This is a genomic window from Streptomyces sp. CLV115 (assembly GCF_038448545.1).
GTDB classification, from domain to species: Bacteria; Actinomycetota; Actinomycetes; order Streptomycetales; family Streptomycetaceae; genus Streptomyces; species Streptomyces sanglieri.
Window position 1 is genome coordinate 1 of sequence record NZ_JBCEWQ010000036.1, and the last position, 57,005, is coordinate 57,005.

At 71.3% G+C, this 57,005-nt stretch carries 51 protein-coding genes (1 of these 51 running past the window's edge); 26 read left to right on the forward strand and 25 right to left on the reverse strand.

The window, feature by feature from the left end; all coding sequences use genetic code 11:
• Positions 1-809 precede the first annotated feature (809 nt).
• The gene (locus tag AADR41_RS15260) at positions 810-2,456 is read right to left on the reverse strand and encodes a protein kinase domain-containing protein (RefSeq protein ID WP_342281925.1); all 1,647 of its coding nucleotides are present in this window, start codon (positions 2,454-2,456) and stop codon (positions 810-812) included.
• Between the two features lie 291 nt (positions 2,457-2,747).
• Here AADR41_RS15260 and AADR41_RS15265 point away from each other — a divergent pair, with 291 nt between their 5' ends.
• Positions 2,748-4,382, forward strand: a complete 1,635-nt coding sequence (locus AADR41_RS15265) for a protein kinase domain-containing protein (protein ID WP_342281926.1) — start codon at positions 2,748-2,750, stop codon at positions 4,380-4,382.
• Between the two features lie 31 nt (positions 4,383-4,413).
• On the opposite strand, the gene AADR41_RS15270 is transcribed toward AADR41_RS15265, so the two are convergent.
• The 3 genes from AADR41_RS15270 to AADR41_RS15280 form a co-directional block, all read right to left on the reverse strand.
• Complete coding sequence (locus AADR41_RS15270) at positions 4,414-5,406, reverse strand: phosphotransferase (RefSeq protein ID WP_342281973.1); 993 nt, start codon at positions 5,404-5,406, stop codon at positions 4,414-4,416.
• A 219-nt stretch (positions 5,407-5,625) separates the two neighbouring features.
• Positions 5,626-6,054 carry a pyridoxamine 5'-phosphate oxidase family protein gene (locus AADR41_RS15275; RefSeq protein WP_342281927.1) on the reverse strand — a complete coding sequence of 143 codons (429 nt, stop codon included), beginning with the start codon at positions 6,052-6,054 and terminating at the stop codon, positions 5,626-5,628.
• Between the two features lie 122 nt (positions 6,055-6,176).
• On the reverse strand, positions 6,177-6,836 hold the full coding sequence (locus tag AADR41_RS15280) for a response regulator transcription factor (RefSeq protein WP_342281928.1): 660 nt from the start codon (positions 6,834-6,836) through the stop codon (positions 6,177-6,179).
• A 340-nt stretch (positions 6,837-7,176) separates the two neighbouring features.
• Between AADR41_RS15280 and pdhA the strand changes: the two genes are divergently transcribed.
• From pdhA to AADR41_RS15295, 3 genes are read left to right on the forward strand one after another with little or no spacing between them, the layout of a single operon-like run.
• Positions 7,177-8,358 (forward strand): pyruvate dehydrogenase (acetyl-transferring) E1 component subunit alpha, encoded by a 1,182-nt coding sequence (gene pdhA / locus AADR41_RS15285; RefSeq protein WP_342281929.1) that lies wholly within the window; start codon positions 7,177-7,179, stop codon positions 8,356-8,358.
• Positions 8,359-8,360: 2 nt separating this feature from the next.
• A complete protein-coding gene (locus tag AADR41_RS15290) occupies positions 8,361-9,341 on the forward strand; it encodes an alpha-ketoacid dehydrogenase subunit beta (RefSeq protein WP_342281930.1) in 981 nt (326 codons plus the stop codon).
• A gap of 10 nt (positions 9,342-9,351) precedes the next feature.
• Positions 9,352-10,764, forward strand: coding sequence for a dihydrolipoamide acetyltransferase family protein (locus tag AADR41_RS15295; RefSeq protein ID WP_342281931.1), 1,413 nt, complete (start codon positions 9,352-9,354; stop codon positions 10,762-10,764).
• Here the strand turns inward: AADR41_RS15295 and AADR41_RS15300 are convergent.
• On the reverse strand, positions 10,751-11,260 hold the full coding sequence (locus tag AADR41_RS15300) for an ATP-binding protein (RefSeq protein WP_342281932.1): 510 nt from the start codon (positions 11,258-11,260) through the stop codon (positions 10,751-10,753). The two genes, AADR41_RS15295 and AADR41_RS15300, sit on opposite strands and share 14 nt — an antisense overlap.
• Positions 11,261-11,534: 274 nt before the next feature.
• Here AADR41_RS15300 and AADR41_RS15305 point away from each other — a divergent pair, with 274 nt between their 5' ends.
• Entirely contained in the window at positions 11,535-12,389 is an 855-nt protein-coding gene (locus AADR41_RS15305; RefSeq protein ID WP_342281933.1) for a helix-turn-helix domain-containing protein, read from the forward strand.
• Positions 12,386-12,568 carry a DUF397 domain-containing protein gene (locus AADR41_RS15310; protein WP_342281934.1) on the forward strand — a complete coding sequence of 61 codons (183 nt, stop codon included), beginning with the start codon at positions 12,386-12,388 and terminating at the stop codon, positions 12,566-12,568. Before AADR41_RS15305 ends, AADR41_RS15310 begins: the two co-directional genes overlap by 4 nt.
• Positions 12,569-12,647: 79 nt before the next feature.
• Here AADR41_RS15310 and AADR41_RS15315 read toward each other — a convergent pair whose 3' ends face one another.
• The 4 genes from AADR41_RS15315 to AADR41_RS15330 form a co-directional block, all read right to left on the reverse strand.
• A complete protein-coding gene (locus tag AADR41_RS15315) occupies positions 12,648-13,040 on the reverse strand; it encodes an SgcJ/EcaC family oxidoreductase (RefSeq protein WP_342281935.1) in 393 nt (130 codons plus the stop codon).
• Positions 13,041-13,155: 115 nt separating this feature from the next.
• Positions 13,156-13,737, reverse strand: coding sequence for a GNAT family N-acetyltransferase (locus AADR41_RS15320; protein ID WP_342281936.1), 582 nt, complete (start codon positions 13,735-13,737; stop codon positions 13,156-13,158).
• Between the two features lie 117 nt (positions 13,738-13,854).
• Positions 13,855-14,481, reverse strand: a complete 627-nt coding sequence (locus AADR41_RS15325; RefSeq protein ID WP_342281937.1) for a LysE family translocator — start codon at positions 14,479-14,481, stop codon at positions 13,855-13,857.
• A gap of 119 nt (positions 14,482-14,600) precedes the next feature.
• Positions 14,601-14,765 carry a hypothetical protein gene (locus AADR41_RS15330; RefSeq protein WP_342281938.1) on the reverse strand — a complete coding sequence of 55 codons (165 nt, stop codon included), beginning with the start codon at positions 14,763-14,765 and terminating at the stop codon, positions 14,601-14,603.
• Positions 14,766-14,971: 206 nt separating this feature from the next.
• Between AADR41_RS15330 and AADR41_RS15335 the strand changes: the two genes are divergently transcribed.
• On the forward strand, positions 14,972-15,406 hold the full coding sequence (locus AADR41_RS15335) for a VOC family protein (protein ID WP_342281939.1): 435 nt from the start codon (positions 14,972-14,974) through the stop codon (positions 15,404-15,406).
• A gap of 49 nt (positions 15,407-15,455) precedes the next feature.
• Positions 15,456-16,058 (forward strand): hypothetical protein, encoded by a 603-nt coding sequence (locus AADR41_RS15340; RefSeq protein WP_342281940.1) that lies wholly within the window; start codon positions 15,456-15,458, stop codon positions 16,056-16,058.
• 55 nt (positions 16,059-16,113) lie between these two features.
• Here the strand turns inward: AADR41_RS15340 and AADR41_RS15345 are convergent, their stop codons facing one another.
• Entirely contained in the window at positions 16,114-17,013 is a 900-nt protein-coding gene (locus AADR41_RS15345) for a D-alanyl-D-alanine carboxypeptidase family protein (protein ID WP_342281941.1), read from the reverse strand.
• Between the two features lie 211 nt (positions 17,014-17,224).
• Between AADR41_RS15345 and AADR41_RS15350 the strand changes: the two genes are divergently transcribed.
• Entirely contained in the window at positions 17,225-17,944 is a 720-nt protein-coding gene (locus AADR41_RS15350; RefSeq protein ID WP_342281942.1) for a GntR family transcriptional regulator, read from the forward strand.
• Positions 17,941-19,251, forward strand: coding sequence for an MFS transporter (locus AADR41_RS15355; RefSeq protein WP_124719799.1), 1,311 nt, complete (start codon positions 17,941-17,943; stop codon positions 19,249-19,251). Before AADR41_RS15350 ends, AADR41_RS15355 begins: the two co-directional genes overlap by 4 nt.
• A gap of 113 nt (positions 19,252-19,364) precedes the next feature.
• Here the strand turns inward: AADR41_RS15355 and AADR41_RS15360 are convergent, their stop codons facing one another.
• A complete protein-coding gene (locus AADR41_RS15360; protein WP_342281943.1) occupies positions 19,365-20,189 on the reverse strand; it encodes a maleylpyruvate isomerase family mycothiol-dependent enzyme in 825 nt (274 codons plus the stop codon).
• A 191-nt stretch (positions 20,190-20,380) separates the two neighbouring features.
• Between AADR41_RS15360 and AADR41_RS15365 the strand changes: the two genes are divergently transcribed.
• Complete coding sequence (locus AADR41_RS15365; protein WP_342281944.1) at positions 20,381-21,172, forward strand: carbon-nitrogen family hydrolase; 792 nt, start codon at positions 20,381-20,383, stop codon at positions 21,170-21,172.
• A gap of 43 nt (positions 21,173-21,215) precedes the next feature.
• Here AADR41_RS15365 and AADR41_RS15370 read toward each other — a convergent pair whose 3' ends face one another.
• Positions 21,216-21,707 carry an LURP-one-related/scramblase family protein gene (locus tag AADR41_RS15370; protein ID WP_342281945.1) on the reverse strand — a complete coding sequence of 164 codons (492 nt, stop codon included), beginning with the start codon at positions 21,705-21,707 and terminating at the stop codon, positions 21,216-21,218.
• Between the two features lie 64 nt (positions 21,708-21,771).
• On the opposite strand from AADR41_RS15370, the gene AADR41_RS15375 reads away from it, so the two are divergent.
• Positions 21,772-23,598 carry an NHL domain-containing thioredoxin family protein gene (locus AADR41_RS15375; protein WP_342281946.1) on the forward strand — a complete coding sequence of 609 codons (1,827 nt, stop codon included), beginning with the start codon at positions 21,772-21,774 and terminating at the stop codon, positions 23,596-23,598.
• A 21-nt stretch (positions 23,599-23,619) separates the two neighbouring features.
• Here AADR41_RS15375 and AADR41_RS15380 read toward each other — a convergent pair whose 3' ends face one another.
• The 4 genes from AADR41_RS15380 to AADR41_RS15395 all read right to left on the reverse strand — a co-directional run bounded on the left by AADR41_RS15380 (position 23,620) and on the right by AADR41_RS15395 (position 30,874).
• A complete protein-coding gene (locus AADR41_RS15380; RefSeq protein WP_342281947.1) occupies positions 23,620-26,565 on the reverse strand; it encodes an AfsR/SARP family transcriptional regulator in 2,946 nt (981 codons plus the stop codon).
• Between the two features lie 194 nt (positions 26,566-26,759).
• A complete protein-coding gene (locus AADR41_RS15385; RefSeq protein ID WP_342281948.1) occupies positions 26,760-28,058 on the reverse strand; it encodes a M18 family aminopeptidase in 1,299 nt (432 codons plus the stop codon).
• Positions 28,059-28,119: 61 nt separating this feature from the next.
• Positions 28,120-28,791, reverse strand: coding sequence for a hypothetical protein (locus AADR41_RS15390; RefSeq protein ID WP_342281949.1), 672 nt, complete (start codon positions 28,789-28,791; stop codon positions 28,120-28,122).
• A 256-nt stretch (positions 28,792-29,047) separates the two neighbouring features.
• On the reverse strand, positions 29,048-30,874 hold the full coding sequence (locus AADR41_RS15395) for an acyl-CoA dehydrogenase (RefSeq protein ID WP_342281950.1): 1,827 nt from the start codon (positions 30,872-30,874) through the stop codon (positions 29,048-29,050).
• A 172-nt stretch (positions 30,875-31,046) separates the two neighbouring features.
• On the opposite strand from AADR41_RS15395, the gene AADR41_RS15400 reads away from it, so the two are divergent.
• The 3 genes from AADR41_RS15400 (at position 31,047) to AADR41_RS15410 (ending at position 33,780) form a co-directional block, all read left to right on the forward strand.
• Positions 31,047-31,487 (forward strand): SseB family protein, encoded by a 441-nt coding sequence (locus AADR41_RS15400; protein WP_072487501.1) that lies wholly within the window; start codon positions 31,047-31,049, stop codon positions 31,485-31,487.
• Between the two features lie 166 nt (positions 31,488-31,653).
• Positions 31,654-32,610, forward strand: coding sequence for a pirin family protein (locus AADR41_RS15405; protein WP_342281951.1), 957 nt, complete (start codon positions 31,654-31,656; stop codon positions 32,608-32,610).
• A 78-nt stretch (positions 32,611-32,688) separates the two neighbouring features.
• Positions 32,689-33,780 (forward strand): AI-2E family transporter, encoded by a 1,092-nt coding sequence (locus AADR41_RS15410; RefSeq protein WP_342281952.1) that lies wholly within the window; start codon positions 32,689-32,691, stop codon positions 33,778-33,780.
• Between the two features lie 94 nt (positions 33,781-33,874).
• Here the strand turns inward: AADR41_RS15410 and AADR41_RS15415 are convergent, their stop codons facing one another.
• Entirely contained in the window at positions 33,875-35,965 is a 2,091-nt protein-coding gene (locus AADR41_RS15415) for an ATP-binding SpoIIE family protein phosphatase (RefSeq protein WP_342281953.1), read from the reverse strand.
• 173 nt (positions 35,966-36,138) lie between these two features.
• On the opposite strand from AADR41_RS15415, the gene aspS reads away from it, so the two are divergent.
• Positions 36,139-37,956, forward strand: coding sequence for an aspartate--tRNA ligase (gene aspS / locus AADR41_RS15420; protein WP_266689910.1), 1,818 nt, complete (start codon positions 36,139-36,141; stop codon positions 37,954-37,956).
• Positions 37,957-38,041: 85 nt separating this feature from the next.
• On the opposite strand, the gene AADR41_RS15425 is transcribed toward aspS, so the two are convergent.
• From AADR41_RS15425 to AADR41_RS15440, 4 genes are read right to left on the reverse strand one after another with little or no spacing between them, the layout of a single operon-like run.
• Positions 38,042-39,235, reverse strand: a complete 1,194-nt coding sequence (locus tag AADR41_RS15425; RefSeq protein ID WP_342281954.1) for an ABC transporter permease — start codon at positions 39,233-39,235, stop codon at positions 38,042-38,044.
• A complete protein-coding gene (locus tag AADR41_RS15430; protein WP_342281955.1) occupies positions 39,232-39,951 on the reverse strand; it encodes an ABC transporter ATP-binding protein in 720 nt (239 codons plus the stop codon). The genes AADR41_RS15425 and AADR41_RS15430 overlap by 4 nt, the downstream gene beginning before the upstream one ends.
• On the reverse strand, positions 39,948-41,027 hold the full coding sequence (locus AADR41_RS15435; RefSeq protein ID WP_342281956.1) for a peptidoglycan-binding domain-containing protein: 1,080 nt from the start codon (positions 41,025-41,027) through the stop codon (positions 39,948-39,950). Before AADR41_RS15435 ends, AADR41_RS15430 begins: the two co-directional genes overlap by 4 nt.
• A complete protein-coding gene (locus tag AADR41_RS15440; protein ID WP_342281957.1) occupies positions 41,024-41,680 on the reverse strand; it encodes a hypothetical protein in 657 nt (218 codons plus the stop codon). Before AADR41_RS15440 ends, AADR41_RS15435 begins: the two co-directional genes overlap by 4 nt.
• 135 nt (positions 41,681-41,815) lie before the next feature.
• On the opposite strand from AADR41_RS15440, the gene AADR41_RS15445 reads away from it, so the two are divergent.
• The 6 genes from AADR41_RS15445 (at position 41,816) to AADR41_RS15470 (ending at position 47,271) form a co-directional block, all read left to right on the forward strand.
• The gene (locus AADR41_RS15445) at positions 41,816-42,511 is read left to right on the forward strand and encodes a response regulator transcription factor (RefSeq protein WP_342281958.1); all 696 of its coding nucleotides are present in this window, start codon (positions 41,816-41,818) and stop codon (positions 42,509-42,511) included.
• 116 nt (positions 42,512-42,627) lie between these two features.
• The gene (locus tag AADR41_RS15450; protein ID WP_342281974.1) at positions 42,628-44,070 is read left to right on the forward strand and encodes a HAMP domain-containing sensor histidine kinase; all 1,443 of its coding nucleotides are present in this window, start codon (positions 42,628-42,630) and stop codon (positions 44,068-44,070) included.
• Complete coding sequence (locus AADR41_RS15455) at positions 44,067-44,564, forward strand: hypothetical protein (protein WP_342281959.1); 498 nt, start codon at positions 44,067-44,069, stop codon at positions 44,562-44,564. The genes AADR41_RS15450 and AADR41_RS15455 overlap by 4 nt, the downstream gene beginning before the upstream one ends.
• 118 nt (positions 44,565-44,682) lie before the next feature.
• Positions 44,683-45,567 (forward strand): CPBP family intramembrane glutamic endopeptidase, encoded by an 885-nt coding sequence (locus AADR41_RS15460; protein ID WP_342281960.1) that lies wholly within the window; start codon positions 44,683-44,685, stop codon positions 45,565-45,567.
• A gap of 227 nt (positions 45,568-45,794) precedes the next feature.
• A complete protein-coding gene (locus tag AADR41_RS15465) occupies positions 45,795-46,622 on the forward strand; it encodes a hypothetical protein (protein WP_446751045.1) in 828 nt (275 codons plus the stop codon).
• Between the two features lie 67 nt (positions 46,623-46,689).
• Positions 46,690-47,271, forward strand: coding sequence for a Uma2 family endonuclease (locus AADR41_RS15470; RefSeq protein ID WP_342281961.1), 582 nt, complete (start codon positions 46,690-46,692; stop codon positions 47,269-47,271).
• Positions 47,272-47,343: 72 nt separating this feature from the next.
• Here the strand turns inward: AADR41_RS15470 and metG are convergent, their stop codons facing one another.
• Entirely contained in the window at positions 47,344-48,957 is a 1,614-nt protein-coding gene (gene metG, locus AADR41_RS15475; RefSeq protein ID WP_317866893.1) for a methionine--tRNA ligase, read from the reverse strand.
• Positions 48,958-49,105: 148 nt separating this feature from the next.
• Between metG and AADR41_RS15480 the strand changes: the two genes are divergently transcribed.
• Entirely contained in the window at positions 49,106-49,759 is a 654-nt protein-coding gene (locus AADR41_RS15480; RefSeq protein ID WP_198677111.1) for a response regulator transcription factor, read from the forward strand.
• A complete protein-coding gene (locus tag AADR41_RS15485) occupies positions 49,756-50,967 on the forward strand; it encodes a sensor histidine kinase (protein ID WP_342281962.1) in 1,212 nt (403 codons plus the stop codon). Before AADR41_RS15480 ends, AADR41_RS15485 begins: the two co-directional genes overlap by 4 nt.
• On the opposite strand, the gene AADR41_RS15490 is transcribed toward AADR41_RS15485, so the two are convergent.
• A complete protein-coding gene (locus tag AADR41_RS15490; protein ID WP_342281963.1) occupies positions 50,901-52,439 on the reverse strand; it encodes a VWA domain-containing protein in 1,539 nt (512 codons plus the stop codon). The genes AADR41_RS15485 and AADR41_RS15490 overlap by 67 nt on opposite strands.
• 313 nt (positions 52,440-52,752) lie before the next feature.
• On the opposite strand from AADR41_RS15490, the gene AADR41_RS15495 reads away from it, so the two are divergent.
• Entirely contained in the window at positions 52,753-54,441 is a 1,689-nt protein-coding gene (locus AADR41_RS15495) for a hypothetical protein (protein WP_342281964.1), read from the forward strand.
• 38 nt (positions 54,442-54,479) lie between these two features.
• Positions 54,480-54,881 (forward strand): RNA-binding S4 domain-containing protein, encoded by a 402-nt coding sequence (locus tag AADR41_RS15500; protein ID WP_342281965.1) that lies wholly within the window; start codon positions 54,480-54,482, stop codon positions 54,879-54,881.
• A gap of 39 nt (positions 54,882-54,920) precedes the next feature.
• Here AADR41_RS15500 and AADR41_RS15505 read toward each other — a convergent pair whose 3' ends face one another.
• Together AADR41_RS15505 and AADR41_RS15510 are read right to left on the reverse strand one after the other, a co-directional pair.
• Positions 54,921-56,879, reverse strand: coding sequence for an FUSC family protein (locus AADR41_RS15505; RefSeq protein WP_342281966.1), 1,959 nt, complete (start codon positions 56,877-56,879; stop codon positions 54,921-54,923).
• A gap of 22 nt (positions 56,880-56,901) precedes the next feature.
• Positions 56,902-57,005, reverse strand: the final stretch of a protein-coding gene (locus AADR41_RS15510; protein ID WP_342281967.1) for a DUF2630 family protein. It continues 148 nt past the right edge of the window; 104 of the gene's 252 nt are visible here — the last part of the coding sequence; its start codon lies off the right edge, out of view; it ends in the stop codon at positions 56,902-56,904.

Consider the following 57,005-nt stretch of genomic DNA (forward strand, 5'->3'; position numbering starts at 1 on the left):
AGCCTGAGCCGGGGTCGGGGTCGGGGTCGGCAGGGGAACCGGAGGCCGGGGCGGACGGCAACGGAGGCCCCGGAGGTGCGGGGGCGGCCGATCCGCCGTTCGGGGGAACGGCCGTCGATGCGGTCGAGGGCGTGACCGAAGGGGCAGCCGACTTACCGGCCGACTTACCGTCCGCCTTCCCGGCCGACTTACCGTCCGCCTTCGTGTCCGACTTCCCGGCCGGCGGACCGGCACCCGGATCGCCGGAAGTCCGCGCCGAGGGCCCGCCCGAGGTGTGCGCGGGTGCCGCCACCGGGGCACTGAACTGCCCCACCGTCCCACCTGGCACACGCTGCCCGGCCTGTACCTCGACCGCAGCGGCCCCCAGTGCCGCGCCCGCCGTCAGTACCAGGAAGGCAACGCATCTCGTGGGGTGTGAAGACAGAAGCCCTGGAGACATGGGCTCAGGGTCACATGTGACGGTATGTCCGGCATCTCGGTGCCCGGATCCCCGGAGTACGGCCCTCACCCGGCACGCGCCGGTCCGGAATCCCGGCCCGCACACCTGCCGACCCGTCACTCGACCACCGCGCGAGCCAGAGCTCATCCCTCGTACGAGCCCGTCACCTCGGTCACCGCGCGAGCCAGAGCTCATCCCTCGTACGAGCCCGTCACCTCGGTCACCGCGCGAGCCAGAGCTCATCCCTCGTACGAGCCCGTCACTTCGGTCACTGCACGAGCCAGGGCTCATCCCTCGCACGAGCCGTGACCTGTTCCCCGTACGAGCCCGTCCTTCGCCCTTCGCTCTTCGTCCCCGGTACGAGCCCGGATCAGGCCGGGTCGCCCGTGGCGATGCGCAGCTCGAAGTGGGCACCCTCCTTCGGGACGGCGGTACCGCTGGTCGGGAACTGGTCGATGACCTGGTCCTCCGCGTAGGTGTTCCCCGGTACCTTGATCGGCTTGATGGTCCAGCCCGCCGCGTCCGCGCACGCTCGCGCGGAGAGGATGTCCTTGTACAGGAAGTTCGGGGCGTCGACCTTGTTCGGGTCGTCGCTGTCCTCCATGGCGTCGGTGCACTTCTCGGTCTTCATCGTCCGGTTCCGCTCCGGATCCTTGTGCTCGCCGGCGGGGGACTGGCCGGCCGTGGGGTCGTCCTTGTCGTCCGAGCCCTTGAGGGAGAGGACCGTGATCAGTCCGCCTATCGCGATCAGGGCGACCACGATCGAGCCCACGACGACCGGCATGCTCCGCTTGGAGCCGCCCCCGCCCGAGCCGGCGTGCGTCTGCTGCTGGGTCTGCGGGGAGACCGTGTAGGGCGGCGGGGTCTGCTGGGCCGGGACCTGGCTCTGGTACTGCTGGGCCGACTGCGGGTAGCCGTACGACGGGGCGGGGGTGGGCGCCGGGGTCGGCGCGCCGTACGGGCCCGGCTGGGCGCCGGACTGGTACGGGCCGGGCTGGTAGGGCGTCTGGACGCTCTGGGGCATGCCGCCGGACTGGTCGACCGGCGGGAAGACCGCCGAGCCGACGCCCGAGCCGCTGTTCGCCGGGGCGCCGCCGCCCGCGACGATCACCGGCGCGCCCGTGGAGCCGCTCGCGGCCAGCACGCGGGCGATCTCGTCCTGCATCGCCGCCGCGCTCGGGAAGCGCTCGTTCGGGTTCTTCTTCAGCGCGCGGGCGACCAGCGCGTCCATCGCCGGGGTGATCGACCGGTTGATGGTGGAGGGCGCGACCGGCTCCTCCTGGACGTGCGCGTACGCGATGGCCAGCGGGGAGTCCGCGTCGAACGGGATCCGCCCGGTCAGCAGCTGGAAGAGCATGATGCCGACCGAGTACAGGTCGGAGCGGGCGTCCACGCCGCGGCCGAGGGCCTGCTCGGGGGAGAGGTACTGCGGGGTGCCGACGACCATGCCGGTCTGCGTCATCGACGTGACGCCCGACTGCATGGCGCGGGCGATCCCGAAGTCCATGACCTTCACGACGCCACGCTTGGTCATCATCACGTTGCCGGGCTTGATGTCGCGGTGGACCAGGCCCATCTCGTGGCTGGTGTCCAGCGCGGCCAGCACGTCGGACGTCACCTTCAGCGCCCGGTCGGCCGGCATCGCGCCGTGGTTCTGGATGTCGGTATGGAGCACGGAGCCGAGCGGCTGCCCCTCCACGTACTCCATGACGATGTACGGCATCAGCGCGCCGCCGAGCTCGTCCTCGCCGGTGTCGAAGACCGAGACGATGTTGGTGTGCTGAAGCTTGGCGACGGCCTGCGCCTCGCGCCGGAACCGCTCGCGGAAGGACTGCTCGCGCCCCAGTTCCGTGTGGAGTGTCTTGATTGCGACCTGGCGGTCCAGTGCGGTGTCGTACGCCAGGTATACGGACGCCATCCCGCCTTCACCGAGCAGGTCGCGAAGCTGGTAGCGCCCGCCGGCGACCGAACCGCCCGCATAGCGACCCTGAGCGCCGTGTGCGCCGTCCTGGCTCATGACTTGCTCCCCCTCGGCGCGCGACTCACGCGATCATCCATTACGCGCCAAGTCTGCCCGAGGGGTACGACACGTCAAGCCGGGTGCCCGTTCCGTGACCGTACGCACAAGAAGCGTCTCGGAAGCGTTACAGGACCCGCATGAAATTTGCGTGGACGGCACGCCGGGCGGTTGGATGACCGGTCCCTCTCGGAAACGGTGTGTCCGGAAGAGGCTGTAGCGTGATGTGGCAATGCAGCTAGACACCGTGAGAACCCGCGGACGCGCGGACAGATACGACGGCGAGGACTGATGGCACCCGATTCCGAAGCAAACGGCGGCGGAGTTTCGGATGGCACCGACTCCTGGGGCATCGGCGGTGTTGTCGGTGACGGACGTTACCGGATGACCCACCGCCTCGGACGGGGCGGAATGGCGGAGGTCTTCGCGGCGGAGGACGTCAGGCTCGGGCGCACGGTCGCGGTGAAGCTCCTGCGTTCCGATCTTGCCGAGGACCCGGTCTCCAAGGCCCGGTTCACGCGCGAGGCGCAGTCGGTCGCCGGGCTCAACCACCACGCGATCGTCGCCGTGTACGACTCCGGCGAGGACGTCGTGGGCGGGGCGACCGTCCCCTACATCGTGATGGAGCTGGTCGAGGGGCGGACCATCCGTGACCTGCTGATCAGTGCCGAGGCGCCGCCGCCCGAGCAGGCCCTGATCATCGTCTCGGGTGTGCTGGAAGCGCTCGCGTACTCGCACCAGCACGGCATCGTGCACCGCGACATCAAGCCGGCCAACGTGATCATCACCAACTCCGGTGCGGTCAAGGTGATGGACTTCGGCATCGCCCGTGCGCTGCACGGCGCGCAGTCGACGATGACCCAGACCGGCATGGTCATGGGCACGCCGCAGTACCTCTCCCCGGAGCAGGCGCTCGGCAAGGCCGTCGACCACCGCTCCGACCTCTACGCCACCGGCTGCCTGCTGTACGAACTCCTGGCCATGCGGCCCCCGTTCACGGGTGAGACGCCGCTCTCCGTCGTGTACCAGCACGTCCAGGACATTCCGGTCCCGCCGTCCGAGGTCCTGGGCGCGGTGCCGCCGGAGCTGGACGGGATGGTCATGCGTTCCCTCGCGAAGGACCCGGACGACCGGTTCCAGAGCGCCGAGGAGATGCGCGGCCTCGTCCAGTACAGCCTCCAGATGCTTCAGGTGCAGGGCGGCCACACGGGTACGTGGAACACCGGCCCGGTCGCGATGCACGAAGGCGGACACACCCCGGCCATGGGCATGGCCGGGGGCACGATGGCGATGGGCCACCCGCCGCACGGGGACACCTCGCAGGGCCCGATCCTGCCGCCGATGAACCCCGACGACGGCGGCTACGAGGGCGGGAGCAACGGCGGTGGCGGCCGCGGCAAGCTGTGGCTGTTCATCGTGCTCGCGCTGATCGCGATCGGCACGGGTGTCGCCATCGCGGTCAACGCCGCGAACGACACCGGCTCGAAGCACGAGAAGAAGCCCGACAAGGTCTCCAGTTCGCCGTCCCCGGAGAAGAGCTCGTCCGGGCCGACCGACGAGGAGAGCCAGGAGACCGAGGTGCCGGGGAACTCCACCGGCAACCAGCAGGACACCCCGCCCTCGCGGACCTACTCCCCGTCGACCACCCCGACCCAGCCGTCCGAACCGCCGCCGACCGTACCGTCCACCCCGGCCAGCGGTGGCACCGGCACGGACAACGGCGGGACCGGCACGGACAACGGCGGCACGGGTACCGACAACGGCGGGACCGGCACGGACGACGGCGGTACCGGTACGGACGACGGAGGTACCGGTACGGACAACGGCGGCACGGGCACGGACAACGGCGGGACCGGCACCGACAACGGCGCCGCCGGCACCGGCGCGTCCGCGGCGGCCGGAGCCACGGCGGGCACCACCCCCTAGCCCGCGCCGACCCGGCCGTTCACGGGCGCACTCAGCCCGTGAACGCCTCGCGCACCGCCTCGTACTCGCGCGTCCACCAGACCGCCAGGGCCGACACCGCAGGGAACTGCGGGTCGGCCCTTCGGTCGTCCAGGCAGTACCGCCAGCGCAGTATCCAGAAGTCGTTGAGCCGCTCCCACCACACCCGGTGCACCGCGGCGGCCAGTTCGGCCGCCCCGGCCCCGGCCGCCAGCCGGTAGGCCCGCGCGTACGCCCGTACCTTCTCCAGCTCCAGCCCCCCGGCCGGCAGCACGAAGAAGATCGCCGCGGCCCGTACCGCCTCCTCCGCCCTCGGCTGGACCCCCAGCCGGTCCCAGTCGAGGATCGCGACCGGGTCGGTGCCCCGGTACAGGACGTTCAGCGGGTGGAAGTCGCCGTGCACCCAGCCCGTGGCCGGGGCGCCGGGGGTGGGGGGTCTGCGGTCGGCGTGACGTTCCAGCAGGGTGCGCCGCTCCAGCAGGCGGTGTTCGGCCAGCTCGTCGAAGCAGTCCCGGGGGCGGCGCCGGCGGGTGGCTGCCAGCAGGTCTTCGATGAGCGCGAAGGTGTCGCCGGGATCGGCGCTCCGGTAACCGCAGGAGGGGTGCGCGGGTCCGGTGCACGGCCCCATGACCTGTTCCAGCCCGGTGTGCACCGTCCCGAGCAGCGTCCCGAGCCGCTCCGACTGGGCGGTGGTGAGCTGGGCGCCCGCCCGGTGCAGTCCCTCCACCCAGGGGTGCAGGGCGTAGCACCGGCCGCCGATCTCCGTGACCGTGTCGCCCTCCGTGTCCTGCACGGGCGGGGCGACGGGCACGCCCAGCGACTGGAGGCGCTGGGTGGCACGGTGCTGGCGGACGATCGTGGCGCGGTCGCCGGTGGAGTCGTCGAGGTGGTGCTTGAGGAAGTACGAGCCGCGGGTGGTGGAGACGCGGTAGCCGTGGTTGAGCAGGCCCTTGGTGATGGGCTTGCAGCTCAGGGGTTCACCGGCGTCCGGGTAGTGGCGCAGCACCTCGTTCACGGGTGGCACCGGCGGCACCGGTGGCTGCCGTGGCACGGACGGGAAGCGGGCCTGGTCGACCGGGGACACGGGCGGCGGTGGTGCGGAGGGGAACAACGCCCGGTCCACCGGGGAGACGGGCGGAACGGGCACGGAAGGGAACCGGACCCCGCCGGCCGGCGAAGCGGACGGAAGGGTGACAAATGAGCGCAGCACTCACCAGATGTTAGATCACGCTGTGTGGCCGATCGTCTGACTTGCGTTGAAGTCCAGAGTGTGCACAGAGACGAAGTGCGGCTCGATCCTGAGGTACGCCGGGTCGAAGGGCTCCCCGTTCACCCGGGCGGGGCCCGCGCCGAACAGTTCGCGTCGGTCGGCCGAGGGGCGCACGATCTCGGCGGTGCCGGTGAACTGCACGGCCCACAGGTCGTTGCCGGCCCCCTGGGCGGCGGTGTCGAAGTTGTCCGCGCCGTACGCCACGACCGTGCCGTCGCACGCGTTGTGATAGCCGAAACCGCTGTGCATCCGCAGGACCACATGCCCGTCGATCACGACGTGCCGGGCCACCGACAGAAAGGGCAGGGCCCGCATGCTGGTCGCCAGCCGGCCGTACCGGACACGGCCGAGAAGTTCGAGCGCCTGGAGTTCCTCGGAGGACATGACCTCCACTCTCCGCCACCGGGCAGGTCGCGGAAAGAGGCTGCGGCCCCGGTTGATCCGGGACCAAAGTCCCGAAGACCACCGGCTTTCCGGCGCTCCTCAGCCCCTTGGTGATGTGCTCCTCAGCGCTTCTCCGCCTGGAGCCTGGCCACGTACGCGGCGGCCTGCGAGCGCCGTTCCATGCCCAGCTTGGAGAGCAGGCTGGAGACGTAGTTCTTGATCGTCTTCTCGGCGAGGTGCAGCCGTTCGCCGATCACCCGGTTCGTCAGGCCCTCGCCGATCAGGTCGAGGATCTTGCGCTCCTGGTCGGTGAGGCCGGCGAGCTTGTCCTCGCCCCGGCCCTTCTTGCCGTCCCGCAGCCGCTCCAGCACCCGCGCGGTCGCCACCGGGTCCAGCAGCGACTTCCCGGCCGCCACGTCACGCACCGCGCTCAGCAGTTCGTTGCCCCGGATCGCCTTCAGCACGTATCCCGACGCACCCGCCATGATCGCGTCGAAGAGCGCCTCGTCGTCGGCGTACGAGGTGAGCATCAGGCACTTGATGTTCTCGTCCCCTGAGCGGACCTCGCGGCAGACCTCCACCCCGCTGCCGTCCGGCAGCCGCACGTCGAGCACCGCCACGTCGGGCCGGGTCGCGGGGATGCGGACCAGCGCGTCCGCCGCGGTGCCGGCCTCGCCGACGACCTCGATGTCGTCCTCGGAAGAGAGCAGTTCATGGACTCCGCGCCGGACGACTTCGTGGTCGTCCAACAGAAAAACGGTGATTTTTCCTTGTTCGCTCACAAAACGCAGTCTCACACACTCACCTCTTCCCTGCCGCCGAACGGCGGGATAACGTGCCGTTGTTCCGGCGGCCTGCGAGGCTGTTACCAGTGCTGTGACCAGCGAGAGTTCCCGACTTTTTCGATTTACTTGGAAATCCAAGCAAAATCGCAGGTCAGATAGGGTTTCGCAGTTCTGCGGCGTACTGGGTAACGTGCATTCGGCAGGGCGCTCGCCGGGGCACCTGTCACGCCTGTTCCCGGACCGAGCGGCACCCACCCCGTGCACGGGTACGGACACAGGCGAGCCGCACTGGCTTCCCGGCAGACCCCGGGGGCCGGACCGACGGAGGAGCACGCACGTGACCGTGGAGAGCACTGCCGCGCGCAAGCCGCGACGCAGCAGCAAGCGGACCAGCGCCGTGAAAACGACCGCGAAGACGTCCGCGAAGACGCCACAGACTTCCGAGCCCGAGCTCGTACAGCTGCTGACGCCCGAGGGCGAGCGGCTGGAGCATCCGGACTATTCGATCGACCTGACCGCGGAAGAGCTGCGCGGCCTGTACCGGGACATGGTCCTGACCCGCCGCTTCGACGCCGAGGCCACCGCCCTCCAGCGCCAGGGCGAGCTGGGCCTGTGGGCGTCGCTGCTCGGTCAGGAGGCCGCCCAGATCGGCTCCGGCCGGGCCCTGCGGGACGACGACTACGTCTTCCCGACCTACCGCGAGCACGGCGTCGCCTGGTGCCGGGGGGTCGACCCGACCAACCTGCTCGGAATGTTCCGCGGCGTGAACCACGGCGGCTGGGACCCGAACACCAACAACTTCCACCTGTACACGATCGTCATCGGCTCGCAGACCCTGCACGCCACCGGCTACGCCATGGGCGTCGCCAAGGACGGCGCGGACTCGGCCGTGATCGCGTACTTCGGTGACGGCGCCTCCAGCCAGGGTGACGTCGCCGAGTCCTTCACCTTCTCCGCGGTCTACAACGCCCCGGTCGTCTTCTTCTGCCAGAACAACCAGTGGGCGATCTCCGAGCCGACCGAGAAGCAGACCCGCGTCCCGCTCTACCAGCGTGCGCAGGGCTTCGGCTTCCCCGGTGTCCGGGTCGACGGCAACGACGTACTCGCCTGCCTGGCCGTGACCAGGTCGGCGCTGGAGCGGGCCCGCCGGGGCGAGGGGCCCACCCTCGTCGAGGCGTTCACCTACCGGATGGGCGCGCACACCACCTCCGACGACCCGACGAAGTACCGGGCGGACGAGGAGCGGGCCTCCTGGGAGGCCAAGGACCCGATCCTGCGGCTGCGCAGGTACCTGGAGAAGGAGGGCGCCGCCGACGAGGCGTTCTTCACCGCGCTGGACGAGGAGAGCGAGACCCTCGGCAAGCGGGTCCGCGAGGCGGTACGGGCGATGCCCGACCCCGACCCGATCGCGATCTTCGACAACGTCTACGCGGACGGGAACCCCCTCGTCGACGAGGAGCGCGCCCAGTTCGCCGCCTACCAGGCATCGTTCGCAGACACCGCCGAGGAGGGCAAGTAGCCATGGCCATGGAAAAGATGTCCATTGCGAAGGCTCTCAACGAGTCGCTCCGCAAGGCGCTCGACACCGACCCCAAGGTCCTCATCATGGGTGAGGACGTCGGCAAGCTGGGCGGGGTCTTCCGGATCACCGACGGGCTCCAGAAGGACTTCGGCGAGGACCGGGTGATCGACACCCCGCTCGCCGAGTCCGGCATCGTCGGCACCGCGATCGGCCTGGCCCTGCGCGGCTACCGGCCCGTCGTGGAGATCCAGTTCGACGGCTTCGTCTTCCCCGCGTACGACCAGATCGTCACCCAGCTCGCCAAGATGCACGCCCGCGCGCTCGGCAAGATCAAGCTGCCGGTCGTCATCCGTATCCCGTACGGCGGCGGCATCGGCGCGGTCGAGCACCACAGCGAGTCGCCCGAGGCCCTGTTCGCGCACGTCGCGGGGTTGAAGGTGGTCTCGCCGTCGAACGCGAGCGACGCCTACTGGATGATGCAGCAGGCCGTCCAGAGCGACGACCCGATCATCTTCTTCGAGCCGAAGCGCCGTTACTGGGACAAGGGCGAGGTCGAGACCGACTCCATCCCGGGCCCGCTGCACAAGGCCTCGGTGGCCCGTACCGGCACCGACCTCACGCTCGTCGCGTACGGCCCGATGGTGAAGGTCTGCCTGGAGGCGGCCGCGGCCGCGCAGGAGGAGGGCAAGTCGATCGAGGTCCTGGACCTGCGCTCGATGGCCCCGATCGACTTCGACGCCATCCAGAGCTCGGTCGAGAAGACCGGCCGGCTCGTCGTGGTCCACGAGGCGCCGGTGTTCTACGGCTCCGGGGCCGAGATCGCCGCCCGGATCACCGAGCGCTGCTTCTACCACCTGGAGGCACCGGTGCTCCGGGTCGGCGGCTACCACGCCCCGTACCCGCCGGCGCGGCTGGAGGACGAGTACCTGCCGGGTCTCGACCGTGTGCTCGACGCCGTCGACCGCTCGCTGGCGTACTGAGGACTGGGACGTGACAACGATGACCGACACTTCCAACGCTGCTCGCTTCCGTGAGTTCAAGATGCCCGACGTGGGCGAGGGACTGACCGAGGCCGAGATCCTCAAGTGGTACGTCCAGCCCGGCGACACCGTCACCGACGGCCAGGTCGTGTGCGAGGTCGAGACGGCGAAGGCGGCCGTGGAGCTGCCGATCCCGTTCGACGGGGTGGTGCACGAGTTGCGCTTCCCCGAGGGCACGACGGTCGACGTCGGCCAGGTGATCATCGCGGTGGACGTGGCCCCGGGCTCTGCTCCGGAGCCGGCTCCCGCTGCGGCCCCGGCTGCCCGGCCCGAACCGGAGCCCGAGGCTCCGAAGGGCCGCCAGCCGGTCCTGGTCGGATACGGCGTGGCCGAGAGCTCGACCAAGCGGCGGGCCCGCAAGGGCGCGGCCACTTCCGTACCGGCTGCCGCCGCGGCGATCCAGGGCGAGATGAACGGCCACGGCGCCGTGGTCCCGGAGAGCCGGCCGCTGGCCAAGCCGCCGGTCCGCAAGCTGGCCAAGGACCTGGGCATCGACCTGGCGACGGTCGTCCCGACCGGCGAGGGCGGGATCATCACCCGCGAGGACGTGCACGCGGCGGCCACGCCCGTACCGGCACAGGCCCCGGCGCCGACCGCCGCTCCGGCGGCGGCCGAGACCGCTCCCGAGCCCTCGGCTCCGGCCGTCGTCACCACGGTGGGCGCCCGCGAGACCCGCATCCCGGTCAAGGGCGTACGCAAGGCCATCGCCCAGGCGATGGTGGGCAGCGCGTTCACGGCTCCGCACGTCACCGAGTTCGTCACCGTCGACGTGACGCGCACGATGAAGCTGGTCGCGGAGCTCAAGGAGGACAAGGACATGGCGGGGGTGCGGGTCAACCCGCTCCTGATCATCGCCAAGGCCCTCCTGGTCGCGATCAGGCGGAACCCGGAGGTCAACGCCGCCTGGGACGAGGCCAACCAGGAGATCGTCCAGAAGCACTACGTCAACCTGGGCATCGCCGCCGCGACCCCGCGCGGGCTGATCGTGCCGAACATCAAGGACGCGCACGAGCAGACGCTTCCGCAACTGGCCGCGTCCCTCGGCGAGCTGGTCTCCACGGCCCGCGAGGGCAAGACCTCCCCCGCCGCGATGGCGGGCGGCACGGTGACCATCACCAACGTCGGCGTCTTCGGCGTCGACACGGGCACCCCGATCCTGAACCCGGGCGAGTCCGCGATCCTCGCGGTCGGCGCGATCAAGCTCCAGCCGTGGGTCCACAAGGGCAAGGTGAAGCCCCGTCAGGTCACCACGCTGGCCCTGTCGTTCGACCACCGCCTGGTCGACGGCGAGCTCGGCTCCAAGGTGCTGGCGGACGTCGCCGCGATCCTGGAGCAGCCGAAGCGCCTGATCACCTGGGCGTAGCAGGCACTTCGGTACCTGTACGAGATGGGCCCGCGCGAAGTTCGCGCGGGCCCATCGGCATGTCCGGCCCCTGCCGCAGGGCGAGTTCGGCGAACACGGTCTTGCCGACGGTGCGCGGCTCGGTGCCCCAGCGATCCGCGATCCGCGCGACGATCAGGAGTCCCCGCCCGTAGCACTCGTCGTCCGCGGCCTCGCGCAGACCGGGCAGCCGTTCACCGCGCGGGTCACTGACCGCGATACGCAGCGTGGCCGTGCCGAGCGTGAGGTGGACGCGGAAGAGCCGCCCCCGGACGGCGCCGTGCAGTAACGCGTTGGTCGCCAACTCGCTGACCAGCAAGGCCGCGTCGCCGGCCAGCCCCGGATACCCCCACTCCCGTACGAGCCGCGCGGTACGGCGCCGGGAGAAGGTGACGCTCTCAGCGGTCGGGGTGAAGTCGAGCCGGTCCTCGCGGAGGACGGGTTCAGGGACGGGGGGCTTTTCCTGGGCTGAGGTCATGGTCGCGTACCTCTCGATGAGGGGGCGGTGGCGATGCCGAGCCTGCGGGGCGCCGGTTCCGGCGCGGGGCAGGGCGGTGCACTTCCGCCGGGGCGGTGCCGCGTTGTGAGCGGCTCGGTACTGAAAGTAGCGACTTGAGTTGCCGCACACAATCTCTCGGAGATAAATATCCCCATCGGAGTGATTGTGAGGTGCCAGTCGCCGGTTGGAGACTGTCCCCGACAACAGGAGGTGTTGGGCTGTGCCGAAGTCGCCAGTGGACAGGGGGAACCGTGTGTCCACGGTCCTTGCACGACAGTTGGGCGGTCAGCTTCTGAGCTTCAGGGAAGCTGCCGGGCTGAACCAGACGCAGGCCGCGGCGGCCCTCAGTTCTCAGGCTGCCAAGGTCGCCAAGATGGAGCGTGGCTGGGTTCCGTTCCGGGATCCGGACGTCGTGGCGCTGTGCGCGGCGTACGGAGTGGACAGTCCGGATGTGGTGGACGCTCTGCTTCGGCTGGCAAAACTGGACCGGGAACGACGGAGGGCAAAGGGCTGGTGGGTCACTTCGCTGACGCAAGGGAGCCTGCGCGAGTACATCGCCATGGAGGATGCGGCTCTCAGGCTGCGTACGTGGCAGCTCGCTCTGATTCCAGGCTTGTTCCAGACGCCCGAGTACATGAGGGCCCTCTCGGTCGCGGCCGTCTCGCCCGATCGGATCGACGAGGTCGAGCGCCTGGTCGACGTGCGAGTGCGCCGCCAGCGGCGCCTGCATGGCGATAACCCGCTGCGAGTGCATGCGGTGATCTGGGAGGCGGCACTGCGACAGATGATCGGCGGCCCGCAGGTCATGCGGCAACAACTCGAGCACCTGTGCTCACTGGCTGGGATGCCCAATATCGACGTGCAGGTGCTTCCGTTCAGGGCAGGGGTGCACTTGTGCGGTGGAGGGCCCTTCAACATCCTTTCGTTCGTCGAGTCCGGTGCTCTGGACGTGGTGCACATGGACGGACTGCGCTCCACCAACTGGGTCGAAGGGGCCGAAGAGAGCGCCGCCTACACTGAGTTGTTCGCGCGCACCTGCGCCACGAGCCTGTCACCGTACGACTCGCTGCGGGTCATAGAGAGCATTGCCAAGGGGATGAACGAGTGACCGAGTTCCTTTTCAGGAAGTCCAGTTACAGCGAGCCGAACGGCGAGTGCGTCGAAGTGGCTTGCAACGTTCCCCACACCGTCGCCGTCCGCGACTCCACGCGTCCCGACGGCCCCGTCGTCGTCCTCGGCCCCGCCGCCTGGGACGCCTTCGCGACGGGCCTGCGCCGGCAACCGTAGGCGCGGCGGTGGAACGGCGAGGGCGAGGAGGTTGCCTGCGATATCCTCCGCGCCGCCGCCGTCCATGACTTCGGGATGTCTATTCGGCCCACACCGGCGTGTTCTGGCAGGCGTGCAGCAGCCACCTTCCGTCATCCTGCTTGGTCATGACATAGAGCGGAGCGCCTTCCGTTTCGCCCTCCGGCGACCGGTAGACCTGCCGGACCTTGACGGCCGCCACGTCGGGCCGCAGGAATTGCGTGTGCACTGCCTCGTAGGTGACCTCGCCCTCCCAACTGGCCGCGGGCAGCACGGTACGGGTGAATTCGGCGATCGCGTCGAAGCCGATCAGGACCTTGCCGTGGCCGGTCGTCCAGATGGCGTCGGGGTGGAAGAGCGCGAGGAAGCCCTCGACGTCCTTGGCGCGCTGAGCGCGCTCGACGGTGGCGACGACCCGTTCGATGGCTTCGATGTCTGCGGGTTCGGTGTTCATGCAGATCACTCTGTGATCTCAAGCGGACTTGAGGTCAAGGTCCGGCCAAGACCTGCCTGTCATGCTCTTCGATGTGTCCGGACGGTGGTCGCCACTGGCGGGACCAGACGCCCGGTCAGGCTTTGCGGACTCGGGAGTGCAGATGCATGTCGTGCCAGCCGTCGGCGTGGAGCAGCGCCTGGTGGCGTACGCCTTCCAGGGCGAAGCCGGTCTTCTCCGCGATGCGGCAGGATGCGACGTTCACCGTTGAGTGGCCGAGTTCGAGTCGGTTGAAGCCGGCTTTCTCCAGTGCCCAGTTCGCCACTTGGGCGACTGCCCGGGAGCAGACACCCTTGCCACGGGCCTCCGGGGTCGTCCAGTAGGAGATCTCTGCCTGGCCTCCGGCCATGATGAGGGACTGGAGGGAGACCCGCCCGAGAAGCGTGTTGTCGTCGGCATCGACCGCGGCCCAGTGGCAGGCGGTCTCCGTCTCCCAGCCACGTCGCCACTGTTTGATCCACTCCTGGGCCTCGTCTTCGGAGTCCGCCTTGCGCAGGTGCCAGCGTTGGATCGCCTGGTCCTGGAAAGCCCGGGTGACGGCGGCTGCGTCGGAGGGCAGCCACGGCCGCAGCAGCAAGTCGTCGTCGATCGGCAGCGCCGGCTGGGCAGAGGAGTTGAGGACGCCGGGGGACATGACTGGAGTGACCAGGGAGGGCATGGTCGACATCATGGCAAGCCCGGCCCCGTGCCCGCGGGTAATCGTCCAGACGTGCGGGTCAGCAGTGTCAGGGGACGCTCCGCCGGTAGGTCCACATCTCGGCCGGAACGTGCAGGCTCAGCCCGCCGTCGCTGTCCGAACCCCAAAGGCGACCAGCACGGCTCCCGCCAGACGACTCGTCCCACGCCGGAACCGAGGTGTGTCGATTGCCGTGCGCGCGACGGCGACCACCGAAGCCCAGCAGAGCAGCCACACCAGCACGACCACTATGTGCGCGACCGCAAGTGTGGCGATCTGCGGCGCGATGGAGCGGCTGGAGGTCAGGAACTGCGGGACCAGGGTGAGGTAGACCGACGCTGCTTTCGGATTGAGGACGTTGGACCACACCCCCTGGCCGAAACACCCGAGTTGAGCCCATGGCAGGCGCCATCGCCTGCGGGCCGTCGGCTCGACGCCTCGACGCGCTGAACGCCACGTGGCCACGCCCAACCAGATGAGATAGATGCCGCCCACGAGCTTCACCACGGTGAGCGCGCGAGCCGACGACATGACCAGGGCGGACAGGCCCACCGCGGCGAAGGCCGCGTGGACCAGGAGCCCGCATGCCGAGCCCAGGGCGGCGCGTACGCCGTCGGACCGCGAGCCCGCGATCACGTGCTGCGTGACCAGCGTGAAACTCGTACCGGGAATCAATGTCAGGGGTGTGACCGCAGCCACGAAGCCGAGTACCGGATGCCACTGCACGCAACGAGCCTACGCACCAGGCGGGCGCCGAACCGGCAGTTGCCCCGACCGGGTCGAGGCAAGCCCGACCGGGACAACCCGCACCTGCACCGACTTGAAGATCGTTCACGGGACGGCCCTCAGCGCTGCGGCTCCTGCGACCTCCCCGGTACCAGCAGGGCGAGGGTGCTGCGCGCTTCGAGCCGCAGGGCGCGGCGGCGGGCGAAGGTCGCGGTGAGGGCGAGGACGGAGACCGTGCCTCCGTAGAACACGGCGGCGATCGTGGAGAGGAGCCCGACGGACACCGGGCACGCACCTTTCTTCCCCCGCTCGGCCCGCCCGGATCGGAGTCCGGGGCGGGCGTTGATGCGTTTCCACCCCATCGTACGAATGCCGTCAACTCCCGGTGCGGGCGGCAGAGGTGGCGGTGTCCGATTTCCGGCCAACGCCTGGATGTCCAGCGGTGGTTATTGGGCTGAGGGCCGCTGTCGGCCGCTGTTAGGGTGGCCGAATGGCATCGGTGAGGAAGATCCAGATCACTTTCGACTGTGCGGACCCCGAGCGCGTCGCTCGTTTCTGGTGCGAGGTGCTGGGGTACGTCGCGCCTCCGCCGCCGGAGGGGTTCGACTCCTGGGACGCCTACAACGAATCGCTGCCGGCCGAGGAGCGGGGGGCGTGGTTCGCGTGCTCCGACCCCACGGGTGAGGGCCCGCGCATGTACTTCCAGCGCGTTCCCGAAGGGAAGGTCGCCAAGAACAGGGTGCACGTCGACGTGCGGGCCGGCACCGGGCTCGTGGGCGCGGAGCGGCTGGCCGTGCTTGAGGCCGAACGCGATCGGCTGGTGGCGCTCGGCGCGGTGTGCACGAACGTGCTGTACGCCGACGAGGACAACGAGTCGTGCATCAACATGCAGGACATCGAGGGCAACGAGTTCTGTCTCGACTGAGCATCCGCCGGACGGCGGGCCTGTCAGTGGCCTCTGCCATGCTGCGCCCGTGGCATTTGCTGGCTCTCGTACGAAGACGACCCATGTGTGGCTGCTGCCCGAGGACGAGCGGGACGTCGGGCAGCGCATCGGTGAGGCCCTGCCCCGGTCCGGCTGGCTGTGCAGCCAGCCGGGACCGAAGGGTCTTCACGAGGTGCACCTGCATCCCTCGCTCGTCGAGGCCCTGGACTGCGGTGGCCGCCAGGCGTTCCTGCTGCTGCCGGAGGGGGCCGGGGCGCCCGAGGACGTCCTGGTGGTCGGGGGAGCTGTCTCCCGTTCCGGTCTTTCGCGCTCCGCCGTGCTGCAGTTCCTGTGCTCGCGCCGGTTCCGGGACGATGCGGGCGAAGCCCTCGAAGCAGGCCGCCTCGCGGTGCGCTGGGACGAACCGGAGGTCGGGCCGGAGCGGCATCGGCTGCTGACCGATCAGACGCGGCTGGCCTGGCGGGCCCTCCGGTCGGCGACCCGTCCGGCCCATGTCGAGACCGCGCACGGTGGGCGGGTTTCCGGCATGAGGATCGGCCCTGCGGCGTACGACCTCGTGGCCGGTACCGGGATGCCGCTGACCCGGGGCGGCACCCAACGGCTGCGGCCGGCCGAAGGAGCGACGCGGTAGCCGAGAGGGGCCCCGCTCGGCGCGGGGCCCCTCCGTGTGTGTGCCGGGACCGGGACTACTTCTTGAAGGAGTAGTCCATGATCTTCTTCATGTCCGCGCTGCGGTTGGCCGCCGACGTGGAGGCGAGCACCGTACCGATGACGGTCTTGCTGCCGCGGGTCGCGGCGAAGACCAGGCAGTACTTGGCCGACGGGCCGGAGCCGGTCTTGATGCCGATGGCGCCGCTGTAACTGCTGAGCATGGTGTTGGTGTTGGACCACGACATGTAGCGGTAGCCGCCGGACTTCGTGGTGACCTTCTGCTTGGTCGACTTGGTCTTGACGACCGAGCGGAAGGTGGAGCTCTTCATCGCGCTGCTGGCGAGCTTCGTCAGGTCGCGCGGCGTCGAGTAGTTGGAGCCGTTCCCTATGCCGTCGAACGAGTCGAAGTGGGTGTTCTTCAGCCCGAGGGACTTGGCCTGGGCGTTCATCTTGCCGATGAACGACTTCACGCGGGCCGCGCGGGTGGAGCCGGAGCCGAACTTGTCGGCCAGGGCGTAGGCGGCGTCGCAGCCGGACGGCAGCATCAGGCCGTACAGCAGCTGGCGGACCGTGACCTTGTCGCCCACGATGAGGCGGGCCGACGAGGCGCCCTTGGAGACGATGTAGTCGCTGTACGCCTTCTGGATCGTGACCTTGGAATCCAGGTTCAGGTTCTTCTGCGACAGCACCACCTTCGCCGTCATGATCTTGGTGGTGGAGCCGGTGGAACGACGGGTGTCCGCGGTCTTGGCGAACAGGGACTTCGCGGTGCCGTTGTTCATCACGTATCCGCCGGCGGCGGTGATCTTGGGGTTGGGCAGCGTGGCGGCCTGCGCGGTGGAGGCGAACGCGCTGCCCGCGATGACGGCACCTGCCGTCAGGGCCACGGTGGCAGTGGCGGTGGCGCGGCTTATGCCCTTAATGCCGATTTTCAACTTGAATGCTCCAAATGCCCCTGGAATGCGGCCACATGAAGGTGCCGCTCGGTGGTGAGACTCATGAGGGCAGGGGATGGATGTACCGATTCCTGGGGCAATTTCGGGGCTACGGGTGATTCCGGCCAGGAGTGCGGGGTGGTGCCGGTGGTGCCCGTCCGGATGCCGGACCGGTTTCGGCATGTACGCATCTTGTATCTATGCTGTGTGCATGCCTGCCGCACCCCCAGCCGTGAAGCCTGTCGCGAAGTCGTCCGCCAAGCCGTCGGCGAAGTCCGCCGCGAAGTCCCCCGCCAAGCAGCCGCCCGCCGCCGAGCGCGTGTACGCCCATATCAAGGAGGCGGTACTGGGCCGCCGTTACGAGGGCGGCACGCTCCTGACCGAAGGCGATCTCGCGGAGGCCGTCGGCGTCTCCCGCACCCCCGTGCGCGAGGCGCTGCTGCGGCTGGAGGTCGAGGGGCTGATCAAGCTGTATCCGAAGAAGGGCGCGCTCGTCCTCGCCGTCTCCGCACAGGAGATCGCGGATGTGGTGGAGACCCGGCTGCTGGTCGAGGAGTTCGCGGCCCGCAGGGCCGTGCCCGCCTCCGCGCAGCTGATCGGCCGGCTCGAAGAACTCCTGGAGGAGCAGCGGCAGCTGGCCGAGGCCGGGGACCTGGCGGCGGTGTCGGTGAAGGACCGCTGCTTCCACGCCGAGATCGTGCGGAACGCGGGCAACGACATCCTCTCGCGCCTCTACGACCAGCTGCGCGACCGGCAGTTGCGGATGGGCGTCGCCGTGATGGAGGCGCACCCGGGGAGAATCGCCGCCAACATCACCGAGCACGGTGAGCTGCTGGAGGCGATCAGGGCCGGGGACGCGGACGGTGCCGCGCAGGTCGTACGGCGCCATGTCGGCCGGGTCAAGGTGCTGGTCAGGGGTGAGGACCGGTGAGTTCTGCCGCCGCTCCCACCCTGTCCCTGCCCGGCGATCCACCCGGCGGCCGGCGTGCCGCGTGGGTCTGGGGCATCGGTGTCGCCGTCTACTTCGTCGCCATCATCTTCCGCACCAGCCTGGGTGTCGCCGGGCTGGACGCCGCCGACCGTTTCGACGTCAACGCCTCCGCGCTCTCCACGTTCTCCATCCTTCAGCTGCTGGTCTACGCGGGCATGCAGATACCCGTCGGCCTGATGGTCGACCGGCTCGGCACCAAGAAGGTGCTCACCCTCGGAGCCGTTCTGTTCACCCTCGGACAGCTCGGCTTCGCGCTCTCCCCCTCGTACGGCATGGCGCTGGCGTCCCGGGCGCTGCTCGGCTGCGGTGACGCGATGACGTTCATCAGCGTGCTGCGGCTCGGCGCCCGCTGGTTCCCGGCCCGGCGCGGACCGCTGATCGGGCAGGTCGCGGCCCTGTTCGGGATGGCGGGCAACCTCGTCTCGACGCTCTTCATCGCACGGGCCCTGCACGGGTTCGGCTGGACCACCACGTTCGTCGGCAGCTCCGTCGCCGGGGTCGTCGTCCTCGTTCTGCTGCTGCTGTTCCTGAAGGACCACCCCGAGGGCCATGAGCCGCCGCCCGCCGAGCACGCGGGCGCCGCCTATGTGCGCAAGCAGATCGCCGCCTCCTGGCGGGAGCCCGGCACTCGGCTCGGTATGTGGGTGCACTTCACCACGCAGTTCCCGGCCATGGTGTTCCTGTTGCTGTGGGGCCTGCCGTTCCTCGTCGAGGCGCAGGGACTCAGCCGGTCCACCGCCGGCGAGCTGCTCACCCTGGTGGTGCTCTCCAACATGGCCTTCGGGCTGGTCTACGGGCAGATCATCGCCCGCCACCACGCGGCCCGCGCCCCGCTGGCCCTCGGCACGGTCGCGGTGACGGCGCTGCTCTGGGCGTCGGCGATCTTCTACCCCGGCGACCATGCGCCGATGTGGCTGCTGATCGTCCTGTGCGTGGTGCTCGGCGCCTGCGGACCGGCCTCGATGATCGGCTTCGACTTCGCCCGGCCGGCCAACCCGCCGGAGCGTCAGGGCACCGCGTCGGGCATCGTCAACATGGGCGGCTTCATCGCCTCGATGACCACGCTGTTCGCCGTCGGTGTGCTGCTGGACGCGACCGGCGACAACTACCGGATCGCGTTCGCCTCGGTCTTCGTGCTGGAGGCGCTCGGCGTCGTACAGATCCTGCGGCTGCACTCCCGGGCCACGCACCGCGAGCGGGACCACCACGTGGTCAGCCGGGTGGAGGCCGTGCACGTACCCGCGTGACCGCGGCTCGCGCCGGGCCGGCGGCGCGCCCGTCCTCAGCTGCGACGGGCGCCGCCGGTCATGGCGTCATGACGTCATGGCGCCGAAGAGCCACGGAGTCACGGAGCCGGGCGTCACGGGGTCACGGCGAAGTTCTGCAGGATCGCCGTCGCCAGGTCCTGGTCGCCCTCGACCTTGACCCGGTCCGCGACCGCGCCCGCGCGCACCCGCCCGCAGGCGAGCAGGAAGTACGTCTCCCAGTCCACCGCCAGCGTCACCACGGGCCCGAGCGACGGTGAACCGTCCACCGAACCCCGGCCCTCCGCGTCGACCCTGACGGTGCGCAGGAACTCCAGCGGCCCGTGCACATCGAGCACGATCGCCGAATTCGGCGGCGCCCCCGCGTCCTTGGCGACCACCTTCGGCAGCGCCTCCAGCAGGATGTCCCGGACGACGGTCGCGCCGGGGGAGTCCAGATTGCCGGGCCGGCCCAGCGTCGCGCGCAGATCCTGCTCGTGCACCCAGACGTCGAAGACGCGCATCCGCAGCGCCAGTTCGAGGGTCTGCTCGGCGCCGAGCGGCGCGCGGACCATGGTCTCGGGGTCACGGGTCTCGTTGCGGAGCTGACGTGCCCGGCGGATGATCGTGTACTCCAGCTCGGAGGTCATCTCCGGCGAGGTGTGGTGCCGCCGCACATCGACCTGCATCTCCATGTAGCGAGCGAAGTCGCTCTGTACGTGGTAGAGGTCGCGGGGCAGGGAGTGGATCGGGCGCGGGTCGCCGAGCTGCTCGCACTCCATGCCGATGATGTGCGAGACGATGTCACGCACCGACCAGGCGGGGCACGGCGTACGGCGGTTCCACTCTCCCTCGGCGAGCGGCTTCACCAGCTCGGCTATCGACTCGATGGAGTGGGTCCAGGCATCGGCGTAGGTCTGGAGGCTGGGATGGACGGTCACGGGACCCCTCGTGCGGTTCTGCGGTGCATGGGCTGGAGAGCTGGGCGCGGGCGGCGGGCTGCGGTCTGCGGGCGGCGGTCTTCGTGGGAGGTTCGGTCGCTAAGTTACGCTGCGAGCAGGCACCCCGGCAGTGCTTTCGTGTGACGATCGTAGGCCCGTGTTGACGGCTCGAATGCCAGGACGGTGGTAGTGTGCGCGCCTCCCTCATCCAGATCGCAGTAGACCCGGACGAATCCGTCAAGGCCCGCAGGCAGCGCGCGGCTTCGCTGATCGCCGCCCAGCGCGGCGCGGACCTGGTGGTCCTGCCCGAGCTCTGGCCGGTCGGCGCCTTCGCGTACACCGCCTTCGAGGACGAGGCCGAACCGCTCCAGGGGCCCACCCACGACATCATGGCGAAGGCCGCCGCCGACGCCGGGGTCTGGCTGCACGCGGGTTCCTTCGTCGAGCGCGCCCCCGACGGCACCCTCTACAACACCTCGCTGGTCTTCACGCCCGGGGGCGAGCGGGCCGCCGCGTACCGCAAGATCCACCGCTTCGGCTTCGACAAGGGCGAGGCGGTCATGATGGGCGCCGGTGAGGAGCTGGTCACGGTCACCCTGCCGCAGACCACGCTCGGCATCGCCACCTGCTACGACCTGCGCTTCCCGGAGATGTTCCGCGGCCTGGTCGACGCGGGCGCCGAGACGCTGATCGTCTCGGCGGGCTGGCCCGAGCGGCGCCGTGCCCACTGGACGCTGCTCTCCCGGGCCCGCGCGGTCGAGAACCAGTCGTACGTCCTGGCCGTCGCCTCCGCGGGCACCCACGCCGGGGTCGAGCAGTCCGGGCACAGCATCGTCGTCGACCCGTGGGGCGAGGTGCTCGCGGAGGCGGGCGCGGGCGAGGAGGTGCTCGCCGTGGAGTTCGACCCGGCGAGGGTGGCGGCGACCCGCGAGCAGTTCCCGGCCCTCAAGGACCGCCGCCTGGGGCTGAACCCGCCCTCGTAGGGCATGCGCGCCCCGCTGTTTCACGTGAAACAGCGCCGACGGCTCAGTCCTCGTGCTCCTTCTCCGCGAGCACGATGACGCAGACCGACACGGCGATGAGCAGCGCCACATCGGCGTCCTCCCGTACGACGTCGATGCCGTAGGTGTCCCGTACGGTCAGCCGGCGCCGCGAGATCTGGGCCAGCAGCTCCCCGTCGTAGTCGACGGCGAACTCGCGGTCCAGGATCTTGCCGCTGACATCGAGTTCGGTGCCGTCGACCAGCGTGACCCGGTAGTGGTTGCGCAGCAGCGACAGCCGTTTGCGCTTGATCCTGGCGAGCTGCTCGCCGTCCCGCTCGATGAGCATCGTGTCGCGCAGGCTGAGCAGCTTCTGCCGGATCTCGACCAGGATCCGGCCCTGCGCGTCCTTCAGCTCGAAGGTGTCCCGCACCCGCATGGCCTTGCCGTCGACGAGGAACACCTTGCGGCCGTCCGCGTCCTCGATCCAGTAGTCGTCACCGACGGCGAAGAGTCGTTCACGCACCAGGAATCTCATGGCTCACAGGTTCCCCGAGGTCCCTGCGGAATGCGTGGACGCCACGGTGATGTTGACTGTTCACATGGCAACACGTGCGCGCGTAAGGGCCCCCGAGCTGGTCGGCAAGGGCGGCTGGCTCAATACAGGCGACCAGCAGTACACCCTCGCCGACCTGCGAGGACGCATTGTGGTCCTGGATTTCTGGACCTTCTGCTGTGTGAACTGTCTGCATGTCCTCGATGAGCTGCGCGAGCTGGAGGAGAAGCACCGCGACACCCTGGTGATCATCGGGGTGCACTCGCCGAAGTTCGTCCACGAGGCGGAGCACCAGGCCGTCGTGGACGCCGTCGAGCGGTACGGGGTCCACCACCCGGTCCTCGACGACCCGGAACTGGCGACCTGGAAGCAGTACGCCGTACGGGCCTGGCCGACGCTCGTCGTGATCGACCCCGAGGGCTATGTCGTCGCCCAGCACGCCGGTGAGGGCCATGCGCACGCCATCGCGAAGCTGGTCGAGGAACTGGAGGCCGAACACGCGGCGAAGGGCACGCTGCGCCGGGGCGACGGCCCCTACGTCGCGCCCGAACCGGTCGCCACGCATCTGCGCTTCCCCGGCAAGGCGCTGCTCCTGCCGGACGGCGGCTTCCTCGTCTCCGACACCACCCGCCACCGGCTGGTCGAGCTCGGACCGGACGGCGAGACGGTGCGCCGCCACATCGGCGCGGGCGAGCGGGGGTTCGGCGACGGCGGGCCGGAGGCGGCCCGGTTCTCCGAGCCCCAGGGGCTCGCCGCGCTGCCGGACGGCCGGATCGCGGTCGCGGACACCGTCAACCACGCCATCCGCGCCTTCGACCCCGCGACCGGGGAGACGACCACGCTGGCCGGCACCGGCCGTCAGTGGTGGCAGGGCTCGCCGACGTCCGGGCCGGCCCGCGAGGTCGACCTCTCCTCCCCCTGGGACGTCGCCTGGTTCGCGGACCGGCTGTGGATCGCCATGGCGGGCGTGCACCAGCTGTGGACGTACGACCCCGCGACGGAGACGGTGCGGGTCGCCGCCGGCACGACCAACGAGGGCCTGGTCGACGGGCCGGCCGACGAGGCCTGGTTCGCCCAGCCGTCCGGGCTGGCCGCTTCCGCGGACGGTGAGCGGCTCTGGGTCGCCGACTCGGAGACGTCCTCCGTGCGTTACGTCGAGCGCGACGGCACCGGCTTCGCCGTCCGTACCGCCGTGGGCACCGGGCTCTTCGACTTCGGGCACCGCGACGGCGCCGCCGGACAGGCCCTGCTCCAGCACCCGCTCGGGGTGACCGCGCTGCCCGACGGGTCCGTCGCCGTCTGCGACACGTACAACCACGCGCTGCGGCGCTACGACCCCGCGAACGGCGAGGTCACCACCCTGGCCACGGATCTGCGCGAGCCCAGCGACGCCGTGCTGATCGACGGTGATCTCGTCGTCGTCGAGTCCGCCCGGCACCGGCTGACCAGGCTGCGCCTGCCCGAGGAGGCCGTACGCGTCACCGACCGGGCGCACCGCACGCAGCGGGCGGCCACCGAGATCGCCCCGGGCACGCTCCGGCTCGATGTGGTCTTCCAGGCGCCCGCCGGGCAGAAGCTGGACACCCGGTACGGTCCCTCGACCCGGCTGCTGGTCTCCGCGACCCCGCCGGAGCTGCTGGCGCAGGGCGCCGGGCCGGGGACGGACCTGTTCCGTGACCTGGTCCTGGCCGACGACGTCACCGAGGGCGTCCTGCATGTGTCCGCGATGGCGGCTTCCTGCGACGACGACCCGGCGAACGAGTACCCGGCCTGCCATGTCCACCAGCAGGACTGGGGCGTCCCGGTCCGCGTGGGCGCCGGCGGGGCGTCCCGGCTGCCGCTGGTGCTGGCGGGAATGGACGAGCAGGGCTGACGGCCCGGGGGCCGGACGGGCTCAGCCGTCCTCGGTGAGCCGGCGGACCGCCTGTTCGTACCGCTTGAGGTACTCCGGCTCCGCCGTCACCCGAAGCAGCGCCTGGAGGGCCCGCACCGCGCCCTCGTCGTAGCCGGAGTTCTCCGCCTCCCCGGCCGCCAGGTCCAGCAGCCGGATCCCCTCGTCCTCCTCGCCGAGCGACAGCCGGGCCTCGCCGCTGGTGGTCAGGAGCAGGACCCTGCGGGCGATCTCCTCGTGCTCGGGCCCCAGGTCGAGTGCGGTCCGGACGGATTCGAGGGCCTCGTGCGGCCGGTTCGCGGTGAGCTGCATCCGCGCGAGGTGCTGGAGCGCCAGCATCTCGGTGTGCGCGTCCTGTTCCTCCCGGGCCAGTTCGACGGCGCGCCCGCAGTCCTCCAGCGCCGTGTCGAGTTCCCCCTGCTCGGCCTGGACGACGGCGAGGTTGATCAGCGCGGTCGCCTCGCCGAGCCGGTCGCCCGCCTGCCGGGCCAGTGCCGGCGAGCGCTCCAGCAGGGCGACGGCCTCGGCGGTCCGGCCCTCCTCGGTCAGCACCCAGCCCAGCAGGTTGAGCACCCGTGACTCGGCGTACGCGTCGTCGTGGGCGCGGGCGGAGTCCAGCGCCAGTTCCAGCAGCGGGGACCAGCTGTCCCGCACCCGCCACACCACCTGGGGCCACTGGAGCAGGATGATCCGCCACGCCCGGTCGTGGAACCCGGCGGTACGGGCCGCCACGGCGGCCAGCGCGAGGTCGTCGCGTTCGGCCGCCAGCCAGTGCATGGCCGCCGGCCGGTCCACGAAGTCCCGTACGGCGACGGGGCGGTGGTAGTCCTCCGGCAGGACGAAGCAGGGCTCGCCGCCGGGCTCGGCCGTGTCGGCGGCGGCGAGCGCGGTGGCGATGTAGTGGTCGAGCACCCCGATGAGCGCCTCGGGTCCGCCCTCGGGGTCCATGCCGCGGGCGTAGAGGCGCACCAGGTCGTGCAATATCCAGCGCCCGGGGCCCGTCTCGGTGACGAGATGGGCGGCGGCGAGCCGCTCCAGCGCCGCCGTGGCGACGACCGGGTCGGTACCGGCCAGTGCGGCCGCCGTGTACGGGTCGAAGTGGCTGCCGGGGTGGTGTCCCAGCCGGGCCAGCTGGTGGACGGCGTCCTGCGGCAGCTGCTGCACGGTCAGCCGCAGGGCGGCCGAGACACCGGTGTCGTCCACGTCGAGGAACGTCAGCCGGCTGCGCTCGTCGGCCAGCTCGTCGGCGAGACCGGCCAGCGTCCACGTCGGCCGCCCGGCCAGCCGGGCCGCGGTGACCCGCAGCGCGAGCGGCAGCCCACCGCAGAGTTCGGCGAGCCGGCGGGCCGCGACCGGCTCCGCGAGCACCCGGTCCTCACCGAGCACACCGGCCAGCAGGGCCGTGCTGTCCGGCGGTTCGAGCACGTCCAGCGGTACGGGACGGGCCGCGTCCGAGGCGATGAGGCCCTCCAGCCGGTGGCGGCTGGTGACCAGCGTGACGCAGTCGGTGCCGCCCGGCAGCAGCGGCCGGATGATGGCGGAGTGGCGGGCGTTGTCGAGCACGACGAGCAGCCGGCGCCGGTCGGTCAGCGAGCGGAAGAGCGCGGCCGCGGCCGCGACGGACTCCGGGACGCGGCGGGGTGCGACGCCGAGCGACAGCAGGAACTCGCGCAGCACCTCGATGAGTGCGGGCTCTCCGGTGTCGCTGAACCCGCGCAGATCGGCGAAGAGCCGTCCGTCCGGGAAGGCGGCCTGATTGCGGTGCGCCCACTGGAGGGCCAGCGCGGTCTTGCCCACCCCGGCCGGTCCGGTGACCAGGCAGACGGGTGCCTCGCCCGCCGCGGCCCGGGTCAGCGCGGCCAGCTCGGCGGTTCGCCCCTGGAAGCCGCGGGGTGCGCGGGGCAGCAGATCGGTGGGGTGCGGCTCACCCGCGAGCGACGGCACGGGAAGCGGGCGGCCCGGCGCGGGGCCGGGACCGTCGGCCGCACCCCGTGCCGTACCGCCGCTCCTGCCGCCGGGCTGCTCGGCCGGCCGTTCCCCCGGTCCGGCCGCGGTCCCGCCGTCCGGTCCGGTGCGCCGGTCCGCCGCGGGAGGGGCCGCGGGCACGGGTCCGGTGCTGCTGCCGCCGTCACCGCTGCCGTCGGCCCGGACCGGGCCGCGTGCGCCGGGCCGGTGCCCGTCGGGCGCGCTCCGGCCGGCGTCCGGCCCGGGGCCGCCGCGCAGGATCAGCGCGTACGCGTCGGCGAGTTCGTGTCCCGGGTCGATGCCCAGCTCATCGGCGAGCAGCCGGCGCGTGCGGTGGAACCAGTCCAGCGCCTCCGACTGGCGCCCCGCCCGGTACAGCGCCGTCATCAGCGCCGCCGCCAGCGACTCCCGCATCGGGTGCGCGACGGCCTCCGCACGCAGCACCGCCGCCGCCCGGTTGTGCTCCCCCAGCTCCGCGTAGGCGCGCGCCAGCTGCTCGACCGTCGCCAGCCGCGACTCCTCCAGCGAGTGCGCGGCGGCCTGGAGCGGCCGTCCGGCGAACGCGCCGCTGAGCGCCGGGCCCTGCCACAGGGACAGCGCCTCCTTGAGCATCAGCACCGCGTCGGCGGGGCTGCGCTGCCCCCGCGCCAGCATCAGCAGCTCCTCGAACCGCTGCGAGTCCAGCAGGGTCTCCGGCAGCCGCAGCACATACGCGTCGCCGAGCGTGACCAGCTCCACCCCGTACGCCTCCGCGTCCGCGCCCACCAGCAGGGCGCGCAGCCGGGACACATGGCCCTGGATGACGCTGCGGGCGTGCAGCGGTGGTGTGTCGTCCCACAGGGAGTCCGTCAGCCTCGCGATGGTGACGGGGGTGTTGGCGGACAGCAGCAGCGCGGCGAGCAGGCTGCGGCGCTTGGCGGGACCGAGCGGCAGCGGCCCGGTGAACGTGTCGACGGAGACGGTGCCGAGCAGCCGGAACTCCACGGGGGCTTCCCTTCCGGGCAGGATGCGCCCGGGGCCGGGCACGGAAAAGTCCCAGGATATCGGGGTGCCGGGGAGCCGACGACGGGTCGTGCCCGATCGGCGGGGTGCGCCCGCGACGGGCGCTGCGCGGCGGCGGACCGACGGGCCGGAGCGTCTCGCGCACCGGCCCGCCGACGGCCTCGCGGCGGCCCGGCTCAGCCCGCCAGGAACGACGCCAGCGCGTTGGCCAGCAGATACGGATCGTCCGCCCCGCACAGCTCACGGGCGCTGTGCATCGACAGGATCGCGACGCCGATGTCCACGGTCTGGATGCCGTGCCGGGCGGCGGTGATCGGGCCGATCGTGGTGCCGCACGGCATCGAGTTGTTGGAGACGAAGGTCTGCCACGGCACGTCCGCCTTGCGGCAGGCCTCCGCGAACACGGCCCGGCCGCTGCCGTCGGTCGCGTACCGCATATTGACGTTGACCTTGAGGATCGGTCCGCCGTTGGCCACCGGGTGGTGGGTCGGGTCGTGGCGCTCGGCGTAGTTGGGGTGGACCGCGTGACCGGTGTCGGAGGAGAGGCAGACGGTCCCGGCGAAGGCCCGCGCGCGGTCCTCGTACGTGCCGCCGCGGGCGAAGACGGAGCGCTCCAGGACCGTGCCGAGCAGCGGCCCGTCGGCGCCGGTGTCGGACTGCGAGCCGTTCTCCTCGTGGTCGAAGGCGGCCATGACGGGGATGTACGGAAGCTCGGCGTCCGGCTGTCCGGCGACGGCGGCGAGCGCGGCGGTCGCCGCGTGCACGGAGAGCAGGTTGTCCATCCGGGGCCCGGCCAGCAGCTCGCGGTCCCGGCCCAGGTAGGCGGGCGGCTCGACGGCGTGCGGCATCAGGTCCCAGCCGGTCACGTCCTCGGCGTCGACGCCCGCCTCCTCGGCGACGAACCGGATCAGGTCGCCCTCCTCGACGTCCCCGAGCCCCCAGATCGGCTGCATGTGCTTCTGCCGGTCGAGCTTGAGACCGTCGGGGTTGGCCGACCGGTCCAGGTGTACGGCCAGCTGGGGCACGCGCAGCAGCGGCCGGTCGATGTTCACCAGCCGGTGCGTGCCGTCGCGCAGCGAGATCCGGCCCGCGAGACCGAGGTCCCGGTCGAGCCAGGTGTTGAGGAGCGTCCCGCCGTAGATCTCCACGGCGACCTGCCGCCAGCCGTACGACCCGGTGTCGGGCAGCGGCTTGACCCGCAGGTTCGGCGAGTCGGTGTGCGCGCCGACGATCCGGAACGGGGTGTGCGCCGAGGCGCCCTCCGGCACGTACCAGGCCACGATCGCACCGCCGCGCAGGACGTACTTCCCGCCGGTGGTCCCGTCCCAGGCCGCGGTCTCCTCGACCTGCCGGAATCCGGCCTTCTCCAGCCGGGCGGCCGCGGTGGCCACGGCGTGGTACGGGGAAGGGGAGGCCATCAGGAAGGCCATCAGATCGTCGGTGTGCCCGCGGTCGAAGCGGAGGGAGGAACTCATGTTCCTCACTGTAACGAGGCCGGACCGGGTGGCTTCACCGCCGTCGCGCGGGGGCGTCCGCTCAGCTCCCGGGGACCGTCGCCGAGGGCTTCTCGCCGTTCTGGGCCTGCTGCGCCCGCTCGGCGAACATGGCCGCGAACGCCTTGACCTCCTTGTCGGCAACGGCTGATCTGCTCTGGGTGCCGGTGCTGACGCCCAGGACGGTCGTCCCGACCCGGATCTGTGCGATCGTGGCCGGTCCGCCCATGGTGCCGACCGCGGCGCGATTGGCCTCGCGCTCGGCGCCCGTACCGCCGAGGTCCACCTGCTCGGCGCCCACGCCGACCCGGTCCCCGCCGTACCACTCGGCCAGGACGTCGTACGCGGCCTCGGCGGTCTTCTCGTCCTCGTAGGCGAGGGTCCAGAAATTCAGCGTCGTCGCGTCCGCCTTGCGCACGAAGGCCGAGGCGCCCCAGGACGTGACCGGGTCGCAGGCCGTCTTCCGCTGCGCCTTCGTCCTTGCCACGCAGACCGACGGCGGGTATCCGGGGACCGGCTTCTGAGCATCCGGCTTCACGTAGTTCCGCCAGCCCGGTACGGCTTTCGCGTCCGGCAGCACCGAGGCCACCTGCCCCTTGTCGAGCGCCGCCGCCGTGGCGTCGCCGCCCCCGCAGCCCCCGAGCAGCACTGCCGCCGCCCCGGCCGCCAGGAACCCCTGACCCGCTCGTGTACCCGCGAAACCCCTGCCACCCATGAGTGACCCGCCCCCTCCGGCTTGCTGGACACCCGATCCTAGAGAAGGCCGGTGCGGCGGGGCGGGCCAGGTCCACAGGCGGTCGATGGCGGTCGGGCCGATGCCGTACGGGACGGAGAACTTCAGCCGGTCGTGGTTCTTCCCGTGGACGAGGTCCTGAGCCCCGCAGCCGGCGCACCCGGCCGATACGACAGCACCGCCACCCGGAGACGTGTCCGGGTGGCGGTGCGTATCGACGGCCTCGAAGCAGGAGCGGCTAGAACGCGGCCTCGTCCAGCTCCATCAGCGAGTTGTCGACGGACTCGGCGAGCGCGCGCTCGGCCGAGACGCCCGGCAGGACGTTCGCGGCGAAGAACTTCGCGGCGGCGATCTTGCCCTGGTAGAAGGCGACGTCCTTCGCGGTTGCGGCCGGCAGCTTCTCCGCCGCGACGGCCGCGCCCCTGAGCAGCAGGTAGCCGACGACGACATCGCCGGAGGCCATCAGCAGGCGGGTGGTGTTGAGACCCACCTTGTAGATGTTCTTGACGTCCTCGCCGGTCGCGGTGAGGTCGGTGATCATCGTGCCGACGATCGCCTCCAGGTCCACGGCCGCCTTGGCGAGCGAGTCCAGCGCACCGGCCAGCTCCTCGTTGCCCTGGGCGCCGGCGAGGAACTTCTTGATCTCCTCGGAGAGGGCGTTCAGCGAGGCACCCTGGTCGCGGACGATCTTCCGGAAGAAGAAGTCCTGGCCCTGGATCGCCGTGGTGCCCTCGTACAGCGTGTCGATCTTGGCGTCACGGATGTACTGCTCGATCGGGTACTCCTGGAGGTACCCGGAGCCGCCGAAGGTCTGGAGCGACTGGGCCAGCTGCTCGTAGGACTTCTCGGAGCCGTAGCCCTTCACGATCGGGAGCAGCAGGTCGTTGAGGCCGTGCAGCGCCTTCGCGTCCTCGCCCGCGGCCTCCTTCTCCTGGATCGCGTCCTGGACGGAGGCGGTGTACAGCACCAGGGAGCGCATGCCCTCGGCGTACGCCTTCTGCGTCATGAGCGAGCGGCGCACGTCGGGGTGGTGCGTGATGGTGACCTTGGGCGCGGTCTTGTCCATGAACTGCGACAGGTCGGTGCCCTGGACGCGCTCCTTGGCGTACTCCAGCGCGTTCAGGTAGCCGGTCGACAGGGTGGCGATGGCCTTCGTGCCGACCATCATGCGGGCGAACTCGATGATGCGGAACATCTGGCGGATGCCGTCGTGCTTGTCGCCGATCAGCCAGCCCTTGGCGGGGTGCTGGTCGCCGAAGGTCATCTCGCAGGTGTTGGAGGCCTTGAGGCCCATCTTGTGCTCGACGTTGGTCGCGTACACGCCGTTGCGCTCGCCCAGCTCGCCGGTGGTCCAGTCGAAGTGGAACTTCGGGACCATGAAGAGCGAGAGGCCCTTCGTGCCGGGGCCGGCGCCCTCGGGGCGGGCCAGCACGTAGTGGAGGATGTTCTCGGACATGTCGTGCTCGCCCGAGGTGATGAAGCGCTTCACACCCTCGATGTGCCAGGAGCCGTCCTCCTGCTCGACGGCCTTCGTACGGCCCGCGCCGACGTCCGAACCGGCGTCCGGCTCGGTCAGCACCATCGTCGAGCCCCACTGCTTCTCGACGGCGATCTCGGCGATCTTCTTCTGCGCCTCGTTGCCCTCCTCGAAGAGGATGCCGGCGAACGCCGGGCCGGAGGAGTACATCCACACGGCCGGGTTCGCGCCGAGCAGCAGCTCCGCGTAGCCCCAGATCAGGGAGCGCGGCGAGGTGGTGCCGCCGATCTCCTCGGGCAGGCCCAGACGCCAGTACTCGGAGTCCATGAACGCCTGGTACGACTTCTTGAAGGTCGCCGGGACCGGCGCGGTGTTGGTCTCCGGGTCGAAGACCGGCGGATTGCGGTCGGCGTCCGCGTAGGAGTCGGCCAGCTCGTTCTCCGCGAGGCGGTTGACCTCGTTGAGGATGCTCTTCGCCGTCTCGACGTCCATCTCGGCGAACGGGCCGGTGCCGTACGTCTTGTCGCGCCCGAGGACCTCGAAGAGGTTGAACTCGATGTCGCGGAGATTCGACTTGTAGTGCCCCATGGAAGGCTCCGTAATCAATAGCAGTGGCGCGCAACGCCCCGGGGATGGGGTGTGGGCCGGGTGGGCGACGAGCTGGCGGTGCGTATATCAGCTGACCTCTACGATGATGCTACCCGTCAGTAATAAGACGCAACCCCTCAAGGCCCGGATGTGTCCGATTACTCTTTGCGGTATGTACGGCTACGACCAGAACCCGGGTGCACAGCAGCAGATGGGTGGCGGCTACGGCGAGCAGCCGCTGTATCCCGAGCCCTCGCCGCCGTCCCTGGGTGACGCGGTACGGGCCTTCACCACCGGCTCGCTGTCCGCCGAGGACTTCCAGCAGATCTTCGCGACGTCGAAGGTCTACTGCCCGCGCGGTGACAACCCCGGCTTCCTGGCGCTGCACAACACCCAGCAGCCGGTGATCCCGATGTTCACCACGCTCAAGGAGCTGCGGCTGTACGCGGGCAAGGAGTCCAAGTACTTCGTGATCACCGGGGCCGAGGTGATCGACCTGCTGCCGACCGGCTACGGATTCGTCCTCGACATGGAGGGCGAGCACCGCATGGTCTTCGACGCGAAGGCCGTGGAGCAGATGGTCGACTTCGCGATGCGCCGCATGTACGGCTGACGCCGGAATCGTTCGGGAAGGGCTCGCACCGCTCGGTGCGGGCCCTTTGTGCTGCCCTCTTCCGCTGCTCCGGACGGGTGGGAAACGCGGGGGGAATGAAGTGCGCCTTGCAGGATGTTCACCATTCAACTAAATTGAAGCCAGGACGATCCCGGAGGTGGCTCCCATGCCCGCAGTGACTGTCGAAAACCCGCTCACCCTGCCCAAGGTCGCCGCATCCGGCGACGCGGCGGCCCGCCCCGTGCTCGCCGTCACCACGGCGCCGAGCGGATTCGAGGGCGAGGGCTTCCCGGTGCGCCGTGCGTTCGCCGGGATCAACTACAAGCACCTCGACCCGTTCATCATGATGGACCAGATGGGCGAGGTGGAGTACGCGGCCGGCGAGCCGAAGGGCACCCCCTGGCACCCGCACCGCGGCTTCGAGACCGTCACGTACCTGATCGACGGAACCTTCGTCCACCAGGACTCCAACGGCGGTGGCGGCACCATCCAGAACGGCGACACCCAGTGGATGACCGCCGGTTCCGGGCTGCTGCACATCGAGGCCCCGCCGGAGTCCCTGGTGATGTCGGGCGGCCTCTTCCACGGCCTCCAGCTCTGGGTGAACCTGCCCAAGGCCGACAAGATGATGGACCCCCGCTACCAGGACATCCGCGGCGGCCAGGTCCAGCTCCTCGCCTCCCCGGACGGCGGCGCGCTGCTCCGCGTCATCGCCGGTGAGCTCGACGGGCACCAGGGCCCCGGCATCACGCACACGCCGATCACGATGATCCACGCCACCGTGCGCCCCGGCGCCGAGGTGACCCTGCCGTGGCGCGAGGACTTCAACGGACTCGCGTACGTGCTGGCCGGCCGCGGCAGTGCCGGTGCGGAGCGCCGCCCCGTCCACATGGGGCAGACCGCGGTCTTCGGCGCCGGTTCCTCGCTGACCGTCCGCGCGGACGAGAAGCAGGACGGCAACACCCCGGACCTGGAGGTCGTGCTGCTCGGCGGCCGCCCGATCCGGGAGCCGATGGCGCACTACGGGCCGTTCGTGATGAACAGCCAGGCCGAACTGAAGCAGGCCTTCGAGGACTTCCAGGCCGGCCGCCTCGGCACCGTGCCCGCGGTCCACGGGATGTGACCGCCGCCGCTTGACGGACCGTCACCCGTACGGATCCGCAGGCGGGACACGGCCCCCGCGCCGTGATCGGGTGGGAGGGTGCAGACCGACAAGCCCCTCCTGCCCGACGGCGCGCGCCGTGCCGCCGCCTGGTGCGGCGTGGTCCTCCTCGTCACCGGGGTGGCCGCGGTCGCCATCTGGCTGTGCATCGCGCTCAAGACCGCGGTCACTCCCGTACTGCTCGCGCTGCTCGGTACGGCGCTGCTCGGGCCGGTGCACCGCTGGCTGATCGCCCGGGGGCTGAAGCGCTCGCTCGCCGCAGGGCTCACCTGTGTGCTGCTCGTCGCGGTGGTCGGCGGCGCCGGGTACATCGTCGTCACCGCGCTCGTCGACACCGGCGACCAGATCGTCCGCTCGCTGAAGGACGTGGCCCAGTGGATCGTCGACCACTTCGGGATCGGCAGGAACACCAGCGTGGACGACCTGGTGGCCAACGCCCAGAAGCTCGTCGAGAAGTTCGGCGCGAGCGCCGCGGGCGGGCTCCTGTCCGGGCTCAGCCTGATCGGCTCGCTCATCGCCACCAGCGTCCTCGCGCTCCTGCTGACCTTCTTCTTCCTGCGTGACTCCGACCGGGCCGCGGGCCTCGCCCACTCGATCGCCCCGCGCGGTACCGGGGACCTGGTCGAGGCGATGGGGCGGCGGGCCTTCGAGGCAGTCGAGGGCTTCATGCGCGGCACCACGTTCATCGCGCTGATCGACGCCGTCTGCATCACCGTCGGCCTGCTGATCCTGCGCGTCCCCGGCGCGGTGGGGCTCGGGGCGCTGGTCTTCGTCGGGGCCTACATCCCCTACCTCGGGGCGTTCATCTCGGGCGCGGTCGCGGTCCTGGTGGCGCTCGCCGACCGGGGGTTCGTGATCGCGCTCTGGGCGCTGGGGGTGGTACTGGCGGTGCAGGTGCTGGAGGGGCACGTGCTGCAGCCGGTGATCCAGAGCCGGACGGTGCAGATGCACCCCGCCATGATCATGATCGCGCTGACCGCCGGCGCCAGCGTGGCGGGCCTGCTGGGCATGCTGCTCGCGGTGCCGGTCTGCGCGGCGGCCTTCGGCGTCCTGGGCGAACTGCGCGGGGACCGGCCGGGGCCGGGGCCGGCGCCCGGGGAAGGGCCGCGTCCGGGCCCGGCCCCGGCCTGACATTCGGCTCTCCGGCCTCGGAGGGTGTCTGGATCCAGTTCTCCGGCCTCGGAGGGTGTCCGGTTCGGCTCCACGGCTTCGGAGGGCGCCTGGTTCAGCTCTCCGGCCCCGACTCGTACAGCTCGAACCAGATTGACTTCCCCGCCCCGCGCGGGTCCACCCCCCACGCGTCGGCGAGCATCTCCATCAGCACCAGCCCGCGCCCGCTGGAGGCCATCTCCCCCGGGCGCCGCTTGTGCGGGAGTTCGTCGCTGCCGTCCGACACCTCCACGCGCAGCCGCCGCTCGCCGTGCTCCCCCGTCGCCTGAGCGAGCATCAGCGCGTCCCCGTCCGTGTGGACGAGGACGTTGGTGGCCATCTCGGAGATCATCAGCACCGCCGCGTCGACCTGCTCCGGATCCGCCCAGTCGTGCAGCAGGTCCCGCATCTGCTGCCGGGCCGCCGCGATCCGCTCCGGCTCGGCCTGCGCGATGGTCAGCGCGGTGCGCCGGGGCGCCGGCCGCCGACGCGTCCCTCCGTCGCACCGGAGCAGCAGCAGCGCGATGTCGTCCTCGCGGCGGTCCGCCAGCGGGCCCGTCGTGTAGTGCGACGTCGGTCCGTGCACGGCCTGCACGAGGGAGTCGGCGAGCTTCTCCAGGTCGGCGGTCTGCTGCTCCAGGACCGGCCGCAGCCGGTCCCAGCCGGAGAACAAGTCGTGGCCGCCGGTCTCGATCAGCCCGTCCGTGCAGAGCATGATCGTTTCACCCGGCTCCAGGGTGAGCCGGCTCGTCGGATAGTCGGCGTCCGTCTCGACCCCGAGCGGCATTCCGCCCTCGGTCTGGTGGATCATCGCCGTCCCGTCGGCGGTGATCACCACGGGGTCGGGGTGGCCGGCCCGTGCGATGTCGAGCGTGCCGGTCTCCGGGTCGGTCTCCGCGTACAGACAGGTGGCGAAGCGCGGTCCGGTCTCCTCGCCGTCCTCGTACGCGTCCGTGAGCCCGGAGAGGAAGCGGGACGCCCGGGAGAGCACCGCGTCCGGGCGGTGGCCCTCGGCGGCGTAGGCGCGCAGGGCGATCCGCAGCTGCCCCATCAGCCCGGCGGCCCGCACGTCGTGGCCCTGGACGTCACCGATGACCAGGGCGATCCGGCCGTTGGGGAGCGGGATCATGTCGTACCAGTCGCCGCCGACCTGGAGGCCGCCGCCGGTCGGGATGTAGCGGGCGGCGACCGACATCCCCGGGATGTCGGGGCCCAGGGTCGGCATCATCGAGCGCTGGAGCCCCAGCGACAACTCCCGCTCGGTCTCGGCGACCCCGGCCCGGGTCAGCGCCTGCGCCAGCATCCGGGCCACGGTCGTCAGCACGGACCGCTCGTCCGGTGTGAAGGACACCGGGTACTTGAAGCCCGCCATCCAGGCGCCCATGGTGCGCCCCGCGACGATCAGCGGCAGGAAGGCCCAGGAGCGCCGCCCGAACCGGCTGGCGAGTGGCCAGGTGACCGGGTAGCGGCGGCTGTAGTCCTCGGGCGAGGGCAGATAGATCGCCCGCCCCGTCCGCACCACCTCGGCGGCCGGGTAGTCGGTCTCCAGCGGCATGTCGGTGAACGGGTCCTCGTCGCCCACGCTGTGCCCGTGGTGCCCGATGATCGTCAGCCGCTCGCCCGCGATGCCGAAGACCGCCAGGCCGTCCGGCGAGAACCCCGGCATGGAGAGCGAGGCGGCGACCCGCAGCACCTCCTCGGTCGACCGGGCCTCGGCCAGCGCCCGGCCCGCGTCCAGCAGGAACGCCTCGCGGGAGCGGCGCCAGTCGCCGGTGACGGTCGCGGGCGCCCCGTTGGTGCCCGGATGCGGCTCGGCGACCTCCTGGAGGGTGCCGAGCAGTACGTGGCCCGCTGCGCCCGGCCGCCCGGGCGGCAACGGCTTGGAGCGGCTGCGCACGGTGCGCAGCACCCGGCCCGTCCCGTCCACGATCCGCAGCCGGGCCTCGGCGAGGGTGCCCTCGGTGAGCGCGAGGTTCACCACCCCGTAGATCTCGTTCCAGTCGACGGGGTGGAAGCGGGAACGCACCGCGGACTCGCGGAAGACACCGCCCCCCGCGGGCAGCTCCAGGAGCCGGGCCGCCTCCGCATCGAGCGTGAAGGTCCCGGATCCGTTGTCCCAGCGCCACAGACCGGTCGCGGTCGCGGCCAGGACGTCCTCGGTGCGCATTGCCCCACTTTAAGAAGACATGCTCCGTGAACGCCACCGAGGAACGGGCTCTCCCGCCGCTCGGAGGGCCCCGGATGATCTTGAGATGTCAATGTCAATGATTCGGTGCGGGTGCGGGCGGTAGCCTGGGGAGGCTGAATCCACCCCGAACCGCGAAGACTGGATGAACGACGATGCATCGGTACAGGTCCCACACCTGCGGCGAGCTCCGCGCCTCTGACGTCGGCACCGACGTCCGGCTGAGCGGCTGGCTGCACAATCGCCGAGACCTGGGCGGCATCCTCTTCATCGATCTGCGCGACCACTACGGTCTGGTGCAGCTCGTCGCCCGCCCCGGCACCCCCGGCAACGAGGCGCTGGCGAAGCTCACCAAGGAGACCGTCGTACGGATCGACGGCAAGGTCTCCGCGCGCGGCGCCGACAACGTCAACCCGGAGCTCCCGACCGGCGAGATCGAGATCGAGGTCACCGAGGTCGAGGTGCTGGGCGAGGCCGCCCCGCTGCCCTTCACGATCAACACCGAGGACGGGGTCAACGAGGAGCGGCGCCTGGAGTACCGCTTCCTCGACCTGCGCCGCGAGCGCATGCACCGCAACATCATGCTGCGCTCGGCGGTCATCGCCTCGATCCGCGCCAAGATGGTGGCCCTCGGCTTCAACGAGATGGCGACCCCGATCCTCACCGCGACCTCTCCCGAGGGCGCCCGTGACTTCGTCGTCCCGTCGCGTCTGAACCCGGGCAAGTTCTACGCCCTGCCGCAGGCCCCGCAGCAGTTCAAGCAGCTGCTGATGATCTCCGGCTTCGACCGCTACTTCCAGATCGCGCCGTGCTTCCGCGACGAGGACGCCCGCGCGGACCGTTCGCCCGGCGAGTTCTACCAGCTCGACGTCGAGATGTCGTTCGTCGAGCAGGAGGACGTCTTCCGGCCGATCGAGAAGCTGATGACCGAGCTCTTCGAGGAGTTCGGCAACGGCCGCCACGTCACCTCGCCGTTCCCGCGCATCCCGTTCCGCGAGTCGATGCTGAAGTACGGCAACGACAAGCCCGACCTGCGGGCCAAGCTGGAACTGGTCGACATCTCCGACGTCTTCGCCGACTCGGAGTTCAAGGCGTTCGCCGGCAAGCACGTCCGCGCCCTCCCGGTCCCGGACACCGCCGGTCAGTCCCGGAAGTTCTTCGACGGCCTCGGCGACTACGCCGTCCAGCACGGCGCCAAGGGCCTGGCCTGGGTCCGGGTCGGCGAGGACGGCACCCTGGCGGGACCGATCGCCAAGTTCCTCACCGAGACCGACATCAAGACGCTCACCGAGCGGCTCTCCCTCGTGCCGGGCCACGCGGTCTTCTTCGGCGCCGGCGAGTTCGACGAGGTCTCCAAGATCATGTCCGTCGTCCGCGTCGAGGCCGCCAAGCGGGCCGGCCACTTCGAGGAGGGCGTCTTCCGGTTCTGCTGGATCGTCGACTTCCCGATGTACGAGAAGGACGAGGACACCGGCAAGATCGACTTCTCCCACAACCCCTTCTCGATGCCCCAGGGCGGCCTGAAGGACCTGGAGGAGAAGGACCCGCTGGACATCCTCGCCTGGCAGTACGACATCGTCTGCAACGGCATCGAGCTGTCCTCCGGCGCCATCCGCAACCACGAGCCCGAGCTGATGCTCAAGGCCTTCGAGATCGCCGGTTACGACCGCGAGACCGTCGAGCACGAGTTCGCGGGCATGCTGCGCGCCTTCCGTCTCGGCGCCCCGCCGCACGGCGGCATCGCCCCGGGCGTCGACCGCATCGTGATGCTGCTGGCCGACGAGCCCAACATCCGCGAGACGATCGCCTTCCCGCTCAACGGCAACGCCCAGGACCTGATGATGGGCGCCCCGACGGAGCTGGACGAGACCCGGCTGCGCGAGCTGAACATCCAGCTCCGCAAGCCGGCGGCGACGGTGAAGGAGAAGGCGGACGCCACGGACTCCGTGGCGAGGGACACCGGCGCGAAGTAGCCGCCACGGTCCCGCTTCGGTTCCACGTGAAACATCCCCCGGCCGGGGTCGGCCGGGGGATGTCTCATGTTCGCGGCAGGCTGCCTCAGGTCGCGTTCAGGGCCACCGTCGGATGCAGCCGGGAGGCGCGGATCGCCGGATAGAGGCCCGCGACCACGCCGATCAGGAGGGTGGCGGCCAGGCCGCCCGCCAGCGACCAGGGCGGGACCACCGCGGTCCACCCCTGGACCTGTGCGAAGCCGTACGTCGCCGCCGCGCCCAGCAGCGCGCCCGTCGCCCCGCCCAGCGCCGACAGCAGCAGCGACTCGGTCAGGAACTGGAGCCGGATCGCACCCCGGGTCGCGCCCAGCGAGCGGCGCAGCCCGATCTCCTGGCGGCGCTCCAGGACGGAGATGACCATGGTGTTGGCGACCCCCACCCCGCCGACCAGCAGGGCCACCGCGCCCAGGCCGAGCATCAGACTGGTCAGGCCCTCGTCGGTGGCGGCCTTCGCGGCCAGCGCGTCCGAGGGCCGGGAGACCTTGATGCCGGCCTCGTCGCCGGGGCTGATGGTGCGGGCCAGGACTGCCCGTACGTCCTCGACCGAGGCGTCCGTGGAGCGTTCGAAGACGGTGGTCGGGTGGCCGTCGAAGCCGAAGTGGCGCTCGGCGGCGGGGAATCCGACCATGGCCACCCGGTCCAGATTGGGGACCAGTTCGAGTGGTTCGAGGATGCCGACGACGACCACCCGGGTGTCGTTCATCATGATCGTCTCGCCGGTGCTGGTGATGCCCAGGCGCTCCGCCGCCACCGCGCCGAGCACCGTCACCGGGAGGCGTTCGCCGGCCGGGCTCAGCCAGACGCCCTTCGCGACCCGGCCGCCGAGCGTGGACAGCAGATCGGTGCGGGCCGCCTGGGCGGTGACGCCGGCGGTGCGCTCCTCGGGGACCACATCGCTGCGGCGGATGCGGGCGTCGACGTCGGCACTGGCCGTGACGTGCCGCACCGGGCCGATGCGCTCGACCATCGCGACCGCGTTCTTCGGCAGCCGGACCGGCTGCCCCAGGGCGTCCTCGCCCGCCTCGGCGGTGAGGAGGTTGGTGCCGAGACGGTCGAGCCGGGCCATCAGATCCGCGCGGCTCGACTCGGACAGGCCGACGACCGCGACCATGGTCGCGATGCCGATGGCGATGCCGAGCGCCGAGAGCACCACGCGCGCGCGACGGGCGCGCAGGCCGACCGCGCCGACGCGGAGGACGTCGGTGGGGGAGAGCCGGGCGGGTCTGAGGTCGTTCTTCATGAACCGGCCCCTTCCGTACGCGGGTTTGAGGGCACCCCGGAGCGCGTGTCCGAGACGATCTCGCCGTCCCGGAAGCGGACCCGGCGCGGCAGCGAGTCCGCGATCTCGTTGTCGTGGGTGATCACGCAGACGGTGGTGCCGGACGCGTTCAGCTCGTGCAGCAGCTCCATGACGAGCTCGCCGGACGCGGTGTCCAGCGCCCCGGTCGGCTCGTCCGCCAGCAGCAGCCGGGGAGTGCCCACCAGGGCGCGGGCGATGGCCACCCGCTGCTTCTCACCGCCGGACAGCTCGTTCGGCGTGTGCGAGCGGCGGTGGTCCAGCCCGACCCCGGCCAGCGCCTCCCGGGCACGTCTGCGCCGCTCCTTCAGCGGCACGCCCGCGTACAGCAGTCCGTCGGCGACGTTGTCCACCGCGTCGCGTCCCGCCGCCAGGTGGAAGTGCTGGAAGACGAAGCCGATGTGGCGGGCGCGCAGTGCGGAGAGCCGGGAGTCGGAGAGCCCGGACACGTCGTACCCGGCCACCTCGACGGTGCCCGTGGTGGGCTTGTCGAGGGTGCCCATGATGTTGAGCATCGTGGACTTGCCGGAGCCGGACGGGCCGACGACGGCGAGCAGTTCGCCCTCCTGGACGGTGAGGTTCACTCCGCGCAGGGCGTGGACGCCACCGGGGTACGACTTGGTGGCGTTCCGCAGTTCGATCACCGTGGCCGGTGTCATGACGCGGCCGCTCCGACCTTCAGGCCCTCGCGCACCTCGGGGCCGCTGACCTCGATCTGCCCGTCGGCGGTCATGCCGGTCTCCACCCGGATCATCCGCGAGGTGGTCCCCCGGACGACCTGGAGGCCGTAGCCGCCGTTCTCGCCGCGCAGCGCGACGACCGCCTCGACGGGCACCGCGAGGACCCCCTTGCGCGCCTCGCTGACGAACTTCACGCTCACCGGCTTCCCGGTGTCCTCGCCGGCCGCGGCGCTCGCCCCGCCGTCCAGGACGACCTCGACGACGATGCCGTCCTCGGCGCCCGCGTCGGCCCCGGAGGCGGCCGACTCGGGGCGCACCGTGCCGGCGACCTTGCCCGCCACGGCCTTCCCGCTCGGCAGGGTGACCTCGACCCCGGTGCCCTTCGAGGTGAGCGCGCCGTCGCTCTGCTCCAGCTCCGCCCGTACGACGGGCCGGGTGGAGGCGATCGTCAGGACCGGCTCGTCCGGGCCGACCTGGTCGGCGAGCGCCGCGTCGGCGGAGACCACCTTGACCCGGTCGGGCTGGAAGACGACGTCACCCCGGCCGACCCGGCCGGTGGTCTCGCGGTTCAGCGACTTCTGCCACTGCTTCACGGCGGCCTCGGTGTCCTTGTCGTACCGCGTGTCGACGTACAGCTGCGAGCCGTACCCCAGGTCGCGCAGATTGCGTTCCAGCTGGAGCACGTCACTGCCCCGGTCGCCCGCCTTCATCTCACGGAACATCGGGACCGGCCCGTAGAGCAGGGTGACGGGCTTGTCGTTCAGCTCGTACAGCGCCTGCCCCATGGCCACCGTCCGGCCCTCGGGGGCGGCCACCGTGACGGTGCCCTCGACGGCGGACCTGACGGTGCGGCGCTGCGAGAAGTCGAGCCTGCCGTCGACCGTCGTGGACCGTACGAGGTCGGTGCGTACGACGGTCGCGGTGGCGGGCGGCAGGTCGCCGGCCCGCCCGGAGGCATCCGCGTCGTCGCCGTCGCCGAGGAACAGGACGCCCCCGGTGACGGCGGCGGCGAGGGTCAGCGCGCCGAGCGCGAGGAGGGTGGCGCGGCGCTTCACTGCATGCCGTCCAGACCGTAGAGCAGCTTCGACTCGCATGCCTTGCGGGCCTTCTTGTACGCGGGTGAGTCGGTGTCGATGGACGGGGACGCCGGGTTCGGGTCGCCGCCCGGCTGGGCGTTGCCGCCGCTCATGGTCGGGTTGGTGAACCGGGAGACGCCGTTGTCCCGCATGCACTTGGCGTGCGCGAGCATCGACTCGTAGGACTTCTGCTGGTCGCGCTCGGGCTCGGCGTCCATGGCGGCCCGCAGCTCGGTCACACAGGCACCGTTCCTGCCGCCCTTGATGCCCTCGTTGCGGCCGGGCTGCGAGCCGATCTCGTTGACCTTGTCCCAGTCGAGGTAGCCGCTGAGCCTGGGGTCGGGGAAGTCCTTGTAGCCGCCCTTGACGCGCATGCACTGGACGTACTTCAGCTGGGCGTCGTAGAAGGCGCTCTTGCCGGCGGGCGGGGCGCTCGGCCCGCCCGCGTCCTTCGTGGTGCCGGCCGTCGGCGTCCTCGGCACGTCGGCGACCGCGTCGCTCCTGGTGCCGACGGCACTGTCGTCCCCGCCGCAGCCGACGGCGAGGGCGAGCACGGGCAGGGCCACGAGGGCGGCAACGCGCAGCCGGGCGGTGGTGCGGGGGCCGCGGGGGTTCGTCCTGGGAAAGGTCATGCGCCGCACACTGGCCGCCCCGGATGATGGCCGCTCCATGGCCACATGATGGGAACGTAACAATGCCCCCGGCCTGCGCTTCCGGCCCTGTCCGGGGCAGACGCGGGCGGTCCGGGCATGCACATAATCGGCTCCATGCCGCATGTGTTGCTGATCGAGGACGACGCGTCCGTACGGGACGGGATGGAGCTCGTGCTGCGCCGGCACGGGTACGGCGTGGAGACCGCCGCCACCGGCGAGCAGGCCCTCGCCCTGCTGGCCGGGGAGCGGGGCGCGCGGGTGGAACTGGCCGTCCTGGACCTGATGCTGCCCGGCATGGACGGCTTCGAGGTGTGCCGCCGCATCCGCGCCCGCTCGGCGACCCTGCCCGTCATCATGCTGACCGCACGCGGCGACGACTCGGACATCGTGACCGGTCTGGAGGCGGGCGCCGACGACTACGTCGTCAAGCCGGTCACCGCCCCCGTCCTGGAGGCCCGCATCCGGGCCGCGCTGCGGCGGGCGGAACCGTCCGGGCCGGTGCGCGGCGGAGCCGACGACCTCGCCGGGCTGGTGATCGACCGCGGCGGACTGACCGTCACCAAGCACGGCACCCCGGTCCCGCTGCCGCCCACCGAACTGCGGCTGCTGCTGGAGCTGTCGGCCTCCCCGGGCCGGGTCCTGAGCCGCGAGCAGCTCCTGGAATCCGTCTGGGACCACACCTTCCTGGGCGACTCCCGGCTGGTGGACGCGGCGGTCGGACGCCTGCGGGCCAAGCTGGAGGACGTACCGGCCAGGCCGAGGTACGTCCAGACGGTGCGGGGCTTCGGCTACCGCTTCGGACCACTGTGAAACGTACCGAGACCGCTGTGAAACGTACCGAGAAGGCCGCCGCGAGCCGTACGGACGGCGGCGGAGGCGGGCGCGGCGCCGCCCCGGAACGGCGCTCCCGGCGGCTCGTCGGCGGGCTGCGCCTCCGGCTCGTCGTCACCTTCGTCGTCGTCGCGCTCATCAGCGCGGTGACCGCGACCGCCCTCGCCTACCGGGACGCCCGCACCGCCGTTCTCCAGCGCACCCAGAACACCGCCGTGAACGACCTCCGGGAGCGGGTCACCGCGGTCGCCGCCGACTTCGACATACCGCCCGACCAGCAGTCGCTGTCCCGGTTCGCGGCCCGGGTGTCGGAGGGGCTCGGCGGGAACATCGTCGTCGCCCGCTACCAGGACCTCTCCGCCGTCTCCGACTCGCTCGCCGACACCAGAACCCGGATCACCACCGAGCTGCGGGCCGCCGTGATGACCGGCGGCGGAGCCCGGTTCCAGCGGGTGCGGTGGCGCGACGACCCCTATCTGGTCGTCGGTACGCCCGTCACGTTCGCCGACGGGGACCACCGCACCTCCGGCCTGGAGGTCTTCGCGATCACCGATCTGCGGGCCGAACGCGACGACACCGCCGCCCTGCTGGACTCCGTACGGACGGGCATGGTGCCGGTGGTGCTGCTGGCCGCGGTCCTGGCGCTGCTGGCCGCGGGGACGGTCCTGCGTCCGGTACGGAAGCTGGGCCGGGCCACCCGTGAGCTGGCGGCCGGGGACCTCGGCAGCCGGGTCGCCGTCTCCGGGCACGACGAACTCGCCGATCTGGCCCGGACGTTCAACGAGACCGCCGACGCGCTCCAGGTCTCCGACACGGAGCTGCGCGAGCAGGAGGCGAAGGCGCGCCGCTTCGTGGCGGACGTGTCCCACGAGCTGCGCACCCCCCTCGCGGCGATGACGATGGTGGCGACCGTCCTGGAGGAGGACGCCGACCAGCTGCCGCCGGACGCGGCACGGGCGGCCCGTACCGTCGGCGCGGAGACGGCCCGGCTGTCCCGGCTGGTCGAGGACCTGATGGAGATCTCCCGGTTCGACGCGAAGGCGGTACGGCTGAACGCGGCCGAGTCGGATCTCGCCGACACCGTGCGGGCGTCGCTGGCGCTGCGCGGCTGGACGGACCGGGTGCGGACCGAGCTGCCCGAGGGGCTGCGGGCGGTGGTCGACCGGCGCAGGATCGACGTGATCGTCGCGAACCTGGTGGGCAACGCGCTGCGGCACGGCGCCCCGCCGGTCACCGTGACGCTCGCGACGGCCCCCGGGGCGGACGGGGAGTGGGTGACGCTGGAGGTCGCCGACCACGGCCCCGGGCTGCCGCCGGGGACCAGGGAGCGGGTCTTCGACCGGTTCTACAAGGCGGACGCGGCCCGCACCCGCGGCGCGGCCGACGACACCGGACAGGGCAGCGGCCTCGGCACGGCGATCGCGCTGGAGAACGCCCGGCTGCACGGCGGCACGATCGAGGCGGCCGACGGGCCGCGGGGCGGCGCGGTGTTCACGCTGCGGCTGCCGCTACGACCCATGGGGAAGGACACGGAGTGAGGATCCGGCAGGGGATCGTGGCCGCCGCGCTCGGGGGCGCCCTCGTGGCGTGCGGCGTCCAGCCGACCGGGGTCATAGAGGCGGGCGAGCCCGCGTCCGGGCCGACGCGCGGCATGCGGCTGTACTACGCGTCCGCCGCCGGGCTGCGCGCGGTGCCGCTGCTCGACAGGGAGATCCGCGACCTCGTCTCGGTGCTGAAGCTGCTCGCCGAGGAACCGCCGCCGGTCGAGGAGCGTGGCGGGCTCACCTCTCTCGTCCCGCAGCTCGGCGGCTACGAGGCGACCGGCGAGGGCACCCGGGTCACGGTGCGCATGGACGGCTCGTACCCGGGGTCGGGGCGCGACCAGGGCACGGGCCAGCTGGTGTGCACGCTGGCGCGCGCCCAGTCCGTACTCGAACCGAAGGTCAGGACCGACGACGTCGAGGTCACCCTGCGACCCTCCGACGGCGAGGTGCTGGGCCCGTACCGGTGTGCGGAGTTCCTCAACGGGTGAGCGTCGCCCCCCGACACCGGGGCCGGCTCCGGGTCATCCCTGAGGATTCGGCGGTCCGGGCGTGGCAGGGTCGTGGTCGCGTCGACGGTTCCGCACGAGACGACGGGGGCAGCGAGCCATGGGACACGCACCGGACACTGCACCGGGCACGGCGTCGGACACCGCACCGGGCACGGCATCGGGCACGGCACCGGGCACGGCACCGGGCACGGCACCGGACACCGCGTCGGAGCGATGGTCGGGTGAGCGGCCGCTGCTGGTGTTCTTCGTCCTGGTGACCGTGGCGTCCGTCCCGTTCTGGGCGCTCGCGACCTGGTTCGACAGCACCGGCCGGGCGCCCGTCGGCCTTCCGGTCAGCGCGCTGATGTTCGTCTGCCCGGGTGTCGTGGCCTGGGCCCTGATCCATCGTCGGGAGGGCCGGGCCGGGGTCGTCCGGCTGCTGAAACCGGTGGCCGGCCGCTCCGGTGTCCCGCGCAGGGGCCGGTACGCGGTCGCGGTGGCCCTCATGCCCGCCATCGCGGTGACCGCGTGGCTGCTCGCCGGGCGGCCGGGGGCCGATGCCGGCGGCCCGACCCTGCCGCTCGCCACGGTTCCGGTGCTCGCCGTGGTGTTCCTGATCGCCGCCGCGGCGGAGGAGCTGGGCTGGACCGGATACGCCACGGCCCCGATGGTCCGGCGCTGGGGAGCGGTCAACACCGGTGTCCTGCTGGGGGTGTTCTGGGGGGCCTGGCATCTGATTCCGCTGGTCCAGGCGCATCACGGCGCGGCCTGGATCGCCGGCTGGTTCGCCACCACCGTCGCCGTACGGGTCGTCATGGTCCTGCTCCGTCCGGGCAACGGGCCCGGTGTGCTGTCCGCGGTCTGTGTCCACGCCTCGCTCAACGTCTGTGCCGCGACGACCCCGGGATACGGCGTGGACCGCGTGTCCCTGATCACCGGCGGCATCACCGTGCTCGTGGCCGGTTCCATGGCCGTCGCCGCCGTGACCGGCTCCCGGACCTGACCGGCGATCAGCCCTTCGGCAGTGTCACGGAAGGCAAGGCCCGGAAGCTACACGCACCGGACGGTTCCGCGCGCACCGGCGCGCATGTCCGGCGGGCGATACAGCCGTATGGCCCCCGTAGGGATTCGCGCCCGCCCGACGCGGCGTTAACTGGGCTCGGCGGTAAGAGGCGTGACGGGGAGCTCGCCGGTGTGCCGTCGCCCCCCACGACTGCTGAGGAGTCTCCCGTGTCCGTGTTCCGTCCGTCGGCCGTCCGGCGTCCCCCGTACGCCGTCCGTGCCGGCGCCTGTGCCGCCACGCTGCTGCTGCTCACCGCGTGCGGCGACACCACCTCCGACACCGCGACCGGGAACCCGGCCGCCCGGGCGTCCGCCAAGGTCCCCGCCGGTGAAGCGGGGCCGCAGGCCGACGGGGTACGGAGGCGGGCCGCCCCCGGGCCGTACGCGCCGGTCGTCCGGCCGCGCGAGATCCCCGCGCTGGGGCCGAAGACCCGGGCCGCGATCCCGGCGTCCGCCAAACAGGTCTTCGTCGTCACCGGCGACTCCTACAACTCCAGCCTGTCCACCGCGGTCCTCTACGCCCGGGACAACCCGGCCCTGGGCTGGCTGCCCGTCACCACGCGCTGGCCGGCCCACAACGCGCTGAACGGCTGGACCGACGAGCACTGGGAGGGCGATCTCCGCTCCCCGGTCGGGGTCTACGGGCTGACCTACGCGGGCGGCCTGTTCGATCCTCCCGAAACGGCGTTCCCCTACGACCGGAACCCGGCGTTCGTGGTGAGCGGCGAGGGCTTCGACGGGGAGCAGCTCGAAGGGTCCTTCGACTACGTCGTCGCCGTCGACTACAACCGGACCCCCGGCGTCACGCCACTGGACCAGGAACGCCCCCTCGGCCAGGAGCGCGGCGGCGGCATCTGGATCCACGTCGACCACGGCGGCCCGACCCAGGGCTGCGTCTCGATCCCCCTGGACCGGATGCGGGAACTCCTGAGCACCCTCGACCCGGCGAAGAAGCCGGTCGTCGTGATGGGCGACGCGGAGGCGCTGGAGCAGTGAACCGGATACGGGCCAAGAGACGGGCCCGTACGCTGGAGGAAGCCCGTTTCCGTACCAGGAGGCAGTGATGACCGTGACTGACGAGGGTGTGCTGACACAGGAGGTCTTCGAGGACCTTGCCCGTCACGCCATACGCGCCGAGGAAGCACTGCGTCTGGAATTCGTGAACGGGAAAATGGGGGTCAAGGCTGTGCCGGACGGGGATCACGGGCGAATCATCGAGTGGCTCACCCGGCAGTGCATGCAGGCTGATCCCGGCCGCTGGCTCTACGCCGAACAGGGACTGCGCATCGAGACGTACCGCAGGGGGAACGCCCGGCCTGATGGGGCGCTCGCTCGCAGCGGCGCCTTCGTCGGCCAGGGCGAATGGGCCAGCCCCGACGGTGTCCTGATGGTCGTCGAGGTCACCTCGTACGACGAGGACACCGACCGCCGGGACCGGGTCGAGAAGCCGCGCGCCTACGCCGAGACCGGGATCCCCGTCTATCTGCTCATCGACCGTGACACCTGCGAGGTCAAGGTGCATTCGCAGCCCGACGGGGTGCGGTACGAGCAGGTGGTGACGGTGCCGTACGGCAAGACCGTCGAGCTGCCCGACCCGGTGGGCATCGAACTGGACACCGAGCCGCTGAAGAACTGGGTCCGCTGACCACGGGAGCAGCGGTACGGCGAAGGGCGGGACCGGCAACGCGGTCCCGCCCTTCGCCGTACGCACGCCGCGTTACGCGGGCTTCTCCTCCAGACGCGGGAAGAGCACCGCGCCCTTCGTCACCGTCGTGCCCGCCGGGAGCCGGCCCCAGCTGCCCGCGTCCTGCACGCGCTGCTCGGCCAGTGCGCCCAGGGACGCCTCGGCGCCCAGCGACTCCCACAGCTTCTGCGAGGTCTCCGGCATCACGGCGTTCAGCAGGACCGCGACGCCGCGCAGCGACTCGGCGGCCGTGTAGAGGATCGTCGCGAGACGGGCCTGACCCTCGGGAGAGGTGTCCTTGGCGACCTTCCAGGGCTCCTGCTCCGTGATGTAGCCGTTGACCTGCTTCACGAAGTCGAAGATCGCCAGGATGCCGGCCTGGAAGTCCAGCTCCTCGCCGATCTTCTCGTCGGCCGTCGCGACGGCCTTGGCCAGACCCTCCTGGACCGCCTTCTCGGCGTCACCCGATGCGGTGGCCTCCGGGAGCGCCCCGCCGAAGTACTTGCCGACCATGGCGGCGACGCGCGAGGCGAGGTTGCCGTAGTCGTTGGCGAGCTCGGAGGTGTAGCGGGCGGAGAAGTCCTCCCAGGAGAACGAGCCGTCGCTGCCGAACGCGATCGCCCGCAGGAAGTACCAGCGGTACGCGTCCACGCCGAAGTGCGAGGTCAGGTCCTGCGGCTTGATGCCCGTCAGGTTCGACTTCGACATCTTCTCGCCGCCGACCATCAGCCAGCCGTTGGCCGCGACCTTTCCGGGCAGCGGCAGGCCCTGCGCCATCAGCATCGCGGGCCAGATCACCGCGTGGAAGCGCAGGATGTCCTTGCCGACCAGATGCACGTTCGCGGGGAACGTGCCGTCGAACTTCTCCTGGTTGGCGCCGTAGCCGACCGCCGTGGCGTAGTTCAGCAGGGCGTCGACCCACACGTAGATGACGTGCTTCTCGTCCCACGGCACCGGGACGCCCCAGTCGAACGTCGAACGGGAGATCGAGAGGTCCTGGAGGCCCTGCTTGACGAAGTTCACGACCTCGTTGCGGGCGGACTCGGGCTGGATGAAGCCCGGGTTGTTCGCGTAGAACTCCATCAGCTTCGGGCCGTAGGCGCTCAGCTTGAAGAAGTAGTTCTCCTCCTTGAGGATCTCCACCGGCTTCTTGTGGATCGGGCACAGCTTGACGCCGGCCTCGTCCTCGATGAGGTCGCCGGGGAGCTTGTACTCCTCGCAGCCCACGCAGTACGGGCCCTCGTAGCCGCCCTTGTAGATCTCACCCTTGTCGTACAGGTCCTGGACGAACTCCTGCACCCGGTCGGTGTGGCGCTTCTCCGTCGTACGGATGAAGTCGTCGTTCGCGATGTTCAGGTGCTCCCAGAGGGGCTTCCACGCCTCCTCCACGAGCTTGTCGCACCACTCCTGCGGGGTGACGTCGTTCGCCTCGGCAGTGCGCATGATCTTCTGACCGTGCTCGTCCGTGCCGGTGAGGTACCACACCTTCTCGCCGCGCTGGCGGTGCCAGCGGGTGAGCACGTCGCCTGCGACGGTCGTGTAGGCGTGGCCCAGGTGAGGAGCGTCGTTGACGTAGTAGATGGGGGTCGATACGTAGAAACTCTTCACGCCGTCGCCCCCTTGCTTCTCGGATCCAGTGGCCGCCATGGTCGAAATCCTAACGGCCCGGGGAAGATCAACTCACACCGATAAACCCGGCCACGCACGTGGAGACCTTTGCGAAACATCCCTTCCCGTAGCAAAGACGCATCCTGGGAGGGAGTGGACACGCGTGTACGAGGCAGGGGACATCACGATGCGGGTACTGGTCGCCGAGGACGAGGAGATCCTGGCGGAGCTGGTCGCCACCGGACTGCGGCGGGCCGGGTTCGCCGTCGACACGGTGTACAGCGGTGACGCCGCCCTCGCCTACCTGGGGCTGCACGACTACGACGTCGTCGTCCTGGACCGCGACCTGCCGCGGGTGCACGGCGACGACGTGGCGCGCGGGCTCGTCGCCTCCGGCTCCCGGACCAGGATCCTGATGCTCACCGCCGCCGGATCCATGGAGGACCGGGTCGCCGGGCTCGACCTCGGCGCCGACGACTACCTGGGCAAGCCGTTCGAGTTCCCGGAGCTGGTGTCCCGGGTCCGGGCGCTGCGCCGCCGCAGCGCCCGCCCGGTCCCGCCGCAACTGGAACGGCACGGCATCCGGCTCGACACCGTACGGCGCACGGCCTCGCGCGAGGGGCGGGAGCTGGACCTCTCGCCGAAGGAGTTCTCGGTGCTCCAGCTGCTGCTGGAGGCGGACGGCGGGACCGTCAGCGCGGAGGAGCTGCTGGAGCGGGCCTGGGACGCCAACGCCGATCCGTTCACCGGCGCCGTGCGCGTCTGCATGAGCAAGCTGCGCGGGAAGCTCGGGGAGCCGGCCCTGATCCGTACGGTGCAGGGAGTGGGGTACGCCCTGTGAGGCCGCCGTCCGGCGTGCCGCACTCCAGGATCCGGGCCAGGATCGCGCTCGTGTACGGCGGGGTGTTCCTGATCCTCGGCACGGCGCTGCTCGCCACCGTCAACCTCGCCTCCCGCGCCGGTACGGACTCCCAGGCGCGCGACATCGCCCGTACCGCCGCGGTCGTCCAGCCCGGCTACGCGGTGAACGGTCCGCTGATCACCCGGCGGAATCTCGGGCCGCCCACCGTCTACGACCTCACCGACCACGTCAGCGACGCGGCCGGCCACCAGCTGCTCATGTGGTCGGCGGCCGCGCTGCTCGTGATGACGGCCTGCGCGGTCGGCGTCGGCTGGTGGACCGCGGGGCGGGTGCTGCGGCCGGTGCACGCCATGACCGCGAAGGCCCGCCGGCTCTCCGAGCACAATCTGCACGAGCGGATCGCGTCCAGCGGACCCGACGACGAGCTGAAGGAGCTGGGCGACACGCTCGACGCGCTGCTGGCCCGGCTGGAGAAGGCGTTCGACAGCCAGCGGCGGTTCATCGCCAACGCCTCCCACGAGCTGCGGACCCCGCTCGCCACCCAGCGGGCCGCGATCCAGATCGGCCTGGACGACCCGACGCCGGAGGATCTCGTACGGACCCGGCAGACGCTCCTGGACAACAACCGGCGCAGCGAGCGGCTCATCGAGGGGCTGCTGGTGCTGGCGCGCAGCGAGCGCGGCCTCGCCGAGGGCGAGCGGGAGGCGGTGGATCTCGCGCGGGTGGTGGCGGAGGAGACGGCCCGGCACCCGGGCGTGGAGGCCGCCACCGGGCTCTGCACGGTGCGCGGGAACCGGCTGCTGCTGGCGCAGCTGGTGGCGAATCTGCTGGCCAACGCCGTCACGTACAACGTGCCGGGCGGGACGGTGGACGTGTCACTGGCGACGGTCCGCGGCGCGGCGCTGCTGAAGGTCCGCAACACCGGGCCGGTGGTGGACGCGGCGGACATCCCCGGGCTGTTCGAGCCGTTCCGGCGGGGCGAGGGCCGGGACCGGATGGGGCGCGGGTCGGGCCTCGGCCTGTCGATCGTGCGCTCCATCGCGGTGGCGCACGGCGGTACGGTCACGGCGGTGCCGGGCCCCGAGGGCGGGCTCGCCGTGACCGTACGGCTGCCGGTCGATCAGTCGGCGGTCACTGTCTCGCGGGCGGCGACCCAGGCGGGGAGCGCGGCGAGGACCTCGCGGTAGAACGTCGCGTCCGCGACCTCCCGGGGCGCGGGGCCCGCGTGGAAGAACCCGGCGTTCGGGGCGTCCAGCTTGCGCAGGAAGTCGAAGCCCTTGGCGTCCTCGTCGCCGAACGCGACGAACTGGAAGAACAGTGGCAGCCGGGCCGCGTCGGCCAGTGCCTGCTTGGCCGCCTGCTTGGCGTCCGGCGGGCCGTCCGTCTGGAAGACCACCAGGGCGGGGCCGGTCGCGCCGGACTTCTCGTAGTGCGCGACGACCTCTTCGACGGCGCGCTGGTAGTTCGTGCGGCCGAGGCGGCCGAGGCCCGCGTTCAGCTCGTCGATCCGGCCCTCGTGGTCGGCGAGGCCGACGGTGCCGGTGCCGTCGATGTCCGTCGAGAAGAAGACCACGGGGACGGTCGCGTTCTCGTCCAGGTGCGCGGCGAGCGCCACCGTGCGGTCGCCCAGGTGCTGGGCGCTGCCGTCCTTGTAGAACGGCCGCATGGAGCCGGAGCGGTCGAGGACCAGGTAGACGGTGGCGCGCAGCCCGGTCAGCCCGTGCGCCTTCAGCCCGGCCTGGGCCGCCTTGTACGAGTCGACGAGACCGGGAGCCCGCGACTTGACCTTGGCGAGGGTGAGGGCGGGCTTGGCGGCGGCGGTCGTGGCCGCGGGGGTGGTGGCCGCGGTGGCTGCGGCTGCCGGGGCGGGCTCCGGCTGTGCTTCCGGCTGTGCCTCCGGCTCGGGGGCGGGGGTCTCGGCCTCGGGCTCGACGGCCGTCTTGGTCTCGACCTCGGGCTCGGCCTCGGGCTCGACGGCCGCCTTGGTCTCGACCTCGGGCTCGGCCTCGACCGGCTCCGGCGTGGGCTCGGCCTCGGCGGTCACGGGCTCGGGCTCCGGTGTGGGCTCGGCCTCGGCGGTCACGGGCTCGGGCTCGGCAACGGTCGGCTCGGTCTCGGCGGGGGCCTCCACGGCCTCGACGGTCTCGGCGACCTCTGCCGTCTTGACTGCCTCAGTGGTCTCGGCGACCTCTGCCGTCTCGACGGTCTCAGTGGTCTCGGCGACCTCGGAGGCCTCCGGCTTCACCGGCTCCGGCTCCGTGACCTCCGGCTTCGTGGCCTCCGGCTTCGTGACGTCCGGCTCTGTGACCTCAGGCTCCGTCGACTCCGGCTTCGGTGCCGATCCCTGTGCCGGGACCGTGGGGACGGACGCCTTGTCGAAGGCGGCGGCCACCAGGTCCGAGGCCAGGCCGCTGGTGTCGCCGGCGGACCGGGGAGAGGCGGGTGCCGGGACCGAGGCCTTTGAGGCCGGGGCGGTTTCGAGCACCGGGGCCGGCTTCTCGGCCGGCTCGTCCGCCGTGGCGGTCGCGGTCGCCGTCGTGGCCGGCTCCGACTCCGCGGGCGCGGTGCGCTCGGTCTGGGGCGGGACCGTGGCCGTCGGCGCGTCCTGCTCCGCGCGGTCACGGCCGAACACCTTGCGCAGCAAGCTCCGAATGCCCATGGGCGAGGCCTTTCGCGTGAGTTGGGTGCGAGAAATGTCCGACCTGCGGGAATTGATCCCTGGCCAGGGCGGATACGTAAGGTTAGCGGCCGGATCCGGCCCTTCGGTGGTGCGGCCCGCCCGTGTGGAAACCGATCCGCAACCGATCCCCGAACGAGTCCTGTGGGCAAGCCGTGCGGGGCTGATGTACGTCGTTCAAATGTGCGCACCCGATCCCGAGTTGCCTTGTTAACGTGAACGGACGGTGTGCTTGACGCTAAGTCAGGCACACCGTTGTCCGTTGTCCGGCCGTGTTGCCAAGAAGGGCTTCCGCATGGGGAAACAAACCCGTAGAACACGCTTTGCCGCCTGCGCCGTCGCGGCGGGTGCGATGCTTTCCGGCCTCGTCCCGGCGGCCGGTGCCGCCGCCGTGCCGATGTCCGCCGCGCCGTCCTCGGTGCGGGCCGCCGACGAACCCGTACCGGGCAATGAGGGGATGCCGGACGACGGGTTCGACAGCGAATCCGAGGGTGAGCAGGACGACTTCGCCGGAACCGGAGCCGCGGCGGCCTCGGTCACCCCGGCCGTCCCGGGTGCCGCCGCCCTCGCCGCTCCCGTCCCCGGCCGGGCCGCCGACTTCAAGCTGGCGAAGAGCACCGACATCTCCGGTCTCGTCACGAAGCTGGATGCCGCGCTGCCCAAGCAGGGCCTCACCGAGCTGATGGAACAGGCCAATCGGCCCGCCGGGTGGGAGGGCGCCTGCGGCACCGCCGGAATCTATGGTTCCGATCTTGCGGTCAACCACCGCGTCTGCTGGAAGAGCGACGACGCCACCTCGTCGGAGTGGGTGCCGCAGGCCATCACCGGCGTCTCGGACGCGCAGGAGGACGAGGACTGGGGCACGTCCAACGCCGAGCCGATCGCGGTGGCCGGCTACGACGCGGAGAACCCGGGCCGCAGCAACTACGCCAAGGACCGCGACAACTGCCTCCAGGACTCCGCGTCGGACGCCTGCAACGAGAAGGGCATCCGGGTCAGCTTCTTCAACCAGGCGACCCGGATGTACCGCCATGTGCTGCTGGTCTGGCCGTACCTGAACTCCAAGGACCACATCTCCTTCGACGCGCTGCACGCGAGCGAGGGCAAGTGCACCACCGAGGTGACGTCCTCCTGCGCCGCGCAGAACGGCATCCACGCGGGTGGCATGGTCTGGTACGGCAATTACCTGTACGTCGCCGACACCGCCAACGGCATGCGGGTCTTCGACCTGCGCAAGATCATGGACCTCAGCCCGGACAACAAGGCCGACGTCGACGACCCGACGCCGGACGGGCTGGTCAGCAATGTCACGGACAAGAAGCGGATCGGCCGGCAGAGCAACGTCTGGTACGGCTACGGCTACCGCTATGTCATGCCGCAGGTCGCCACGCTGAAGTTCACCACGGCGAAGAACGGCGGGACCACCAGCGGCAACCAGTGCTACGCCACCGGCCGCCCGAAGGCCTCGTACATCTCGCTGGACCGCACCGACACCGACCACATGGTCCTCGGTGAGTACTGCAACACCAACAACGGCGGCACGAGCCCCGGCCGCGTCGGCACGTACCCGATGACCGCGCTGACCGCCGCCGTCGAGGGCGCCACCGGCGCCACCGCCTCCGCCGACCTGGCGTACGGCCTGCCGACCGGCGCCAAGTTCAACAACGAGGCGCTGTGGCACAAGATCCAGGGCGTCACCCGGTACGAGGGCAAGTGGTACTTCCACCGCAGCAACGGCTACGACAACGGCCGGCTGCTCCAGGCCACACCGGGCACGGTCGACGGAACGTCCCAGCTCGTCGGCAACGCGAAGACGCTGGAGTCGGCGTTCGGGCCCGAGGACCTCTACCTCGCGCACGGGCGCGGTGACGGCTTCGCCCCGCAGCTGTGGTCGCTGAGCGAGCACGCGCCGAGCAAGTGCGGGGCGTGCAAGCGCGAGGTGTACAGCTACAACATGTCGGAAGTGATCAGCGACTTCGGCTGATCCGCACGACGCCCACGACAGGCCCTAGAGTCGGAGACATGGTTTCCGGTGAGGCGCCGCAGGCGGAGGGCAGCGTTCGGGTCGACGTCTGGATCTGGTCGGTCCGGCTGACGAAGACCCGTTCGCAGGCCGCTGCCGCCTGCCGCGCGGGTCATGTGAAGGTCGCCGGCGAGCGCGCCAAGCCCGCCCAGGCGCTGCGCGTCGGCGACGAGGTACGGCTCCGGCACGCCGGACGCGACCGGATCGTGGTTGTGTCGAAGATCGTCAAGAAGCGGGTCGGCCCCCCGGTGGCGGCGGAGTGCTTCGTCGACAACAGCCCGCCCCCGCCGCCGCGCGAGGTGGCGATCCAGGTGCCGGTGCGGGACCGGGGCGCGGGCCGCCCGACCAAGCGGGACCGGCGTGAGATGGAGCGGCTGCGGGGCGACGGTTCCGCCGGGTGACGTGTCGGGGCCGGGGCGACGGCGCCGCCGGGTGACGCGTCAGGGCCGGGGCGACGCGATCGCCCGGGCCGCCGCCACCTCCTGGCGCAGCGGAGCCAGTACGCCCTCCTCGTCGCCCGGAAGCTCGGTGCGCACCTCCACCAGCACCTCGCTGGCCCGTATCCCCTCGGCCAGCTCCCGCAGCTGCCGCCGGACCTCCGCGACCTCGGCCGGCGGCGGCTCGGGAGCTCCGTGGTTGACCCGGACCCGGGCCGCCGTCGTCGCGTCCACGATGCGTTCGACCGCGACGACCAGTGGCCACCAGGCCGCGGCCCGGGTGCCGACCGGGGGCGGTTCGGTCAGGGCGCGCTGGAATTCGGAACGTACGACGGACAGGTCGCGGTAGATCCGGCGCCGGGCCCGCACCCGCTCCGCCCGGTCGCCGGAGCCGCCGGGATCGAAGGCGCACGCCACGTAGTCGGCGGTGTCCGACACCGCGTCCGCGAGCCGGTGGCCGATCCGTACGTGCCAGCTCTCCGGCCACAGCAGGTAGCCCGCCACCAGCACGATCGCGCAGCCGATCAGGCTGTCCAGGAAGCGCGGCCAGACCAGATGGAAGCCCTGGTGGTTCAGCAGGTCGGACAGGAGCAGGATGACCGGGGTGATGGCCGCGGTCTGGAACGCGTAGCCCTTCGCGGTGAGCGCCGGGATCAGGGCGGCGAGCACCACCATCACCGGCACGTCCCACCAGCCGACCGGCACCGCGGCGAGCACCGGCGCGGCGATCACGAGCCCGGCCGCCGTGCCCACCGACCGCAGCACGGCCCGCGAGAACACCGAGCCGAAGTCCGGCTTGAGGACGAAGGTGACGGTCAGCGCCACCCAGTACGAGCGCGGCACCGGGATCAGCGAGGTCAGTGCCTGCGCCAGGCCGATGCACAGGGCGAGCCGGAGCCCGTACCGCCAGGAGGCCCCGGAGAGCAGTACGTCGCGGGTGGCCCGCCGGATCCGTACCCCGAGCGCGGCGGGGCGGCCGAGCCGGTCGTCGACGTTGTACGGGTCGGGGTCGGCCTTGTGCACCACGACCGCCGCGTGCCGCAGTGCGCTGTCCACCGCCCGGGTGGCGGGGGAGTCCGGTGCGGGCAGGGTGAGTTCGGGGCGGCCGGTGCGGCTCTCCTCGACGGCGGCGGCCAGTTCGCGCACCGCCGCCGGGATCTCGTCCGGGAGCGGGCGCCGGCGGACATGGACGGCGGAGGCCGCCTCGACGAGCGGGATGACGACGTTGAGCTGGGCGAGCAGCCGCACCATGGCGTTGCTGCGGCCGTGGTAGCGGGCCCGGCGGGCCAGGATCAGGTCGTACGACGTGTTGAGGGACTGGGTGACGGCCTGGCGCTGCTTCTCGTAGGCGTCGGTGCCGGCGGCGGCGAGCAGGTCGGCGACCGCGAGGTAGGTGCCCGCGACCGCGACCCGCTCCGGCAGCTTCCGCCGCAGCGGCCAGGCCAGCAGGGTCAGGGCGAGCACGAACAGGCCGCCGACCGTGAGCAGCAGCGGCGCCACCCACCAGGGACTCGGCATCGGCAGCCCGGCGCCGACCACCGCGTTGAGCAGGAGCAGCAGCCCGGAGACCGAGGCGACGGCGCCGATCGTCGACATCATCCCGGAGACCAGGCCGACCAGTGTCAGCGCGGCGACGGCCCCCCAGCCGGTGCCGTACACCAGCGTGCCGAGCATGATGCCGAGCGCGCCGAAGAGCTGCGGCACGGCGATGTTGAGTATCCGCATCCGGTACGCGTCGGCGGTGTCGCCGATGACGCCGGAGAGCGCGCCCATGGAGACGAGCGCGCCGTACGCCGGGCGGTCCAGCGCGAAGCCGACGGCGAGCGGTACGGCCAGGGAGACGGAGGCGCGGGCCACCGCCGCCCAGGCGATGGGCGTGGCGGACTGCGGGCGCAGTCCGCTCAGCAGCCAGGGGGGCGGCGTCGCCCGCCGCCGTCCGGAGCCGGCCTCGGTGTCGGTCAACGCGTCCCCCTGAGTCCTGCGTTCAGCCGCGGTAGCCCTCGACCTCGTCGGCGGGGCGGACCTTCGCCGCGGACGGGTCCTCGCCGAACTCGCTCAGTGCCCGGCGCTGCCGCAGCAGGTCCCAGC

Bases quoted from the DNA above. Each gene is read 5' to 3' on its own strand.
- AADR41_RS15260 (WP_342281925.1), bottom strand. From the start codon at position 2,456: ATGAGCCAGGACGGCGCACACGGCGCTCAGGGTCGCTATGCGGGCGGT.
- AADR41_RS15265 (WP_342281926.1), top strand. From the start codon at position 2,748: ATGGCACCCGATTCCGAAGCAAACGGCGGCGGAGTTTCGGATGGCACC.
- AADR41_RS15275 (WP_342281927.1), bottom strand. From the start codon at position 6,054: ATGTCCTCCGAGGAACTCCAGGCGCTCGAACTTCTCGGCCGTGTCCGG.
- AADR41_RS15290 (WP_342281930.1), top strand. From the start codon at position 8,361: ATGGCCATGGAAAAGATGTCCATTGCGAAGGCTCTCAACGAGTCGCTC.
- AADR41_RS15300 (WP_342281932.1), bottom strand. From the start codon at position 11,260: ATGACCTCAGCCCAGGAAAAGCCCCCCGTCCCTGAACCCGTCCTCCGC.
- AADR41_RS15315 (WP_342281935.1), bottom strand. From the start codon at position 13,040: ATGAACACCGAACCCGCAGACATCGAAGCCATCGAACGGGTCGTCGCC.
- AADR41_RS15320 (WP_342281936.1), bottom strand. From the start codon at position 13,737: ATGCCCTCCCTGGTCACTCCAGTCATGTCCCCCGGCGTCCTCAACTCC.
- AADR41_RS15335 (WP_342281939.1), top strand. From the start codon at position 14,972: ATGGCATCGGTGAGGAAGATCCAGATCACTTTCGACTGTGCGGACCCC.
- AADR41_RS15350 (WP_342281942.1), top strand. From the start codon at position 17,225: ATGCCTGCCGCACCCCCAGCCGTGAAGCCTGTCGCGAAGTCGTCCGCC.
- AADR41_RS15370 (WP_342281945.1), bottom strand. From the start codon at position 21,707: ATGAGATTCCTGGTGCGTGAACGACTCTTCGCCGTCGGTGACGACTAC.
- AADR41_RS15375 (WP_342281946.1), top strand. From the start codon at position 21,772: ATGGCAACACGTGCGCGCGTAAGGGCCCCCGAGCTGGTCGGCAAGGGC.
- AADR41_RS15385 (WP_342281948.1), bottom strand. From the start codon at position 28,058: ATGAGTTCCTCCCTCCGCTTCGACCGCGGGCACACCGACGATCTGATG.
- AADR41_RS15390 (WP_342281949.1), bottom strand. From the start codon at position 28,791: ATGGGTGGCAGGGGTTTCGCGGGTACACGAGCGGGTCAGGGGTTCCTG.
- AADR41_RS15395 (WP_342281950.1), bottom strand. From the start codon at position 30,874: ATGGGGCACTACAAGTCGAATCTCCGCGACATCGAGTTCAACCTCTTC.
- AADR41_RS15400 (WP_072487501.1), top strand. From the start codon at position 31,047: ATGTACGGCTACGACCAGAACCCGGGTGCACAGCAGCAGATGGGTGGC.
- AADR41_RS15405 (WP_342281951.1), top strand. From the start codon at position 31,654: ATGCCCGCAGTGACTGTCGAAAACCCGCTCACCCTGCCCAAGGTCGCC.
- AADR41_RS15415 (WP_342281953.1), bottom strand. From the start codon at position 35,965: ATGCGCACCGAGGACGTCCTGGCCGCGACCGCGACCGGTCTGTGGCGC.
- aspS (WP_266689910.1), top strand. From the start codon at position 36,139: ATGCATCGGTACAGGTCCCACACCTGCGGCGAGCTCCGCGCCTCTGAC.
- AADR41_RS15425 (WP_342281954.1), bottom strand. From the start codon at position 39,235: ATGAAGAACGACCTCAGACCCGCCCGGCTCTCCCCCACCGACGTCCTC.
- AADR41_RS15430 (WP_342281955.1), bottom strand. From the start codon at position 39,951: ATGACACCGGCCACGGTGATCGAACTGCGGAACGCCACCAAGTCGTAC.
- AADR41_RS15440 (WP_342281957.1), bottom strand. From the start codon at position 41,680: ATGACCTTTCCCAGGACGAACCCCCGCGGCCCCCGCACCACCGCCCGG.
- AADR41_RS15445 (WP_342281958.1), top strand. From the start codon at position 41,816: ATGCCGCATGTGTTGCTGATCGAGGACGACGCGTCCGTACGGGACGGG.
- AADR41_RS15460 (WP_342281960.1), top strand. From the start codon at position 44,683: ATGGGACACGCACCGGACACTGCACCGGGCACGGCGTCGGACACCGCA.
- AADR41_RS15470 (WP_342281961.1), top strand. From the start codon at position 46,690: ATGACCGTGACTGACGAGGGTGTGCTGACACAGGAGGTCTTCGAGGAC.
- metG (WP_317866893.1), bottom strand. From the start codon at position 48,957: ATGGCGGCCACTGGATCCGAGAAGCAAGGGGGCGACGGCGTGAAGAGT.
- AADR41_RS15480 (WP_198677111.1), top strand. From the start codon at position 49,106: ATGCGGGTACTGGTCGCCGAGGACGAGGAGATCCTGGCGGAGCTGGTC.
- AADR41_RS15490 (WP_342281963.1), bottom strand. From the start codon at position 52,439: ATGGGCATTCGGAGCTTGCTGCGCAAGGTGTTCGGCCGTGACCGCGCG.
- AADR41_RS15495 (WP_342281964.1), top strand. From the start codon at position 52,753: ATGGGGAAACAAACCCGTAGAACACGCTTTGCCGCCTGCGCCGTCGCG.
- AADR41_RS15500 (WP_342281965.1), top strand. From the start codon at position 54,480: ATGGTTTCCGGTGAGGCGCCGCAGGCGGAGGGCAGCGTTCGGGTCGAC.